This is a genomic window from Kribbella sp. NPDC051952, from assembly GCF_040680855.1.
Lineage (GTDB): Bacteria > Actinomycetota > Actinomycetes > Propionibacteriales > Kribbellaceae > Kribbella.
On sequence record NZ_JBFAXQ010000026.1, the window covers coordinates 1 to 57,017 of the forward strand.

A 57,017-nucleotide genomic window follows, 5' to 3' on the forward strand; every position below is an offset into this window, starting at 1 on the left:
CGCCCCTGGATCGCTGACCCACATCCAGATCGGAACATTGACGATGCCTTCATGGGTGGCACTTTGGACATACGGCGACAATCCCAGCTGCGGAGCCACGAAGTTCATCGTCTTCACGACCTGCTGCGCCGCCACCCGCGGATCGATCGTCTCCGGCCGTCCCGGTGGCCGGAACACCGGCTCAAACCGCTCAATCCCCTGCGGCCGCCCCTCGACCACCCCGAGAATCACCCAACACCGGTAGAACTTCGTGCCCGGCGGGTAGTCACTCACCGAGTTCACCAACGAAATAGGCGCATCCGTCGGCGTGAGATAACACCCCGAAGCCGCATCAAAGAACCCATCCGCAGTCCGACACGGAACCGTCTGCCCCTTAAACACACAACGCGCCCCACCCGGCTTTTTCGCCCCGGGCGACACGTGGTTCTGCTCGGTCGTGGACGATTCGTCACCCGCTGAGATTCTGCATTCCCCTGTCGCGGGATCGACATCGCAGTCTGGAGGCGTGACGATCGGTGTTGGTCCGGCAGGTCCTGCGTCCACCGACGCTGGTACCCCAGCGAGGAGGCTGATGATGGCGAGCCCGGCTGTCAGCATTGTGCGCCTTGGTTCTTGCCATTGACGACCTTCCAGGCGCCGGCGATCAGGCGTACCTCTCGGTTGTCCAGCCAGCGGGTTGGGGTGCCCGGTCGCTTGACGCTCTTGCCGGTTGAATCCACGGCCTGGGTGGTTGAGGTGTCGTAGCAAGCTTGGACGGTCGCCGAGGTAATCGTTCCCGCGGTCGGCGCACCGAGCATGGTTGCCTTTGCCCAGATGATCTTGGTCGAGCCGATCGTTTTGAGCTTGCGACCTCGATACGTGGCGGCCTGATTTTGTGAGGCTCCAAGCTCGATGCCGGCAGTCACCAGGGGCAGGTCTTTGACGTCAGTTCCTCCGCTGGCAGTCATGGCGTCGATGACCTCGATGTAACGGCGGTATGCGGCAACGGCGGCCGGGCCCGCTTGCTCCGACCCGTTGGGCGGTGGGCTGGTGGGACTCGTCGACGTTGTCGACGGTGTGAAGGGGGCGGGGGTGGCGTTTGAGTCGTTGTTGCAGGCGGCGAGGGGCAAGGTAGCCAGGGCGATGATGGCTGCCGTGATTGCTCGCCGGTGCATGACGTCCTCCGCGTGGATCTGTTGAACTACTGAGAGTGCAACTGTTCCATACGTACGGTTCGCATGTGGTCGGTTATCCACAGAGGCTTCGTGGAGGCTCGGTCGTGGGTGATCTGAGCAGGTGGGCAGCTGGCGCCGGGTGTTGGGTGTGGATAAGTCCGGCGGTAGGTCTGCGGGAAGCGTTAGGTTTTGGGGATGACGGGAATGGGGTCTTTGGATGGGGTTCGGGGGGACTTGGCGGGGGTGTTGTCGCGGTTTCGGGCGGGGCGGACTCGGGCTTTTAGCTTTGGGGTCGGGGTGCCTGAGGCGGTGATGTTGACGTACGACGAGTTTGAGGATCTTGGTGGGGAGAGCAAGTTCGTCGTCGGGGACGAGGTTGTTGAGCCTGAGGTGCTGGCCGGGAGGTTGGAGGGGATCGTCGAGGGTGCTCGGGCTGGGGTTGGGCAGCCCGTGGTTTGGGGGGAGGACGGGGAGCCGGAGGCGGTGGTGATGTCGACCGCGCAGTACCGGGAGCTGCGGGGGGATGATCAGCCGCCGGCGGGGGTGGTTGATGACCCGACCGTGCGAACGTATGCGACTGAACCGATGCCCGGCAGCCGGCCGATCGACCTGGATGAATGGGCGGCCAACGATCCGTTCACCCGTCAGCTTCTCGACGAGATCCGCGCCGAGGAGAGGTCATCCGGTGAGGACCGATGACGACAGGTACCTGGTTGTCGGGATCGAGAAGTTCCAACAGGATGTGCGCTTCCTGCGACTGCAGGCGGAGGCACATCCTGCGGCCTACCTTTCCTTGTACCGCGAGATCCTGAGGGAGATCGAGCGGCTCCGCACCGGGACCACCGACGGGCATCATGCGTTGGGGTTTGAGGTGGGGAAAGGGGATTTGCGGGATTGTGTGACGGCTTATGTTCGGTCGGATCCGGGGCGGCGGGCGGATTATCGGTTGGTGTTTCGGGAGATGGGGCCGGAGGCGCCGGGTGGGTTGCCGCGGCGGGAGTTGCTTGCGGTCAAGCCTCGGGATGGGCTGAACAACGTGTACGCGCATGTCTGTGCGCGGCTGCGTCGGCATCCGTACGATCGCCAGCCGGGGCTGGATCGGTTTGGGGACAGGCGGCCGGACGCGAGGGGTAGTCAGGCGGTCCGGCAGGCCGAGTTGGATGCCAAGCGGGCCATCGCTCATGCGTGGGACGGGCAGCGCCCGATGCGGTCGTCGCGACCGCTGGCGATCGGCCGCCGTACGTCGGCAGTCGATCAGGCGACAGGTGCCGAGAAGGCGACTCTGGCGAGGCCGCCGGGAGCTCGGCCGGGACCTACGGGGTGGCCGGGGCGCGGGAGATAGGCGCAAGTCCGGTCAGAGGTCGGCGGGGGTTTCCCCATCCGCCAGGAGGCGATCGGGTTGTCTATAGCGCGTCAGGTGCGGCCTCCGGGGGTTAGGTCCAGGTGTGGGAGGGAGCGGAGCTGGTTCTCTTGGTGGTACGTGAAGAAGGCGGCGATCAGGCCGGTGGATTCTCGGCGGGTTCTGGGGTCGGCTTGGAGGGCGGTGGGCCAGTCGCCGGTGAGCAGGGCGGCCAGGTGGGCGACCGTGGCTGTGGAGGGCATGGCTGAGGCGGGTGGGCGGCAGGAGGAGCAGACCATGCCGCCGGCGGCCGGGTTGAAGGCGCGGTGCGGGCCTGGTTCGCCGCAGCGGGCGCAGTCGGCAAAGGACGGGGCGTAGCCGGAGATCGCCAGCGAGCGGAGGAGGAACGAGTCGAGGACCAGGTCCGGGGAGCGTTCACCGGACGAGAGGACGCGGAGGGCGCCGGCCAGCAGGAGGTGCTGCTGGGTGGCGGGTTCCTTCTCCTCGACGATGAGGCGGTCGGCGGTCTCGAGGAGCACAGTGCCGGCTGTGTACCGCGCGTAGTCGTTGACGATCCCCTCACCGTACGCCGCGATCGACTCGGCCTGGGTGACCACGTCGAGGGTGCGGCCGGTGGCGAGCTGGAGGTCGACGTGACTGAACGGCTCCAGGCGCGCGCCGAAGCGGGACGACGTACGGCGGACTCCTTTGGCGACCGCGCGAATCTTGCCGCGGCCGCGAGTCAGCAGCGTGGCGATCCGGTCCGCCTCACCCAGCTTCTGGGTGCGCAACACGATCGCCTGATCCCGGTAGAGCGGCACCGGATCAGTGTCTCACCCGGCGGCGACATACTCCTCGAGGCTGGTTGGCTTAGCGCCGGTGATGTCCTGCACGGCGGTCGAGACGTGGCTGAGTTCGCTGCTGGCAATGGCGGCGTACGACGTCACCCAGCCGGCCACCTCCCACGCGGGGGCTCCGTAGCATTCGCGGGAGCGGTAGGCCTCGTCGAGGGTTTCCGGCTCGTACCGGATCTTGCGGCCCCAGGCCTCGGTGAGTACGGCGGCTGCTTCGGCCAGCGAGAACGCGGTCGGGCCCGTCAGGTCATAGGTCGCGCCGGAGTGACCGGAGTCCACCAAGACCCGGGCCGCTACCGCAGCGACGTCGTCACGGGCCACGGCGGCGGTCCGGCCGTCGCCGGCAGGCCCGCGGATGACGCCGTCCTCACCGACGTACCCGGGCACGAAGTCGAGATACAGGTTGTCCCGCAGGAACGTGAAGTCGACACCGGTCGACCTGATGTGCTCCTCGGTGTGCCAGTGGTCCCGCGCGAAGGTGAACGTCGCCCCCGGCGCAGCACCCGCGAACGACGTGTACACGATCCGCGAAACCCCAGCCGCCACCGCAGCATCAACCGTTGCCTTGTGCAACTCAACCCGATCCGCCGACTCCGTTGCGCTGAGCAACATCAACGTGTCGACACCGTCCAGCGCGTTCAGCAGCGCACCGTGCTCGCCGTACGCCGCCTGCGCCACCGATGCACCCGGCAACGAAGGAGCCCGCCCCGGATCCCGCACGACCAACCGCAGGGGTACGCCGGAATCCGCCAGCCGACGGGCGATCCGCGAGCCCAGCCGGCCGGTCGATCCGGTGACCGCGATCACTTGCCCACCAGGTCCATTCCACCCTGCTGGTACCGCTGCCCGGACACCGCATCCGCCGGGAACGCCTCATCCAGGGCCGCCAGCTCCTCAGCCGACAGCGTGACGTCGGCAGCCCCGAGGTTCTCGGCCAGATAGGTACGACGCTTCGTCCCCGGGATCGGCGCCACATCATTGCCCTGAGCAAGCAACCAGGCCAGCGCGAGCTGTCCCGGCGTGACACCACGAGCCGTGGCCAGCTCCTTGACGCGATCGACCAGATCCAGGTTCCGCTGGAAGTTCTCCCCGGTGAACCGCGGCAGCCCGCGCCGCATGTCGTCCGGCTCGAAGTCGTCCGGCGACTTGAGCTGCCCGGTCAGGAACCCACGCCCCAGCGGGCTGAACGGCACGAACCCGATCCCGAGCTCGCGCAGCGTCGGCAGTACGACGGTCTCCGGGTCGCGCGTCCACAGCGACCACTCGCTCTGTACGGCGCTGATCGGGTGCACCGCGTGAGCGGCCCGCACCGTGTCACCGTTCACCTCGGACAACCCGAGGTACCGCACCTTGCCGGCCTCGACCTGGGCCGCCATCGCACCGACGGTCTCCTCGATCGGCACCTGCGGATCACGGCGGTGCAGGTACCAGAGGTCGACATGGTCGACGCCCAGCCGGCGCAGCGACGCGTCCAGGGCCTGAGCCGCGTACGCCGGAGATCCGTCCACGACCGTGGGCACGTCCAACGCACCACCGGGCCGCTTGAAGCCGAACTTGGTCGCGAGCACCACCTCGTCGCGGCGGCCGGCCAGGGCCCGGCCGACGAGCTCCTCGTTCTCACCGTCGCCGTACACGTCGGCGGTGTCGATGAAGGTGCAGCCCGCGTCGATGGCCGCGTGCAGGGTGGCGATGGACTCGGTTTCGTCGGACGTCACGCCGTACGACTGGGACATCCCCATGCAGCCGAGGCCGAGGCAGGAAACGGTCAGGTCACCGAGCTGGGATTCACGCATGATCCGAACCTACCGCCGGGACTGGTTGCACCGGGCAACCCCCTCGGATCGGTCACCGTCCGTGACCCGGCATTCTTGCCTAGACAACAACTCTGTGACATTTCGTGGCCACCAGTCCTACCGAACCCGCCGTTCCGTATCTTCGGGCGGACGGAGGGCGAACAAGGGCGAACGCAGGCGGACACGCACGACGCTGGGGGTGGCTGGGTTGTTCCTACGACAGGCGCTGCGGTACCGCTGGTCGCAGGCGCTGGTGCTGGCGGGTATCAGCCTGCTGATCGGGACCTGCGCGGTGTTCGCGCCCTGGTTCGCCCGCGCCGTCCAGCAGACCGTCATGACCGAGACGCTGCAGGGCCAGCGCCTGTCGGCCGCCTGGCAGCTCGAGAGCAGCCCGGCCCGGATCTCGACCGGAAAGGCGACCCAGCCCGAGGACCTGAGCCCGCTGCTCCCGGCCGACCTCAAGCCGCTCTTCACTCCGTCGGTGCTGGGCATCCAGAGCGATGTCAACTGGCGGGAGTCGGTCGAGCCGATCGTCAGCCGGCTGATGTGGCGGGACGGGTACTGCGCCCAGCTCGAAGTGGTCGCGGGCCGCTGCCCGACCGGACCGAATGAGGTGATCTCGTCCACGGTCGACGAGAAGACCTGGCAGGTCAAGCTGGGCACCAAGATCCCGGTGAGCGCGGTCCCTGGCAAGGACGAAACCCTGACCGTGGTCGGGATGTACCGCGCGAAGGACAGCGAGGCCGACTACTGGTTCGGTCGCCCGCCGGTCGGTCACTCCCATCCCCCGGTCGAGAAGGCGCCGGGTGAGACCGACTACCTGTTCACCGACCGTACGACGTTCACACCCGACAACTGGGGGCAGCACGCCACGCTCGACACCCGGCCGATCCCCGGGGTGGCCCGGCTCGACGATCTGGATCGGATCGAAGCCGCGTCGAACACCGTCAAGATCAAGGCCATCGAGCTCGGGACCGAGAACTCGACCGGACTGACCGGTGTGATCGACCGGATCCGGCATGAGCGTTCGCAGGCCGCGACGATCATCCCGCTGGTGATGGTGCAGGTCGCCCTGTTCGGACTCGTCGTACTCGCGTTGGCCCTGGCCGTCGTGGTCGACCAGCGCCGGCCGGAGATCGCGGTCGCCCGCCTGCGCGGCTCCACCGCCCGCCGCACCGGCCGATCGTTGTCCGTCGAGCTGGGTGTGCCCGTCCTGCTGGGAACACTGATCGGCGGACCGGTCGGATTCGCGCTGCTGCTGATCGTCCGGGCCACCTGGCTGCAGAAGGGCGCTCCGATCGAGCTGCCGTGGACGGTGCCGGTCGCGTTGCTGGTAGTCGTCCTCGTGGCTCTCGGCGTCGTCGTGGTTCAGGTCCGCGGCGTCGTACGGCAGCAGATCTCCGCACTGCTGCGGCGCGTACCGCTCCGGCGCGGCCGGACGATCGGCATCGTCGACCTGATCATCATCGTGATCAGCGTGACCGGACTCGTGTCCGCGTTGACCAGTTCGGGCCAAGGCCCACTGCCGGTACTCGCGCCGGCCCTGCTGGCGCTCGCGGTCGGGTTGACGTTCGCCCACGTGCTCCTGCCGATCGCCGGACTGATCAGTCGGCGTGCGTTGCGGCGGGGACGCCTGGGCCTTGCTCTCGGCACACTGCAGATCTCGCGCCGCCCGGCCGTCACCCGGATTGTCGCTGCGGTCGCGGTGGCCGCCGGACTGGTCGCGTTCGCCGGCCAGGCGTCGTCAGTTGGCGAGTACAACCGGGAGTCGCGGGCCGGGTACGAGGCCGGCGCCGAGGGCGTGCTGCGGCTGAACGCCGGCTCGCTCGGCAACTTCATGGCGGCGGTCAACAAGGTCGACCCGGACCGTCAGTGGTCCACTCCGGTCGTTGCAACCCGGCCGCCGTCACCGGATGCCCTGCAGACGATGCTGATCGAGCCGGACAGCTTCCGGCGGGTCGCGTTCCGCGGCGACGAACTCACCGATGCCGAAGGGTTCGCCAAGCTGGCCGCACCGAAGGTCGCGCCGATCGAGTTCCACACGTCGCAGCTCACCCTCACGGCCTCGACCAGCCCGATGACACCGGTGCCGCAGAAGAAGTCGCCGTACGGCGAGGAGCCGAAGCCGCAGGAGCCCGCACACTCCCTCCTGGTGATCGCGAATGTGGTCAATCTGCGCACCGGTGCCCGCAACGACGTGACCTTCCCGAAGCTGCCGCTGACCCCGGGCAAACCGACCGAACTGCACGCCAAGATCGACTGCAAGGACGGGTGCCAGCTGCTCCGGATCGGGATCGGCCGCGAACTGACCGACCAGAGCTGGATCCAGGGCGACGTACGGATCGACAAGCTGTCCAGCGACGACCACCCGTCCGTTGCCCTCGGCAACCCCGAGGACTGGCAGTCCGTGAAGCAGGGCGACACCGGCGACGACTCGATCGACGCGGCGTCGGGCGGAGCACTCACGATGACGGTGAAGAACCTCGGTGGCGACCAGCTGCTCCAGTACGCGACGGTGCCCGCGGTGGTCCCCGCGCTGGTGACACCGGACTACCGCTACACCCCGTCGGCCACGGCTCCGGCCTTGGACGGCGCACCGATGGTGCTGAACAAGGTCGACCGGCTCGACGGCCCGGTCAATCGGTTCACGCTGCGTACGGCGGTGGTCGACCTCGAGACCGGACGGCGTCTCGCCGGGACGGTCGACGACACCTCGACGGAGTTCGAGCTGTGGCTGAACGCGGCCGGCCTGGCGAAGGTCGACCAGATCACCGACCAGCTGCGGGCGACCGGACTCGCCCCGAACGTGATCGACCGCCGCACCGACCGGATAGCGTCGTACGGGCGTTCTGCCAGCGCTCTCGCGTTGCAGCTGACGCCAGTGGTCGGTATCGCCGGTTGGGCGCTGGCGATCGTCGTACTGCTGCTCACCGTCGTGACGTCGTGGCGATCGCGAGCGCAGGACTACGCGAGCCTGCGGATCACCGGCGTACCGGCTGCCACTACGGGCAGGGCCGCGCGGTGGGAGCAGACCGGGCCGGTGGCGTTTGCGGTATTGCTCGGGTCGATCTGCGGTGTGGTCGGGGCCCAGATCGCGTTGCCGCTGATCCCCCTGTTCGCCGACGCCGGTGGGCCGATCCCGCTGGAGCTCGACACCAACTGGCCGGTCGCGATCGTGCTCTGGATCGCCGGCACGGCGGTACTCACAGCGGTCACGCTCTTGCTCGGGACCGGGGTCAACAGGCGCGCCGGGTTCGCCCGGATCCGGGAGGAACTGACATGACCGGACTGGCGATCAGTACGACGGGGCTCGTGCACATCTATCGCGCCCGCGGGCACGATGTTGCCGCGCTCTCGGGGATCGGTATCACCGTCCGCCCAGGTGAGCTGGTCGGGCTGCTCGGCCCTTCTGGCGCAGGTAAATCGACGCTTCTGCAACTGTGCGGTGGCCTGCTCACTCCCAGCGCGGGACGGTTGCAGATCGGCGAGCACAACGTGGCCACGATGACCGAGGAGGAGCTCGACCAGCTGCGCTCGGGCGATGTCGGGATCGTGCTACAAGGGGCTGGACGCAACCTCATCCCCTACCTCACACCGGTACATAACGTCCGTTATGCACAGCGAGCCGCGCCCCGCGACCGTGAGCTGCCCAGCCCGGAGGCAGTGTTGGAGCTGGTCGGCCTGAAGGAACACGCGAGTACGCCGTTGTCGGCACTGACGCCTGGCCAGGTGCAGCTGTGCGCGGTGGCGGTCGGGATCGCGACGTTCCCGGGGTTGTTGCTGGCCGACGAACCGACCAGCCAGCTGGATCACCAGGCCCGGGACGAGGTACTCACGGCGATCCGGACGATCAACGCCGAGACCGGGATGACCGTGCTGCTGATCACGCACGACCCGGAGGTCGCGGCGACCCTGCCACGCACGATCACGATCCGGGACGGGCGGATCGCCTCGGAAGGCCGGTCGGGTGAGGAGTACGCCGTGGTCGCGTCGGACGGATCGTTGCCTCTGCCTCCCCATGTGGCCGAACTGCTGCCGGCCGGCACGCTGGTCCAGGTGACCACCGAGGACGGCGAGATCCGGATCACGCCGGTCGAGCAGGAGGGACCGCAGTGATCAACGTCGAGCAGGTGACGGTCACGTACGGCGATCTCACGGCCGTGGCGGACGTGTCCTTCGTCGTACCGCCTGGATTCGTGCTCGCGGTCAGTGGTCCGTCCGGTGCCGGGAAAAGCTCGTTGCTGTGGGCAATCGCCGGCGCTGTTCCGGTGGCGAAGGGGCAGGTCGAGATCGACGGGCTCGTCATCACCGATCGGCCGGCCGCGGCCGCGCATGGCGTCGTACTGATCCCGCAGGGCAACGGGCTCGCGCGTGTACTGACGGCGCGGGAGAACCTCTCGGTCCCCTTGCTCGCCGACCACAAGCCGTTGGACGAGCTGGACCGGGCCGTCGAGGAGGCACTGACCCAGGTCGGCCTGGCCGACAGTGGCGACCATCTCGTCGAGGAGCTGTCCGGTGGTGAACAGCAGCGGGTGGCCGTTGCCCGTGGCATCGCCCAGCAGGGCCGGGTGATCCTGGCCGACGAGTCCACCAGCGAGTTGGACAGCAGCAACCGCGAGCGCGTCCTCGAACTGCTTCGTGTCGAGGCTGATCGCGGTGCCGCTGTCATCATCGCCACGCACGACCCGACGGTCGCCGACAGCGCCGACGGTCACGCGTTAATGGACGAGGGCCGACTCAGCTGGGTACGGCGCCTGTAGGCGGACGTCCGGACCGACCAGGACCGGGTCCAGCTGGATCCGGATCACCCCGAGCGGAGCGAGCATCTCGCGCAGGTCGGCTTCGGTGAGCCGCATGAACTCCTGGCGCGGACCGGAGGCGGCGCGGAGCTGGGCGAGGGTGGTGAACGCAATGCCGACGCGGCGACCGTCGGGCAACCGACCGGTCTGCAGCGACGCGATGTCGCCGGCGGAGTGGACGGGAACAAACCAATCGAGGCTATGTCGAGGCTTCACACTTCGACGGTAAATCGCACCACCCGCCGGAATCCCGCGTCCTCACACACCTCCCACACCATCCAAACACCCCTCTCACAAGTCTCCAGACCTGAGAGCCGAGGGATGGATGTGGTGAGAGGGAGGGATCTCACAAGCCAAGTTGAGTAGGGGTTGTTGGCGGGCCGGTCTCGAGTAGCTTGCGCAGGAGCGTGGGCAGCGACCGTGGGGCGAAGCGACCTTCGCGGGCCTCGAGTTCGGCGAGTGTCCACCAGGCGTGGCCGTGGACGTTCTCCGCCTGCAGCTCGGCCTCGGTGAGCTCAGCCGCCGGCGTGAAGTCGTCCACCCGGACCAAGAAATAGTCGTTCAACACACCGTCGTACCCAGCAGCGTGGCCCTCGGCAACAACCTCCTGATGCCACAGGTGAGCCGGCTCACCGACGACCTCCAGCCCGATCTCCTCGCGAAGCTCCCGCCGCAACCCCTCGACGACCGACTCCCCCGCCTCGATCCCCCCACCAGGCGTAGCCCACAACGGCCCACTGTCGAACTCGAACCGAACCAGCAGAATCCGATCCGAAGCATCCAGTACGACCCCACGAGCCGCCGGCCGCAACCGCGGCAAGCTGAGCTCCACCTCACGATGCTCCTCAACGGCCCGGAACCCGAAGCGGGCATTGACCTTCCGCATCGGCACGTTCGACAACGCCGTCCACGTGTGCAGGAACCGCTGCGTGGTCCGGTGCTTGTCCAGCTGCACGAGATTCGCCAGCTTCAGTTGTGTGCCCAGGTTGTGCCCGCGATGCTCCCGCAGTACGAGCGTGTCGTCCTGCTGGGCGTTCTCGGCATCGGCCCGCGGCAGGTACAGCAACGTGTACCCGGCCGGCTCCCCCGACAGCGTGTGCGCCATCGTCACGAGCGCAAGGTAGTTCCGGTCGATCCGCTGCTCACTGGCCTGCAACTTCTCGACCGTCCACGGCACCACCTCCCGGGTCATACCACCGGTCGGTACGTCGAGGTCCATCGCCGTATGCAGATCGGCGTACGCCTGCTGGTGTTCCGGCGGACAGGCCCCCGCCCACGACGTGAGCCGGTAGCCGTCCAACTGCCCGGCCGCTTGAATCAGGTCGTCGAGCCGGAACTGGTCGTACGGCAGCGGTACGACGAGATGCTCCTCGACATGTTCGACGGTGAAGCCCAGTCGCTCGGCGAACGAGCTGCCCGGCCAGGGATCCGACGGGACCCCGAGCTCGGCCTGGACGATGGTCCGCTCCAGCTGCGCCGACCGGGTCGCGGCCCACTGCCACAACGCCGTACCGATCCCTCGCCGCCGATGCTGCGGAGGAACCTCGATCTCGACCTCGACCGTGTCCAGATTGTCGGTCAGCCGGTACTCGAACAGCATCGCGCCGAGCACGCGTTCGTCCTCGAACGCGCCGATCGCGAGGCGCTGCTTCAGCGGTCCGGGATGGCGCAACGAGTACCCCAGCGCCTCCCGCTCCACCACCAGCGGCGCCTCGCGCCCCGCGACCGCACCGGCCCGGAGCGCGTCGTACCACTCGTCGAAAAGGGCCAGGTCGGCCGGGTCGATCTCGCGAACACTGATCACCCGGCCGACCCAACCAAACAAACGGGTCAGAACGCCAGTGGTTAAACCGGCCCGACCTTGCCCGAGTACATCCCCATGATCACGAAGTTGTCCGCGTACGGCGCGTTCTTCAGGATCGGGTCGTCGTCCGCCGGGAACTTGGCGACCCGCTTGCCCTCGAGCGCGGGGTTGTTACCGTAGCGCTCCCAGAGCGGGATGATCGGCAGCAGTTCGTTGAACGCCATCGCCGCGGCGGTGATGTTCTTCTTCTGCTCGTCGACGTTCAGGCCCTGCGCCGACTTGTCCACCACGGCCTGCAGGTCGATCGGACCGGCCGAGGTGGTCTGCTTGAGCGGGAAGTTCATGCCCTTGCCGCCCGAGTTCGCCGCGATCACGTAGTTGAACGTGTACAGGTCCTGGACGAACGCGAAGTACGGGTGCGGGTGGTTCGACGCGCCCCAGCCCTGGATGGAGATGTCGAACTTCCCGGCCAGGACATCGGGGTTGAGCTGGGTGAAGGTGATACCCCGCTTGGTGATGTTGAACCCGAACTTGTTCAGCTGGTCGGCCGCGTTGGTGGCGGCCGGGTTCCAGTCGGCGAACTCGGTCGGGAACTTGATGTCGTACGCCGCGGGCTTGCCCGCCGGCGTCTGCCACTTGTCGCCGGCCTTCTTCCAGCCTGCCGCCGTCAGCAACTGGGTGGCCTTGTCGAGGTCCTTCTCGTAGGCCTGCAGCTTCTGCTGGTCGGCGTCGGAGACCCAGTCGGGGATGAGGATGTCGGAGAAGCCGGCCATGAACTTGCACGGCTTGCCCGACTCGCCGAGCGCGACGGTGCCGTTCTCCTCGCGGTCGAGCACGTAGGCGATCGCCTGCCGCACGCGGGCGTCGGCGAACTCCGGGTGGGTGGTGTAGTTGAACACCAGCGAGGGGCCTGAGTACACCGGCGGACGGAGGATCCGGAAGCCGTTGGACTGGAAGGTCTTCTCACTGGCGACCGCGAAGCCGTGGGTCGCGTAGTCGACGTCCTTGTTCATCACGACCGGCGTGATGTCGGAGGTCTCACCGTTGTACAGAACGACCTTGGTGAAGCCGATCTTGTCGGCGAACAGGCCCTTGTCGTTCTTGACCAGGCTCATCTGGGCGTTGGTCATCGTCTTGGTGTCGAAGTTGAACGGACCCGACACGACCGGGTTCTCCGGCCGGAACTTCTGGAAGTCGCCGTTCAGCTTCTTGCCCTCGGCGCTGTCCAGGCTGGTCTTGGCCTTGCGCATGGTCTCGGCCTGGGTGGCCCAGGTCCCGTAGACCGAGTCCGGCAGGATCGGTGCGCGGAGGATGTAGCGCTCGAGCACTGTCGACGGGGTGCCGATGGTGAACACCACGGTGGTGTCGTCCTGCGCCTTGACGTCGGACAGGAAGGTCCAGTCCTGCTGGCGCAGCAGCCAGCGCAGGTTGAACGTCGACACGACGTCCTTGGCCGTGACCGGCTTGCCGTCGCTCCAGGTCAGCCCGGTCCGGAGCTTCATCGTGTACGTGTTGTTCGCCTCGTCCAGCGAGCTGGACTCGGCCATCATGTATTCCCACTTCTTGTCGGCCCAGTAGTACATCCCGCCGCTCGGGTAGACCAGGTCGAGGTACGGGCTCTGCTGCTGGATGCCGTCGGTGACGCCGGCGGCCAGGTTGAAGTGGCCCTTCGGCGGCAGCTGGTAGGGATACGCGCCGTGGAACTCCTTGTTGCCCCCGCCGCCGGACTTGTCGCCCTCCGCGGTCGGATTGCTCGGCGAACAGGCCGTCAGTGATCCGATGCCGGCGGCGCCGACACCGGCGATACCGAACAGCTGGAGCACGTGCCGGCGCGAGATCGCGTTGGACAGGGCACTCGGGCCCAGTCCGTTGGTGCCGGAATCGTTGGTGCCGGTGGGACTCATCCTTCGTCCTTTCTGATCTGACCGCACGCCCGCGTGGTCAGGCACTACTGGTTTGAGGTACTGCTTAACCGCCCTCGCGTTTTTCCCGGCGCCGGGACACGACTACCCCCACGACGACGATCAGGCCCAGTAGCAGGCCCAAACACAAGGTGAACAAGGTGACGACGAACTCCGGTGTGCCGGGGGTCAGCGTGATCAGCAGAACCACACTGGCCAGCACCAGGAACGCCGCCCAGCCGAGCGCCGCCCGGCCGATCTGGGGTCCCATCAGGCCCCCGCTTCATCCGGCCGGCCCCCCAGGCTGTCCGCGCCGTCGCGCGCCACCACGTGGCACGCGGTCGACTGACCGGAACGCACTTCGACCAGCTGCGGAACCGCCCCGTCACACAGCCCGTCCTCGAACTGCGGGCAGCGCGGATGGAACGAACACCCCGACGGCAGGTGTGCCAGGCTCGGAATCTCCAGGCTGCGCAGCGATCCGGCGCCCTTGGTCTTGGTCAGGTCCGGGTCGGGTTCGGGGATCGCGTCGATCAGCGCCCGCGTGTACGGGTGCGTCGGTGCGTTGATGATCTTCGGCGTCGGCCCGAACTCGACGATCCGGCCCAGGTACATGACCGCGGTCTTGCCGTGCCAGCCGAAGTACTTCGCGATCGCCAGGTCGTGGGTGATGAACAGGAACCCCACGCCGAGGTCGTCGCGCAGCCGGCCGAGCATCGCCAGCACGCTGATCCGGATCGACACGTCGAGCATCGAGGTCGACTCGTCCGCGATGATCAGCTTCGGGTCGAGCGTCAGCGCCCGGGCGACAGCGACCCGCTGGCGCTGACCACCGGACAGCTGGTGCGGGTACTTCGACAGGTAGTTCTCCGGCGGCGTCAGGTCGACCTTGGTCAGCAACTCGGCCGCCTTGTCGGCGGCGGCCTTCGCGCCCTTGACCACGCCGTGCTTGAGCAGCGGTGCGGTGATCGTCTGCTGGATCGTCCGGGTCGGGTTCAGCGACGCGTACGGGTCCTGGTGGACGTACTGCACGCTGCGACGGAAGGTGGCGAAGTCCCGTCGCGGCATCGACCAGATGTCGGTGCCGTCGAAGGCGACGTGCCCGCTGCTCGGCCGGGCCAGTCCGGCCGCCATCCGCGCGGCGGTGGTCTTGCCGGAGCCGCTCTCGCCGACCAGGCAGAGCACCTCACCGGGATTGATGGACAGGTCGACCTCGTCGACGGCCTTGATCGGACCGGCCTTGGTGTCGAACACCTGGCTGACGTTCGCCAGCGTCATCAGTGGCTTGCGTCCCTCGGCCGCGGTCGCCGGCGCCGCTTCTGTCGCAGTCATGATGCCGTCCCCAGGTCCTCGTTCGGCACGCGTCGTTCGAGATGCACGTCCTTGGAATGGATGCAGGCGACCTCGTGCGCGTTGCCCGGCTCATCGGTGATCGGGATCAGCGGCGGGTCTTCCGCCTTGCACTCCTCGGTGGCGTACTTGCAGCGCGGGTGGAAGGTGCAGCCCGTCGGCAGCGCGGCCAGGCTCGGCGGCCCACCCGGGATCGACTCGAGATCCGGCAGGTCGCCGACGATCGGCGGCACCGCCTTGATCAGGCCGAGCGTGTACGGGTGCCGCGGCCGGTAGAAGAGGTCCCGGACGCCGCCGGTCTCGATGATGCGACCGGCGTACATGGTGGCGACGCGGTCGGCGAGCTCGGCGGCCAGCGACAGGTCGTGCGAGATGAAGATCATCGAGAACCCGAGCCGCTCACGCACCTCGTGCAGTACGTCGACGATCGATCGCTGGGTGAGGATGTCGAGGGCCGTGGTCGGCTCGTCCAGGATCAGCACCTCTGGCTCGAGCAGCAGGCTCATCGCGATCAGCACCCGCTGCCGCATGCCGCCGGACAGCTCGTGCGGGTAGCAGTCCATCACCCGCTCCGGCTCCAGCCGCACCAGCCGGAGCAATTCCCCGGCGCGCTCCTCGATCTCCTGCTTGGTCGCCTTGGTGTGCGCGCGCATCGTGTCGTGCATGTGCGCACGGATCTTCAGTACGGGGTTGAAGGCGTTCATCGCGCCCTGGAAGACCATCGCCGCGTCCCGCCAGCGGAACTGCCGCAGGTCGCGCCCATCCAGTCCGAGTACGTCGATCTCCGTGCCGTCGCCGCGGTTGAAGATGACCTTGCCGGACGCATGGCCCAGCCGAGGCAGCAACCGCAGCAGGCCGAGCCCGAAGGTCGTCTTGCCGCAGCCGCTCTCCCCGACCAGCGCGAGGCTCTCGCCGGGGTAAAGGTCGAGGTCGACACCGCGGACGGCCTGCACCGTGGTGCCGGAGCCGGTGCGGTACTCGACCCTGAAGTCGCGAATCGACAGCAGTGGTTTGCCGGTGCCGCCACGGACCGCGCGGCTGGAGCCTGAAGAGGTAGTAGTCACCATGCTCACCGGTCCCGGAGACGCGGGTTGAGGATTTCCTCGAGGGATCTCGTCATCATCACCAATCCGAGCAGCAACAGGATGATCGCGACCACGGGGCTGAGGATCCACGCCAGGCTCGCGTCGTTGAAGATGGCGCCGGCGATCCAGGCGCGGTTGAGCATGATGCCCCAGTTCGACCCGGTCAGCGGCGCGAGACCGAGCAGGTAGAGGCCGACCAACTGGTAGATCGCGTTCGTCACGCCGATCATGAAGTTCATCAGGATGAAGCTGGCCATGTTCGGCAGGATCTCGACGAACACCACCCGCGGCGTGCCGAGGTCCAGCAGCCGGGCGGCTTCGACGAACTCGCGTTCCTTCAGCGAGAACACCTGGGCGCGGACGGCCCGGGTCAGCACCGGCCAGGACAGGCCACCGACCAGCAGCGCGAGCAGGATCGGCGAGTCGAGCCGGAAGAACGCGCCCAGGACCGCGAGCAGGACGATCTGCGGAACCGTCAGGAAGACGTCGGCCAGGGTGACCACGACCGAGTCGACCCAGCCGCCGAGGTAGGCGGCCAGCGAGCCGAGCACGATCGCGAGCGCGGTCGAGATCGCGGCGGCGACGAAGCCGACGAAGATCACGGTCCGGCCGCCGCCGATCATCTGGATCAGGACGTCCTTGCCCTCGTTGTCGGTGCCGAGCAGGTGCCCGGGCGAACCGGCCGGGAGCAGGATCTCCTTGACGTTCGGAGCGACGTCCGGCGTGAAGAAGGGGACGATCGCGGTGATCAGCACGAGCAGGGCGACCACCACGAAGCCGATGAAGCCCGACGGGCTGCGGCGCAACGCGGACAGGATGCCGGAGAACCGGGAAACGCCCGTCGTGCCGATCGAGGTGGCGGGGATGGTTGCTTCGGTCATCTCGTCACCCCTTCGCCTGGCCGCCGACGCGGATCCGCGGATCCAGCCGGCTGTAGAGGACGTCGGCGAGCAGGTTCGCCGCCACCACGGAGATCGTGAGGACCAGGAAGATCCCCTGCAGCACCGGGTAGTCGCGACCGTTGACCGCGTTGAACAGACTGAACCCGATGCCCTGGTAGCTGAAGATCTTCTCCACGAAGATCGAGCCGCCGACGACGAACCCGAGCGACACCGCGAGTTGGCTGAACAACGGCAGTACGGCGTTACGCCCGACGTACCCGGTCCGGATGCGGGAGTCGGACAGTCCGCGGGCCCGGGCGACGGTCACGTAGTCCTCCCCCAGGGTCTCGGTCGTGGACGACTTCATCACCAAGGCCCAGGAGCCGACCGTGGTCAGCGCGTAGGCGAGGATCGGTAACAGAGCGTGATAGAAGATGTCGTTCAGGAAGCTCAGACTGAACGACGGTTCCACGCCCGGCGTGTAGGAGCCGCGGGCCTCGGTCAGGTTGAACACCTGCAGCTTCACGCCGAGGAAGACCACGATCAGGATCGCCAGGATGTAGTTCGGGATCGCGTGCAGCAGCGAGCCGATCGAGGTGAGCAGATGGTCGATCCAGCTCTCCCGTCGGTAGGCCATGATCATGCCGGCCGCGATGCCGATGATGAAGCTGAAGATCGTCGCGACGCCGACGGAGAACAGCGTCCACGGCAGGTAGGTCTTGATCACCTGGGCCACGGTCGTGCCCGGTGACAGCAGCGAGTTACCGAAATCGCCGTGCAGCAGGTTCAGCATGTAGTTCACGTACTGCTGGATCAGCGGTTGGTCCGGATCCAGCGAGAACAGGTTCTTCGCCTGCGCGGCAGCGGCCTCGTACGAGATACCGGTCTGCGCGATCTGGGTCTGGATATAGGTGTCGACCGGGTTACCCGGAAGTAATCGCACCAGGAAGAACGTCCCGGTGGTGACGATGAAGATCGTCAGCACGGCCTTCGCGAGTCTTCGGACCAGCCAGGCGCTCAGAAATCGCCGCGCGGCATTCGGTCTCGGTTCCTCGGCCGTTACTTCGATCAGCTTCGACGCGGGTGTCTCGACCGCACCGCTCACTGCCCACCTCCACAGCCACTGCCAGGGGAAAGTCGGTGACGCAGACCCTCAACAGCACGACTTAGTAACGCTGTCTTGCAAGGATCTGCGCATAGTGACGACAGTGTGCGCAACCCTGGTCATGCAGTCAACGTCTTGAGGCAATCGGTAGGCAACGTTGAGACAACATCGCCGTCCGTGACGTCACAGTATCGGCGCGTGCCGAAATCGCCCGTCTCCGACACGGAAACGGGCGATTTCTCTGACCTGTCAGCGAGTTGCTCGGTTGATGGCCGAGACCACGGCCTTGAGTGAGGCGGTGAGAATGTTGGCGTCGCGGCCGACACCCCAGAAGACCTCGTCGCCGACCTCACACTCCACGTACGCCGCGGCGAGCGCGTCGCCACCCGCGGACAGCGCGTGCTCGTGGTAGTCCAGCACGCGGACGTCGTACTTCAGCGGCTTGATCGCGTCCACGAAGGCCGAGACCGGACCGTTGCCTTCGCCAACCAGCTCGTGCGGTACGCCACCGGAATAGACCTGTACGCGCAGCTGATCGCCCTGGCCCTCGCCGGACGACGAGTTGACGCTCAGCAGCGACAACTTGCCGGGGGCAAGGTATTCGGCCGCGAAGATGTCCCACATCTGCTGTGGGCCGACCTCGCCGCCCTCAGCGTCGGTGTGCAGCTGGATCACCCGGCTGAACTCGATCTGCAGCCGGCGCGGCAGGTCGAGCCGGTGCTCCGACTTCATGATGTACGCGACGCCACCTTTGCCGGACTGCGAGTTGACCCGGATGACCGCCTCGTACGACCGGCCGACATCCTTCGGGTCGATCGGCAGGTACGGCGCCTCCCACATGATCTCCGAGACCGGCTTGCCCTCGGCCTCGGCCTGCTTGTCCAGCGCCTCCAGGCCCTTCTTGATCGCGTCCTGGTGCGAGCCGGAGAAGGCGGTGTAGACCAGATCACCGGCGTACGGCTGGCGCTCGGGAACGCGCATCTGCGTGCAGTACTCGACCGTACGGCGGATCTCGTCGATGTCGGCGAAGTCGATCTGCGGGTCGATGCCCTGGCTGAACAGGTTCATCCCCAGCGTGACCAGGTCGACGTTTCCGGTGCGCTCACCGTGGCCGAACAGGCAGCCCTCGACCCGGTCCGCCCCGGCCATCAGGGCGAGCTCGGTCGCGGCCACCGCCGTACCGCGGTCGTTGTGCGGGTGCAGGCTGATCGCGCTGTGCTCGCGCCGGGTCAGGTTGCGGCCGAACCACTCGATCTGGTCGGCGTACACGTTCGGCGTACACATCTCGACGGTGGCCGGCAGGTTCAGGATGATCTCGCGGCCCTCGGCCGGCTGCCACTGGTCGCTGACCGCCTCGCAGACCTCGAGCGCGAACTCCAGCTCGGTCCCGGTGAAGATCTCCGGGCTGTACTGGTAGCCGAACTCACAGTCGCCCAGCATGTCGTCGGCGTACTTCATCACGGTCTCGGTCCCGCGGACGGCGATGTTCAGGCACTCGGCCTTGTCCACGTTGAAGACGACCCGGCGGAACAGCGGCGCGGTCGCGTTGTAGAGGTGGATGGTCGCCTTGGGCGAGCCCTGCAGCGACTGCACGGTCCGCTCGATCAGCTCGTCGCGGGCCTGGGTCAGCACCGAGATCGTCACGTCGTCGGGGATGACGTCGTCCTCGATCAGGCTCCGGACGAAGTCGAAGTCGTACTGGCTCGCGCTCGGGAAGCCGACCTCGATCTCCTTGTAGCCCATCCGCACCAGCAGCTCGAACATCCGCCGCTTGCGGGCCGGCGACATCGGCTCGACCAGTGCCTGGTTGCCGTCACGAAGGTCGGTGGACAGCCAGCGCGGGGTCCGGTCGACCGACTTGGCCGGCCAGGTGCGGTCGGGCAGATCGATCGGGGGGAACGCCCGGTAGCGCTGGATCGGCATACCGGACGACTGCTGAACAGGCTTGGGCTGGTTCTTCGGTGCCACGGGGGTTCTCCTCGGGAAGTACTGCGTGGGTCGTGAGAGACGACCGGCGTACGACAGGACTCCGCGGCGAGGGAACCGGCCTTAACAGGCCTCGCCGCGGCAGCGAAGGAGGAGAAGCTGGTGCCGCATAGTGCCAGTGAGTCTATGCACAACCGGCCACGGCGTCGAACCCGGGTCCCGATCACCGAGACACGGAGCGTGACGACAGGTTGAGTAGACAGCGTCTACCCAGATGCTGTAGACACTGTCTACGTGATCGCCCTGGGGTTGCTGACGGCATCCGCGTGCTGCCATGCCGCGTGGAACCTGCTGATGAAGACGTCCGGCCGGGGCGGCCCCGCGTTCGTCTGGCTCTGCGGCGTGGTGATGCTGCCGGTGTCGCTCGTGGTCCTGGTCCGCGGACACCTCGGAACGACCTGGTGGGCGGGCCTGGTGAGCATGGTCCTGCACACCACGTACGCGGTCACCCTGCAGAAGGCGTACGGCGCCGGCGAGTTCTCCACTGTCTATCCGGTCAGCCGGGGCACGGCTCCGGTGCTCGTGACGCTGGTGACGATTCCGTGGCTCGGCGGTTCCGGGCCTCGGGTGTACGTCGGTGCCGCGCTGGTGTTCGGCGGCGTGCTGCTGATGGACCGCCTGCACTCGCGTCGGTTGGGACGAGGGATCGCGCTCGGACTGGCCGTCGCGACCTGCACTGCCGCGTACACGCTGTGGGACGGGTTCGCCGTGACGTCATTGGGAGTCGACGTCCTGACCTATCTCGCGGTGACGAATGTGGCTCAGGTCGTCGTGTTGTCCGCGGTGGTGCGGCAGTTCGATTTCAGCCAGTGGCGACGGGCGGTGCCGATCGCCGTACTGACGCCTGCGAGCTACGGACTGGTGTTACTGGCGTTGACGTTCGCATCGGTCGGCACGGTGGCGATCGGCCGGACGCTCAACGTCGTACTCGGCGCTTTGCTCGGGGCCATCGTTCTGCGCGAGCGATTGACTCCTGCCCGCATTGCCGGCCTCGCCACGGTCGTGGCCGGCGTCGTATTGGTGAGCACCTGAAAGGACTGTGGATGAAGGACCTGGTTTGTTTGCATGCGGCAACGAGTGGGCCGGCCACCTGGGATCGGTTCGTGCCCGAGCTCGAGGCGTTGGGGTATCGCGTGCATACGCCGACGCTGCTCGGGCATGGGCGTGCTCCCCGGCAGCGGCCGTACTTACTGGATGACTTCCGGGATCAGATCCTCGCCGAGCTGGACGGACTCGACCGGGTGACGCTGGTCGGGAACTCGCTCGGTGCGTTCGTGGCGAGCTCGATCGCCGTTCAGCACCCCGATCGCGTCGAGCGGCTGATCCTCGAGGAGATGCCCGTACCGCCCCGGGACGCGCGGGACAGCGGCCCGATGACGAAGCCGACACCGGCAGTGCTGCTCCGCGCGATGGGCCTGCTGACACACCGTCGTTGCGATCCCGTTCTGCTGCGCGACGTCATCACGGAGCTCCGTCGCCCACGCCCGTCCTGGTGGGCCGGCCTGGCCGACCTCACCGCACCCACACTCCTGCTCGCGGGCGGCCCGAAGAGCCATCTCGACCAGTCGCGGTTCGCGCTCGTTGCCGACGTACTGCCGGACGCGAAGGTGACCACGATCGAGGCCGGCCATCGGATCCACAGCCACGCGCCGGAGCAGTGGCTCGCCTCGGCGAGGGAGTTCCTTGCCTTCAAGCGCACTTGAAATTTTAAGCTTCAACCATGACTGATTCCCTCGCCGACCGGATCGGCAGCCACGGGCTCGGTGTCCTGGTCACGATCAAGCGGGACGGCCGGCCCCAGCTGTCCAACGTCACCTATGTGTACGACGGCACCCGGGTCCGGGTCTCCCTCACCGACGATCGCGCCAAGACGAAGAACCTCCGCCGCGACCCGCGCGCCAGCCTGTACGTCGATGGCCCGCGCGGCCGGACGTACGTCGTACTGGAGGGCAAGGCGGAGCTCAGTCCGGTGGCCGCCGACCCGTACGACGAGGTGGTCGAGGATCTCGTCGACTATTACCGGACCGCGTCCGGTGAGCACCCCGACTGGGACGAGTACCGGTCCGTGATGGTCAGCGACAAGCGGCTGATGTTCTCGATGGTGGTCGATCGCGCCTACGGGATGCCTACGCCGAGCTGACCGCCCGGGCCGCCTCGCGATAGCGCCGCGGCGCGATGCCGTTGACGCGTTTGAAGGCGTTGCTGAAGGCACTGTCCGACGTATAGCCGAGCGAGTGCGCGAGGGCGGAGAGCGAGGTGTCGTCGTCGCGCAACGCTCGCTCGGCCAGCCGCATCCGCCAGTTGAGCAGGTAGGTCAGCGGGGGTACGCCGGCGACCGAGCGGAACCGCTCCGCGAAGGTGGTGCGCGACATGGCCGCGGCGCGGGCCAGCACCTCGAGTTGCCAGGCACGGCCGGGCTCGTCGTGCATCAGCCGGAGCGCGGGCGCGATCCGCTCGTCGGCGATGGCCCGCAGCCAACCGACCGGGAGGGCGTCGGCCTCGGTCAGACAGGCCCGCAGCGCCTCGACGAACAAGAGGTGGGCGAGGTCATCGGCGGCCAGGCTCGCACCCAGCTCGCCGGTCGATGCCTCGCGCAACAATCGCTCCAGCAGCCAGCGGAAGGTCGCCGCCCGCTCGTCCGACGAGCGGAGGTGGATCACCGGCGGCAACGCCTTCAGCAGCAGCTCCTCGCCGGTCCGGTTCAGGGACACGTGACCGCCGATCCCCACCACCTTCGGGCCGACACCGGTCCCGAAGCGTGCGATCGGACCGTCCGTGGCCCGGAAGGCCGCCACCGCGTCCTCGACCGGCACCTGGTCGGAGTTGCCCTTCACGAACTCGTGCCGGCCGTCGAACAGCACGACATCACCGGCCGTCAGCTCGATCCGGGGGCCGAAGTCGTCGAAGTCGATCCAGCACGAGCCCTCGACCAGCGCGGTGAACTTCAGCCGCTGCGAGGCCGGGTAGCGCAGCGCCCACGCCCCGATCCCCTCGTACCCGCGGGAGACCTGGCAGTGCGCCTCGGTCAGCGCGAGCGTGTCGGTGAGCGGATCAGCCATATCCGTACTATCGCGCAAGTAATCGGCACGTTCAAGCATTCTCCGTCCGGATCCACGCTCGTACTGTCGGAGACATGCAAACACCACTGGGTTCTGGTTTCACCGCTGCCTCGACCACGTACGACGTGATCCGGGGCATCGACCTGCACGGCAGGACCGCGATCGTCACCGGCGGGTACTCCGGTCTCGGCAAGGAGACGGTCCGTGCCTTGCGCTCGGCAGGCGCCGACGTCCTTGTCCCCGCTCGCGATGTCGACCGCGCGACCGCCGAACTGGCCGATATCGAGGGAATCGCGGTTGACGAGCTGAATCTGCTCGATCGGGCAAGTGTCGACGCGTTCGCGGACCGATTCCTGGCCACCGGGCGGCCGCTGCACCTCCTCGTCAACAGCGCCGGGATCATGGCGAACCCGCTGACCCGGGACGCCCGCGGGTACGAATCGCAGTTCGCCACCAACCACCTCGGCCACTTCCAGCTGACCACCCGGCTCCTGCCCGCCCTGCGCCAGGCCGGCGGGGCTCGCGTCGTCTCGGTGTCGTCGCGCGGTCACCGGTACAGCCCGGTCCACTTCGACGATCCCAACTTCGAACACCGCGAGTACGACCCGTACCTGGCCTATGGGCAGTCGAAGACCGCGAACGTCCTGTTCGCCGTCGAGCTCGACGAACGCGAGCAGGCCAACGGGATCCGCGCGTTCGCGGTCCACCCGGGCAGCATCATGACGAACCTGGCCCGGTACACGGACCGCGCGTCACTGCGGCAGGGCGGCTTCCTCGACGAGAACAACGAGCCCGTCATCGACCCGGCCCGTGGGCTGAAGACGCCCGAGCAGGGCGCGGCGACCCAACTCTGGTGTGCGGTCAGCCCGCAACTGGACGGACGCGGTGGCCTGTACTGCGAGGACGTGGACGTCGCGTCACTTCACGACGAGAACGAGGTCGTCGAAGGAGTGATGGCGGTGACTCCCGGGCCGTTCGGCGTACTCGCGTATGCCGTTGACCGGGACAACGCACGGCGACTGTGGAAGCTCAGCGAGGAACTTCTCGACCGCGAATAAACCACTCGCGGTAACCGTCCGCCTGTTGGACTCTGAGGTGTGAACATCACGAGACTGTCGCCCGACGACGAGGTCGGAATCGACGACGCGGTCGCGGTCATCGCCGCGGCGGAGAAGCTGGACTGCCCGGAGTCGGTGGTGCCGACGCCGCGCGGGTACGCCGCCAAGCTGAAGCACGGCTGGGACGGCGAGCCGCCGCTGGGTTATCTGGCCCGCGACGACGACGGTGTGCCCGTCGGCGTCCTCACCGTGGACACCCCGACGTACGACAACAAGCAACTGGCGTGGGCCGGTATCCAGGTGCACCCGGATCACCGTCGCCGCGGCATCGGTTCGACGCTGCTCGAGCATGCCGAAGGGGTGGCGCGCGAGCTGGGCCGGACCTCGTTCGGGACAGACAACTGGGACCTGCCGAAGGCGAACGCGTTCTCGCTCAAGCACGGGTTCGAGCAGAAGGCGATCGAGGTCAACCGCCGCCAGGACATCGCCGGCCTCGACTGGTCCGTCGTCGACCGCTTGTACGACGAGGCCGTGCAGGCGTCCACGGAGTACGAGCTGCTGCGGATCACCGGGCGCTTGCCCGAGGAGATGCTGGACGGGATGGTCGCGCTGGTCGAGTCGATCAACGACGCTCCGACCGACGACCTGGACATCGAGGACGACGTGTACAGCCCGGAGCGGCTGCGGGCGTACGAGACGGCGATGGCAGCGCACGACGTGACCGTCTACCGGGTGATCGCCCGGAAGCGGTCCACCGGTGAGCTCGCCGGCCACTCGGTGATCGCGGTCGAGCGGGAGCGTCCCCACATCGGCGAGCAGCACGACACGGCCGTGGACCGGAAGCATCGCGGCCACCGCCTGGGGGCCCTGGTCAAGACCGACATGCTGCGCTGGCTCCGTGAGGCCGAGCCCGCCCTCGCCCAGGTCGACACCTGGAACGCCGAGTCCAACGGCCACATGATCGCGATCAACGAGCAGCTCAACTACCGCATCGTTGCCCGCGCGATCGCGTACCAGAAGACGCTCTGAAAAGCAGCTGGGGACGCCGCGGAAGCGGCGTCCCCAGCGTGTTACTTCAGTACGTCACTCGCCGTTCAGCTGGTCGTAGTGCGTGGTGAAGGCAACGGAGTTGACGCCCTTGAACGACACCGGAACCGTGCCGTAGTTGGTCATCGCCGTCGTCGTCCCGGTCATGTGACCGAACGCGTACTGGACGCCGACGCCGCTCGCGCTGTTCACACCGACCACCAGCGAGCCACCGCGCGTGCCGCAGGCCTGGACGGCCAGCGAGTCGTAGGCCTGGAAGCCCGTGCTCCGGACCAGCTTGACGACCGGCTTGGCCGTCGCGGTGACCGGGATCCGGATCGTGTAGAGCGCACCGGCGGTCGTGGTCATCAGCAACGTGTCGTACGTCGCCGTCTCGCTGACCACGGCCATCGCCCGGAAGCCCTTGAACCCGGCGAACGAGCCCATCGCCTTGAAGCCGGAACCGACGATCGCGTACCGGTAGACGCTGCCGTTGGTGTTCAGGCCGTACAGGTAAGCGTGCCGGGGCGCCGTGATGCTGTAGTTGGAGGTGGTGATGGACTTGAAGCTCCCCCAGCCCTGGCCCACCTTCTTGAACGTCGCCACCGGCGCCGAGCTCTCCGGCACGTAGGTCGTGTGCCGGTACAGGTTGGTGCCCTGCAGCAGCAGGCCGTAGAAGTAGATCTGCGAACCAGACGCGTTCTGAGCCAGGTACCAGGTCGCGTTGGCCCGGGTGGAGACGAAGTTGATCGGCTCGTAGGGCACCGCCGACGGCGGCGTGTGCGGCGTGACATCTGCCGACTCCGCAGTGGCCGCGGCAGTCGGCCAGCCCACCCACTGAATACAGCCCGCTGCCGCGGCGGCCGACGACTTCTTCATCGACTGCTGCTTCAGCATGGCCTGGGCCTTCGCCGACCAGGACGGCTTCGGGTCGGCCGAGCCACCGGCGCTGGCCGGGGCGGACATAGCCGTGGCGGCAAGCATGCCGACACCGGCCATTGCGAGCGCAAGGCGCTGCAGTTTCATCTAGGAGTCCCCCTCCAGAAAGAAATCCATCTCGAAGAGCTCGAGATCGGGAGGACTATAGCGTGCCCTGAGGAGCAGCCGGACCACTTTTGCAGCAACCTGCAACAGTCGTTCGAATTACACCGCTTCGACGATCGAGACCTTCATCTCGTTGGTCAGGGTGAAACCGAGCGAGTGGTAGAGGCGGATCGCGGTGGCGTTGGTGCCGCCGGTGTGCAGGAACGGCTGCTTGCCGGCCGCGACGATTTCGGCCGCGACCGCCCGGATCAGGCGGCTGGCGAGCCCTTGGCCGCGAAAATCGGGGTGAGAGCAGACCGCACTGATCTCGGTGTACCCGGGCAGATCGAAACGCGTCCCGGCCATCGCGATCAGCTCGCCGTCGCGCCGGATGCCGAGGTACGGGCCGAGCTCGATCGTGCGCGATCGGAACGGCCCGGGGTCGGTCAGGGCGACCAGGGCCAGCATCTCGGGTACGTCGTCCGGACCGAGAACGACTGTTTCCGGGTCCGCAGCGGCGAGGGACGCGGGTGCGACGAACTGGACCAGGTCGAACTGCCGATCCAGCTTGAAGCTCTCCGGGAGCGGGAATTCCGGCCGAATCAGGGCCGCGGCGGTCCCCCGGCCGAGCAGAGTCGCGGCGTCGGACCAGTCCTGGGCCGAGGGGTCGTCGGGCAGACCGAGGAACGACGCGACCGCGCTCGGATACCGGCGGGCGTTGCCGCGGGTCTCGGCGAAGGTGGTGTGCGGGCCGGTCAGAGCGGCGTACACCGGGTTGGTCAGGCTCATCAGAAGCCCAGTTTGCGCAGGTTCTTCGCGTCGGTCTGCCAGTTCTTCGCGATCTTCACATGCAGGTCGAGATAGACCGGCGTACCCAGCAGGGCCTCGATCTGCTTGCGGGCGGCGGCGCCGACCTCACGCAGACGGGCGCCCTTGTGACCGATCATGATGCCCTTCTGGCTGTCCCGCTCGAGGAAGATGTTCGCGTAGATGTCGAGCAGCGGCTTGTCCTCCGGCCGGTCCTCGCGCAGGCCCATCTCGTCGATGGTGACCGCGATCGAGTGCGGCAGTTCGTCCCGGACGCCCTCGAGCGCCGCCTCGCGGATCAGCTCCCCGACGAGGATCTCCTCGGGTTCGTCGGTGATGTCGCCGTCCGGGTAGAGCGGCTGGCCCTCCGGCAGCAGCTTCACCAGCTCGTCGGCGACCACGTCGACCTGGAAGCCGGACGTCGCCGACACCGGGACGATCGCGGCCCACTCGATCCCGGCCGCCTCGCCCAGGGTCTGGATCTCGGCGAGGTGCTCGAGCATCCGGTCGGGCTCGACCAGGTCGGCCTTGGTGGCCACCGCGACCTTCGGGGTCCGCGCGACCTTCGCCGCCTCGGTGACCAGGAACCGGTCGCCCGGGCCGATCCTGTCGCTGGCCGGCAGGCAGACCGCGATCACGTCGACCTCGGCCCAGGTGGTCTTCACCAGGTCGTTGAGGCGTTCGCCCAGGAGCGTCCGCGGCTTGTGCAGACCAGGGGTGTCGACCAGGATCAGCTGCGCGTCCGGGCGGTGCACGATGCCGCGGACGGCGTGCCGCGTGGTCTGCGGTTTCGACGAGGTGATGACGATCTTCTGGCCCACCAAGGCGTTGGTCAGCGTGGACTTGCCGGCGTTGGGGCGGCCGACGAAGCAGGCGAAGCCGGACTTGAACGGCTCAGGTGTGGACGACATTGCGGACCTCTCCGGTGCCTTGCGCAAGTACTACGGGAATGGCGGCGCCAGCGAAATGACGGACCACGTTGACATCTACTGCTTCGGCGTCGGTGACGACCGCGGCCGCTTCCAGACCCTTCACACCCGAGGAGAGCGCCATCGCGACGGCCAGCTGCAGCGCCGTCAATGCGACGGTGTCCAGTGCGACCGTGCAGGCGGCGTACGTCCGACCGTCCGTGTCCCGCACGGCGGCACCCTCGGCGGCCCTGGTCCGGGCGCGGGTGGCACGGGCGAGCGTGACGAGTTTGGCGTCCTCGGCCGAAAGGTCTGACAAGAAAACTCCAAAGAACAAAAACAACAACTGAACAGATGAAGGTTCTGATGGACTGACTTGGTGGGGTGGTCAGGCGTGCTGGTGGTTCTGGTCCTGCGGGGTGGTGGCGGGGTCTTCCCGCCGTACCAGCACAGTACCGACCTGGTTGCGGCGGCCGGACGGGCGCTCCGCCGTCAGTGACAGGCCCTCGATCTCCACCTCGGCGCCGGGGATCGGCACCTTGCCGAGCAGCTTGGCCATCAGCCCGCCGACCGTGTCGACGTCGTCGTCGTCCAGCGGTACGCCGAACAGTTCACCGAGCTCGTCGATCGGGAGCCGGCTGGAGACCCGGTACGCGCCGTCGGACAGCTCCTGCACCGAGTCCGGGTCCTCGTCGTACTCGTCGGTGATCTCGCCGACGATCTCCTCGAGGATGTCCTCGATCGTGACGAGTCCCGCCGTACCGCCGTACTCGTCGACGACGATCGCGAGGTGCATCCGGGCCGCCTGCATCTCCCGCAGCAACTCGTCGACCGGCTTGGAGTCCGGTACGTACATACACGGCCGCATCACCGACTCGACCCGCTCGGTCGACTCGGCCTGCGCGTTGTCGTAGACGCGGCGCATCACGTCCTTGAGGTAGACGACACCGAGGATGTCGTCGAGGGACTCGCCGATCACCGGGATCCGTGAGTACCCCGACCGCAGCGCCAGCGAGGTGAGCTGGCGGAGCTTCTTGTGCCGCTCGATGTAGACCATGTCGGTCCGCGGCACCATCACCTCGCGGACGATGGTGTCACCGAGCTCGAAGACCGAGTGGATCATCTGCCGCTCGCCGGACTCGATCACCGCGGACTTCTCGGCGTAGTCGACCAGCGCACGCAGTTCGGCCTCGGTCGCGAACGGGCCTTCGGCGAACCCCTTGCCGGGGGTCAGCGCGTTGCCGATCATGATCAGCACCTTGGGCAGCGGCCCGAGCACCCGGGTCAGCGCCATCACCGGACCGGCCGAGACGATCGCGAACCGGTCCGAGTGCTGCCGGCCGAGGGTCCGCGGCGCGACGCCGATGATCACGTACGAGACCAGCACCATCACCACGGCGGTGATCAGGATGTGCTCCCAGGTCACCGACAGGACTCCGGACAGCGCCTGGGTGACGAGCACGATCGCGGTGATCTCACAGCTCAGCCGAAGCAGCAGCAGCGAGTTCAGGTACCGGGGTGCGTCCGAGAGCAGGTCACGCAGCCGGACCGCCCGCAGGTTGCCCAGCTCGACCTGCTCGTTGGCCCGGACCTTCGAGTACGACGACAGCGCTGCCTCGGCTCCGGCCAGCAGACCGGCGAGCAGGACGAGCACCGCAGCCACAACCAGGAGCACGAGGTCGTGGTACGTCAACGGAACGTCACCCCTCTAGCCGGTTCCCAGGAGCTCGCCATGCTTCCAGAAGGCGGCCCTGGACATCCCACATCTCCGCCTTCTCGGCGGGTTCCGCGTGATCGTAACCGAGCAGGTGCAGGATGCCGTGCACGGTCAGCAGCTCCAGCTCGGCCCACGTGCCGTGACCGGCCTTCGCGCCCTGCGCGGCCGCGACGGTCGGGCAGAGCGCGATGTCACCGAGGTGACCGAGTGGAAGATCGGAGTCGTCCCCCGTGTCTGCAGAGCCGGGCCGCAGCTCGTCCATCGGCCACGACATCACGTCGGTCGGACCCGGAAGATCCAGGAACTCGACGTGATACCGGGCCATCGTGTCCTCGTCGACCAGCTTGATCGACAGCTCACACTCCGGGTGCAGGCGCAGTGACGACATCACGAACCGGCTGAGCCGCATCAGTCCGTGTGCGTCGATCTCGACCCCGGACTCGTTGTTGACCTCGACGTTCATCTGTACGGCTCAGCGCTGCCCTTCGAAGTTCTCGTACGCCGACACGATCCGGCCGACCAGCTTGTGCCGGACGACATCGTGCGAGGTGAGCCGGCAGAACGTCAGGTCCTGGACACCCTCGAGGATGTCCTGGACCACCCGCAGGCCGGAGTTGGTGCCGGTCGGCAGGTCGACCTGGGTGACGTCGCCGGTGACCACCATCTTCGAGCCGAAGCCGAGCCGGGTGAGGAACATCTTCATCTGCTCGGGCGAGGTGTTCTGCGCCTCGTCCAGGATGATGTAGGCGTCGTTCAGGGTCCGGCCGCGCATGTAGGCCAGCGGCGCGATCTCGATCGTGCCCGCCGTCATCAGCCGCGGGATCGACTCCGGGTCCAGCATGTCGTGCAGAGCGTCGTACAGCGGACGCAGGTACGGGTCGATCTTCTCCGACAGGGTGCCGGGCAGGAACCCGAGCCGCTCACCGGCCTCGACGGCCGGCCGGGTCAGGATGATCCGGTTGACCTCCTTGGCCTGCAACGCCTGCACGGCCTTGGCCACGGCCAGGTAGGTCTTACCCGTACCGGCCGGGCCGATGCCGAAGACGATCGTGTTCTTGTCGATGGCGTCGACGTACCGCTTCTGGTTCAGCGTCTTCGGCCGGATGGTGCGGCCGCGGCTGGACAGGATGTTCTGGGTGAGTACGTCGGCCGGGCTCTCCGCCGTGGCAGACTTGATCATCGCGATGCTGCGCTCGACCGAGTCGGCGGTCAGCCCGTGCCCGGTCCGCACGACCGCGATCAGCTCGTCGATCAGCCGCTCGGCCAGGGCCAGTTCGGCCGGCTCGCCGTTGAGCGTGATCTCGTTGCCGCGGACCATGATGTCGGCGGCGAACTCCTTCTCGACGATGCGGAGGAACTCGTCCCGGGCTCCGAGCAGGGCCACCATGTCGATGCTGTTCGGCACGACGATCTTGTGTGATGCCTGCGCTCCGGTGGCAGCGCCGTTCTGGCGTGCCTCGGAGTCGATACTGCGTGGCCTGGACAGCCTGTTCCTCCCGATGCCGAAAATGTTGACCCACCCATGCTAGCCGCCTCGCCCCAGACCCTCACCGGAAATTCCCCGGGACACGCTCCGGGACTGGGGCGGGACAGCCCGTCGCAGCCCGTTGTGGCCGGTGCCGGGCGCCAGTACGCGGGTCAGGCGGGTCAACTCGTCCGGCGACGGTCCCCGGGCCGACGCCTGCTCGAGAGCGAGGCGGCGGTCCCGCTCGGCCGCCCATTCGCGGTCCGGATGCAGACTGACGGTCACGCCCTGAGCGGACGCGCGCAGCATCGGCTCCATCGCCGCCCGGCGCGCGCGGGCAGCTTCCCTTGGCGGGTTGTCGCGGTTGAGCTCGTAGCACCGCAACATCTGGTACGTCGCCTCGACGGCCGCACGGGCGGATCCGGACTCGGTGAGCGGCCGGTCGAACTCGTCGGCGTGGGTGTTCCTCCCGTCATCGATGCCCACCGCATGACTCGGCGTGAAGACGTGCAGGGATTGGACGGGTGCGGTCACATCGCCCTCGTAGACCGACTCCTCCCGCCAGGCGTGCGCCCCCGAGTAGCTGTCCTGCAGTGCGTGCGTCGCGGCCCCGAGGTGCGTGATCTCGTCCTCGGCCGAGGCTGACCTGTGCGCTGCCGCCAACTGCCCGAGGATGTACCTGGAATTCGTTCGCAGGTTGTCAGGCCCCTTGCGGTACGGGTCCGCCATGAAGTGCTGGCGCTGCACGTTCGGGTTCGCGTACGCCGAGTGCGTGGTCGGACCGGGACCGACGTACGGGTAGGACGTCCCGGTGCCGCCGTAGTTCTCGATCAGGCCGGCGCCGATCGGCCGGTCCTGGTACGCCTGGGCCAGGTCGAGGGCGTCGCTGTACACCTTCTGCGCGACGCCGTGGATCGTGTCGTCGGGGGCGGACAGGACCTGGTACAGCCGGGCGACCGCGGCGTACGTGATGTCGCGGTGGCCCGACCACCGGCCGTCACCACGCTGTTTCATCCCCTCAGGGTCCCACCAGTTCGGTCCACTGTCGTTGTCAACCTGGTAGGGGGTCTCCGCGTCTTCGTGTCGTGGCACAACCGGCCGTGGTGTACGAAGAGTGCGTGACACATGAGTCCTCGTGGGATGCCGACGAGGCGCTGACGGCTGTGTACACGGCGCACTACACGTCGCTGGTCCGCCTCGGCGCCTTGCTGCTGCGCGACAACGGTTCGGCGGAGGAGATCGTGCAGGACGCGTTCGTCGCGATGCACGGCCGCTGGCACCGGCTCCGCGACCCCCACAAGGCCCTCGCCTACCTGCGTACGGCGGTGGTGAACCGCTGCCGCTCCCGCCAGCGCCACCTGGTGGTCGTGGACAAACACACCCCCCGCTCACTACCGGACGAGCCGAGCGCCGAACAGGCAGTCCTGCGAACGGCCGAGACCGACCGGGTGATCGAGGCGATGCGCACCCTGCCGGAGAAGCAACGAACCGTCATGGTCCTGCGGTACTACGGTGACCTGTCGGAGGCCGAGATCGCCGACACCATGGGCATCAGCCGCGGCTCCGTCAAAAGCCACGCCGCGCGAGCGACCAAGTCCCTCCGCCACCTGCTGGAGCAAAGCGTATGAACGACAACTCGAACGACCCGTTCGACGAGATCATGCGGCGGGCACTGGCCGAGGAGGCGGACCGGGTCGAGCCGGCCGACGCCCTGCCGGAGATCCGTGCCCGCGCGCACGCCCAGCGCCGGTCGACGGCCCGGCGCCCCTGGCTCCTGACGGTCGGCGCCGCCGCTGTCGGCACCGCCGCAGCGATCGGCGCGTTCACCGTCTTCAACGGCGACCAGAACACCGCGAACGACGGCGACGCCGTAGCCGGCTCCGGTACGACGACCACCGCCGCCGGCAGCCCGTCGCCGGCGACTGTCCGGGCGACGCCCGCCCCGTCCCCGGTTGCGAGCCGCCCGCCGACCACCCAGCCCGAAGCCACCAAGGCGCCTAGCACCCAGCGCGGCAAACCCGAGTCGTTCGTCAAGAACATCGTCGTACCGGTGTACTGGCTGGGCGATCGGGCCGGGAAGACGACCGCCGGCCCGAAGGCCACTGCGCAGACCCGGTCCACCGTGCGGCTGTTCCGCACGTGGACGAGGGTCAGCGGCCGCCCGGCCGAACAGGCGATCCGGATCATGACGAGCAAGCAGCCGGAAGACCCCGACTACTACTCAGTCTGGCGCGGTGCCGAGGTGAGCAGCGTGACGCGATCCGAAGGCGTGGTGAACGTCGACTTCAAGGCGCTCCCCGCATCGACGCTCGACGCGGACACCGCCGACCTCGCTACCCAGCAGCTGATCTATACAGTCCAAGGCGCCCTGCACAACAGCACCGAGCCCATCCAGATCACGCAGCAGGGCCGCCCCGGCGGCAAACTCTTCGGCCAGGTCGACACCAGCACGCCCCTGGGCCGAGCCCAACAGTCCGACGTACAGGCCTTCGTCTGGATCGACTCCCCCGCCGACGGCCAAGTCACCAAAGGACCGGTAGTGGTCCAAGGCACCGCAAACGCCTTCGAGGCAACGGTGAACTACCAGGTCACCAACCTGAAAACCCGCACCACCACGAAGGGGTTCACCAACACCAAGGGCGGGCAGAAGTTCATGCCCTACCTCTTCCAACTGAAGCTGACCCCCGGCCTCTACCAAATAGAGGCCTACCTGATCTCCGAAGCCGACGGCACAATCTCAGACGCCGACACCAAAACCATCGAAGTCAAGTAACCCGCGGCACCTCCACCGAGCACACCGCCGTGTGCCACCGGGACGTTCGAAGGGATATCCCCGCGACATGTGGGTTCTCCGGTGGTGTGAGCCCGGATAACCCTCACCCCAAGGGGTTATCCCCTCCAATGTCACCCCAAGGTGGTCGCCCACCCACCCCCAGCTCGGCACCTTCGACAAGCCATCCGCGCCGAGCAGTCCCGCGCCGAGAACCTAGGCGTGTGCCATCAGTTGCCGACTGCTGCCGAAGGCGGTGGCAAATGGAGGGTGAAGGCGGCGCCGCCTTCGGGGGCTGGGGCGGCGGTCAACGTGCCGCCCAGGCGGGTGATCAGGCCGTGGGCCAGAGCGAGGCCGATGCCAGAACCGACCGGCCGCCGGCCGCGATACTTCTGATTGAGTACGCCGCGTTCAAAGGCGACCGCATAGTCCTCCGGATCCAATCCAGGACCACCATCACGGACCTGGATCAAAACACCTCCCGGACCTGCCGGTGATCCCGCCCGGCTGACTGACCCGGCGTGCGCGAGGGACATCGTGAGTCGCGCCCCGGGTGGGGTTACACGCAGAGCGTTTTCGGCGAGGCCGTCGAGGACCTGGCGGATCCGGCGCGGGTCGGTGGTGACCACAGCCGGCATAGGTGGAAGCTCCAGCTGGAACAACACACCCTGCCGCTCACACCGCACTCGCCAGACCTCGGCGCACGCGTGCAGCGTCTCCCTCAGATCCACCGGCGCGAGATCGAGGTGGAACTGATCAGCCCCGATCCGAGCCAGATCCAGCAGATCACTCACCAATCGCTCGAGCCGCTTCGACTCCTCCTGAATGACCCGACCGGCGTGCCGTGGATCAGTAGCCACCCCATCGGCCAGCGACTCCGCAAACCCGTTCACAGCCGTCAGCGGCGTACGGAGCTCATGCGAAACCGACAGCAAGAACTCCCGCTGCCGCTCCTCACTGTGCTGCAAAGCAACCGACAATTCATTAACAGCCTGAGCCACCTCAGCAACCTCAACCGGCCCCTCAACCGGCGCCCGCAAATCCCGTCGCCCCTGACGCATCGCCGCCGCAACATCCGCCGTACGACGAAGTGGGCGACCAAGCACGCGCCCGAGCAGAGCCCCAGCCCCCGCCGCGACCAACAGCCCAGCGCCAAGCGCGAACAGGATGTTCCGGATCAGAACCCGCTGCGTATCAGCCGCCAACCGCACCGGCTCCACCAACGCGAACCCCGAGCTCGCCCCGATCCCCCGCGCCTCAACCAGATACTCGGTCCCCTCAACACCCACAGTCGCCGAGATCCGCTGCGTACTCCCGATCTCCTTCAACCCAGCCGTGGTCGCCGCCTCCGTCGACCGCTGATCCGTCGACTGGATCCGGCTCCGCGGCAGCAGGATCACCACCACGATCCCCTGCCCCCGCACCACCTGCGCGACCCGCCCAAGCCCGACCGCTCGCGACCCCACACCCCGCTCGTCGACCTGACTCGCGATCACGTCAGCCTGCGCCGACAGCGAATCCTGCAACACGTTCTGCGCCGACCGCCGAGCCAACCCGGCCATCACCAAACCAGCGACCAGCACCGCGATCCCAGCCACCGCCACGCAAGCGACCACGATCCGCGTCGCCAGCGACCCCCGCCCGACGTCATCCCCAGCCGGCCGGAGATCCAGCGATCCGACCTCGTCCACCGACATCAGTCGAGGCCCGCGGCGTAGCCGACACCACGCACCGTGCGAATGGGACTCGACGGACCGAGCTTCGCCCGCAACTGCGCAATATGTACGTCGACAGTCCGCGTACCGGCCGACGCCTGGTACCCCCACACCGAGCTCAGCAACTCATCCCGCTCGAACACCCGCCCGGGCCGCCGAAACAGCTGCGCCAGCAGGTCGAACTCCGTCGACGTCAAACTCACCTCGGCCTCATCAGCCCAGGCCCGCCGACGGCTCACGTCCACCCGAACCGCACCCACCGACAACACCTCACCGGCCGGCAGCGTCCCAGCCGATCGACGCAGTACCGTTCGCACCCGCGCGGCCAACTCGCGCGGGCTGAACGGCTTGGTGATGTAGTCGTCCGCACCAAGCTCCAGACCGAGCAACCGATCGACCTCGTCGTCGCGCGCGGTGACGAACAGGACCGGAGTCCAGTCCCCCGCCGCGCGCATCGTCCGGCAGATGTCCGTACCGTCGCGGCCGGGCAACCCGATGTCGAGGATCACCGCAACCGGGTGGAGCCTGCGCCACGCGGCCAGCGCGGCCTCGCCGTCGGACTCGACCTGTACGCCGAAACCGTCGCGGCGCAGGTACAGCGCGATCACCTCGGCGATCGCCGCCTCGTCCTCCACCACCAGGACCAGTCCGCGACCGGCTGCGGTCATCCTCTGCTCCCGCCAGACCTACTCAGGGCGACCCGTCCGTGGCCAGTTCGCCGTCGATCGCGTCCAGGGTAGACCCGATGTCGTTCAGCTCCTGCTCCGGCGACCCCACCTGTGTGGCCGCCGGAGCCGGAGTTGTTTCCTTCCCACTCGGCTGGTCGGCAGCCCCTGCGCAGGACGACAGTCCGAGGACCATCGCCGCCGCACCGACCAGCACGATCAGCAGCTTGCGCATTACTTGGCCGCCTGGCAGTGCTGGGTCTTGAAGGTCTCGAGCTTGGTCTTCACCGTGCCCAGCTGCGTCAGCCGCTCGGACCGACGGGTGGCGCGCTTCTCGAGCGCGGCAGCGACCTTGTCGTGTCCCTTGGCCTTCTGCTTCGCCGCCCGGGCCTTCAGCCACGCGACCGAACCCTTCACGTCGGCGCCGCCATTGATCCGCTTCGCCAGCTTGTCCCGGCGCTCGATCATCTTCGGCAGCTTCTCGTTGCAGAGCTTCTGCGACTCCTCGGGGCTCAACGTGACCTGCTTGTACGTCGGTGTCGGCGTCGGACTCGGATCCGCCGACGCAACCGTCGCACCCCCAACGAGACCACTCACCAGTACAACGGCCGTCGTACCCACCGCCACCGTGCCGCGTACAGACCTACGCATCTCCGCACTCCTCGCCCTAGATCAACCTGACAAGAACACTCTCCCCAACCCACATTCGAGCCCCATACCCACAATGTTCGGATCATGTAAGCCTCCAGCCCGCCCGTCGCCGAGGACACAGGCGTGTCCCCGCTTCCCGCCCGCCACCGGACGCGCCCGCGCGGCCGACGGTCGCCACGAGAAACCAGTCGAACTCAGACCACCGCACCCCTAACGGACAGCCGCCCGCCTCAACAACATCCCCGCCAGGCCCGCGCCCTGACCGATAGCCGCCCGGCTCAACAACACCCCCGCCGAGCACAGTTCCTCCGCCGAGGGCGCAGGCGTGTGTCAGCAGCCCACGCCCACCGCCGAAGGTCTGTCGCCGCGGAGCGGTGGCGTTTGTTAGTCGGCGCGGTCGATGGTTGCTGCGAGGAGACCCGGGAAGGCCCGGTCGAACTCGGGGCGGCGTAGGCGGTTGAGGCGGCGGGTGCCTTCGTCGCGCTGCTCGATCAGGCCGGCCGCGCGCAGTACGGCGAAGTGGTGGCTGCGCGTCGCCTTCGTCACAGGCAGGTCGAACGTCCCACAAGCCCGGGTCCACTCCTCATGCCCGGCCAGGTCCCGCAGGATCGACCGCCGCACCGGATCCGCCAGCGCATCGAGCGCCGCCTGGAGCGGCACCTCACCCGGATCGGCGTGGCTGAGCGACCGGGCCCGTGCGGTGTCATGATCGGCTGCCATGATTGTTCGATCCTCGTCGTACATTAGTGTTCGGTTGCTATCTAACAAGTCTAGCCGCGGAGGAAACATGATCGAGCTGGTCGACTACGGGTTCGGGCCGGGTGCACGGAATCGGTGGGCCGAGATGAAGACACCGGGGCGTGCAGGTGCGCTCGCGGCACTGGAAACCTTCTACTACGCGCTGAACAACCAGGATCTCGACACACTGGCTGCCGGCTGGGCCGACGACGGGCTGGTGCAGCTCAACAACCCGATCGGCGGGATCCTCCGGTCGCGGGACGCGGTGCGCGGGCTGTACGAGCGGGTGTTCGCCGGCCCGCTGAACGTCCAGGTGACCTTCGGCGACGCGGCGACGTACTGGCACACCGACTCGGTCGTCTTCGCCGGCCGTGAGACCGGCACCTACCAACACCCGCAGCTCGGCGAGCGTCCCCTGCACATCCGCACGACGCGGATCTTCGCGTACGACGACGGCTGGGCGCAGGTCCATCACCACGGCAGCATCGACGACGCGGACGCCCTGGCCACCTACCAGCAGGCAGTCCGCGGCTAAGCCCAGCGTGATCGGGCCAGGAGGGCCGCCGCGGCAGCTACTCCTGCGGTCGACGTCCGCAACACCGTGTCGCCCAACCGGACCGGCTCGACGTCGAAGGCAGCCAGCTCAGCCGGCGTGATACCACCCTCGGGACCGATCACGATCACAATGTCGCCAACGGCCGGCACCGAGAGCGAAGCAAGCGGAGTCTTCGCTTCCTCATGCAGTACGACGGGAAGCGCAGCGCCCGCCACCAACCGGGCAACCTCGGCTGTCGTAGCGATCGGCGCCACCTCGGCGAACCACGACCGCCGCGACTGCTTACTCGCCTCGAACGCCCACGCCTGCCACTTGGCATGAGTCTTCGAGGACCGCTCGGGATTGGCCCGGAACTGACTGCGGTCCGCGTTCCACGGCACGATCACGTCCGCGCCGACCTCGGTCAGCATCTCGACCGCCAGCTCGGCCCGCTCCCCCTTCGGCAGCGCCTGTACGACGACCAACCGGGGCTCGGCCGCAGGCACACTCCCACGCTCGTCCACAGCGACAGTCACGCCGGCCTTGGCAGCAGCCGTCACCGCCCCCTCGGCCCACGCACCACGGCCATCGGTCAGCCGGATCCGCTCGCCCGGCCCGATCCGCCGGACCACAGCAGCATGCCGGCCTTCCGCACCCGAGAGGGTCAGCTCGTCGCCATCGAGCTCAGCGGCGAAGAAGACCGCAACCCCCATCTTCAGTGCGCACCAAAGGCGTCGCGGAGACGGCCGAAGACACCCTTGTGGGTGGCCTGGACGTGCCCCTGCGGCCGCTCCTCGCCACGGGACTCGGCCAGCTGCCGCAACAGCGCGGCCTGGTCGTCGTCGAGCTTGGTCGGCGTCTCGACGATGACCTGGACGATCAGGTCACCACGACCCGCGTGCCGCAGCCTCGGCACGCCTCGGGCCGTCAGCGTCTGCGCCGTCCCGGACTGCGTACCCGGACGGATCTCCAGCGGAGTCGTCTCGCCTTCCAGCGTCGGCAGGTCGATCGTCGTACCTAGCGCCGCCGCCGTCATCGGCAGCGTGACCGTGCAGTGCAGGTCGTCGCCGTTGCGGGTGAAGATCTCGTGCGGCTCCACCTCGATCTCGACGTACAGATCACCGGCCGGGCCGCCGCCGGGGCCGACCTCGCCCTGGCCGGACAGCTGCACCCGGGTGCCGCTGTCGACGCCGCCGGGGATCTTCACGGTGACGGTACGGCGGGACCGGACGCGACCGTCGCCGGAGCACTCGACGCACGGGCTCGGGATGGTCGTGCCGTAACCGCGGCAGTTCGGGCACGGCCGCATGGTCCGCACCTCACCGAGGAACGACCGCTGCGTGTGGGTGACCTCGCCACGTCCGTGGCAGATCTCGCAGGTGACCGGCTCGGAGCCGGCCGCGGCACCCGAACCCGAACAGGTCGGACACAGTACGGCGGTGTCGACCTTGAGCTCCCGGGTCGTCCCGAAGGCGGCCTCGGCCAGGTCGATCCGCAGCGGGATCAGTGCGTCCTGACCACGCCGGGTCCGCGGCCGCGGACCGCGGGTCGCACCGCCGGTCTGCCCGAAGAACGCGTCCATGATGTCGGTGAAGGTGAACGCCTGGCCGAAGCCGGCACCGCCGGCCCCCGCGCCCGCGGAGGCGAACGGGTCGCCACCGAGGTCGTGCATCTGCCGCTTCTGCGGGTCACTGAGCACCTGGAAGGCGCGGCCGATCTCCTGGAACTTGTGGTGCGCGTCCTCGGAGTCGTTCACATCCGGGTGGTACTGGCGGGCCAGCTTGCGGTACGCCTTCTTGATCTCGTCCGGCGACGCGTCACGGCTGACGCCCAGGACGGCGTAGTAATCGGTGCTCATACTCCAGACCAGGGGGTAGTAGTCATTTAAGAGTCCGCCAGGATCTGGCTGACATAGCGCGCGACAGCCCTCACCGCGCCCATCGTGCTCGGATAGTCCATATGGGTCGGGCCGACGATGCCGAGCGTGGCCAGCGCCTCCGACTTCGACCCGTACCCGGTCGCGACCACCGACGTGGTGGCCAGTCCCTCGTACGGGTTCTCGTGCCCGATCCGGACCGTCAAGGTCTGCGGGTTGGTCGCCTCGCCGAGCAGCTTGAGCAGGATGACGTGCTCCTCGAGCGCCTCCAGCACCGGCTTCACGTTCCGCTCGAAGTCGTCGCCGTACCGGGTCAGGTTGGCCGCACCGCCGACCGCGATCCGCTGCTCGCCGACCTCGTCGGTGAACGCCTCCAGCAGCGTCGTCACGATCGCCGCGACGAGCTGACGGTCGGTCGGGGCGAAGGTCTCGGTGACCTGGGCCAAGGCCGTGGTCGCGTCGCTCAGGCGCTGACCGGCCAGGGCGGTGTTGAGCCGCGAACGCAGGTCGGCGATCAGGTGCTCGTCGACGTCCTGTGCCTGCTCGACGATCCGCTGCTCGACCCGGCCGGTGCTCGTGATCAGCACCAGCAGCAGTCGGCGGGGAGTCATCGTGACGACCTCGATGTGCCGCACGCTCGACCGGTTCAGCGACGGATACTGCACGATCGCGACCTGGCGGGTGATCTGGGCCAGCAGCCGGACAGTACGGCGTACGACGTCGTCAAGGTCGACCGCACCGGCCAGGAAGGAGGTGATCGCCTTCTTCTCGGCCCCGGTCAGGGTCTTGACCGTGCTCAGCTTGTCCACGAACAGGCGGTACCCGGCGTCGGTCGGGATCCGGCCGGCGCTGGTGTGGGGCTGGGTGATGTACCCCTCCTCCTCCAGCGCGGCCATGTCGTTGCGCACGGTCGCGGGCGACACCCCGAGGTTGTGCCGGTCTACCAGCGTCTTGGAGCCGACCGGCTCATGCGTCGCCACGTAATCCTCGACGATGGCGCGGAGCACATCCAGCTTGCGGTCGTCCAGCACCCGCACCACCCTCTCCGCTCCTGGCACTCAAACATTCCGAGTGCCAGTCTAGGCGGTCTCGGGTGACGCTCCCAACGGAACTGCGGCGGGGCGCTCCACAGTGCTGGCGATGTCCAGTGGCTGGTCCTGTACCGCGGAGTCCACGAAAGACTCCAGTACGTCGAGCACATGGAACGCCAGCGCACCGTTCGCCCGGTGCGGTTCACCGTTGCGCAGAGCCCGGGCCATGTCCGCAACTCCGACCCCTCGGCCGGCTCCGGCGTACCCACCGGCGACCGGGACCTCGGTCCACTCCCGGTTGGCGGCAGTGGCGAGCTCTACCGTGCCGTCGAACCCGTTCGGGTCCGGCACCGACAGACTGCCGTCGGTCCCGTGGATCTCGATCCGGGGCAGGCGTGCGGCCCAGACGTCGAAGGACATCAGCACAGTGGTCAGCGCACCCGACTCATGCTCGAGTACGCCGGTCACGTGCGTCGGCACCTGCACCGGGAAGGTCTCACCCGCCCGCGGCCCGCTGTGGATCTTGCGCTCCGCCTTGGCCTGTCCGGCCCGCGCAGTGACGCGCCGCACCGGACCGAGCAGAGTCACCAGGCTGGTGATGTAGTACGGCCCCATGTCGAGGACCGGACCCCCACCGGGCTGGTAGTAGAACTCCGGAGCCGGGTGCCACAGCTCATGTCCCGGTGTGACGAACGACGCGGTCGCAGCATGCGGTACGCCGATGTCGCCGCGGTCGATGACTGCCCGGGCGGTCTGCGTGCCGGTGCCGAGCACAGTGTCAGGTGCACAGCCGATCTGGAGGTTGTTGGCGGCGGCGTACTTCAGCAGCGGCTCGGCCTCGGCCCGGTCCACGGCCAGCGGCTTCTCGCCGTACACGTGCTTGCCTGCCGTCATCGCGGCCTGGTGCACCGGCGCGTGGGCGGCGGGGATCGTGAGGTTGAGCACGATGTCGACGTCGTCCGCGGCGTACAACTCGTCCGGGGTCAGCGCGCGGATGCCTGGGTTCTTCTCGGCGATCGCCTGGGCGCGGCTGACGTCGAGGTCGGCCACCGCGACCACGTCGACGCCGGGCAGCTTGGCCAGGTGGTCGAGATAGGTGCCGGAGATGACGCCCGTACCGACGATGCCGATACCGGTCACTTGCTCGCCCACAGCAACCCCCGCTCGATGATCGTGCGCACCTCGGGTGTCTCCAGGTCGTCCAGCTTGTGGCCGACGGTGCAGACGAAGACCTTGCCCTCACCCCACGTGCGGGTCCAGACGACCGGCATCACGGAGCCCTCGATCCACGGGTAGTCCGGGTGCGAGGCAAACGTGGTGGTGGCCAGAACGGTGTCGGTCGGGTCGTAGTGCACGTAGTACTGCTCGGTGTGAACGTCGAAGTGCTTGATGCCGTCCACGATCGGGTGTTCGGCAATCACGTCGACGCGGTAGTCGGTGAACCCGTGCGGGTGCGAGATGAACTGCCCGCCGACGATGAAGTTGTAGTCGGCGCTGTTCCGGAACGAGTCCGCGATACCGCCGTGCCAGCCGGCCAGGCCGGTGCCGTTGCGGACCGCTGCATCGAGGCCCTTGACGTGTTCGGCCGGGATCTCGCTCATGGTGACGCACTGCAGCACCAGGTCGACGCCGTCCAGGTCCAGGTAGCTCTCGGTCGTGTCCGAGACGGTGACCTCGTAGCCGTTCTCGCGCAGGTACGGGATGAACAGGTCGGTCGCCTCGACCGGGACATGGCCTTCCCAGCCACCCCGGACCACCAGTGCACGTCGTGTCGTCAAAGCGGCCGCCCTTCGAAAGTTTTCGGAACCGTGACGGAAAGATTGCGGAACCGTCATCGTGACAGTAGGCCCCACCGGAGCGGGGTTCAAGGGTGATTCCGGGAGTTGGATAGGGCTTGCCATAGAGTCGCCGGATGGGATGGAAGTTCTGGAAGCGGGACAGCACTCCGATGCCCGCTCAGCTGCGACCGCAGGACACGTTGCCGGTCGGAGCGTTCGGGATGACGATCGAGGATGTGTTCTCGATCACCGGACGCGGGACCGTGGTCACCGGCCGGATCCTGAGCGGCATGGTGTCGGTCGGCGACAACGTGCTGCTGAGCCGGGCCGGGCAGCCGCTGCTGCAGCTCGAGGTGAGTGGCGTCGAGATGTTCCGCAAGACGGTCGACACGGCGAAGGCCGGCGAGAACGTGGGACTGCTGTTGCGCGGGGTCCAGCGCGACCAGGTGCTCAGCGGAGATGTGCTCAGCAAGTAGTGTCGTTGGCATGAGTGCGTGGGTCGAAATCGGAGAACGGTGCTGGGTCCGGCGGTACGAGGAGTGGGACCTGAACATCGGTCTGGTCGTCGGATCCGACGGTGCATTGCTGGTCGACACCCGGGCCACCACTGAGCAGGCCGAGGAACTCCGCGAACACATCCGCGAGGTGACCGACGAGCCGGTCCGCTGGGTCGTCAACACCCACGCCCACTTCGACCACGTCGTCGGCAACAGTGTGTTCACCGACGCGACCGTCTACCTGCACGAGAACGCGGCCACCGAGGAAGACCTGTCCGGTACGACGTTCTCGGTCGCGAAGGTGATCGATCTCGGCGATCGCCGGGTCGAGCTCGTTCACCTCGGCAACGCTCATACGTCCGGCGATGCGGTGGTCGTCGTACCGGATGTGGACGTGTACTTCCTCGGTGATCTGGTCGAGGAGTCCGCACCTCCGTCGTACGGCGAGGACTCGTTCCCGCTCGAATGGGCGGACACTCTCGAGATGGTGGTCGGGATGATGGCGACCGCCGCGAAGGTGGTGCCGGGTCATGGTGCGGTGGTGGACATCGAGTTCGTCCGCAACCAGACCAACGACCTCGGCACGGTCGCCAACACGATCTCCGGGCTGCACCACGACGGCACGTCCCTCGACGACGCCCTCAAGCACACCGAGGATTGGCCCTGGCCGGTCGAGAAGCTCCAGGACGCGATCAAACGCGGCTACGAAGCCCTCGGCACCCCCCGCCGCCCAACGCTCCCTTTGCTCGGACCGGGCTAGCCGGCACGCCCCCAACTCTTCTCTTTCCTTCCTTGAAACGCACCACGGTCCTCCGACTCGTAGTTGTCCGTTGACAGGACGTCACCCGGTCGCGCACCTTGATGCGAAGGCACATCCTCGATCGGATGGGTGGTGGGGTTCCATGGCCACGACTGAGCAGACGGTTCACCCCGACGGACGGGTCGAGCTGACCGATCCGGATGCGGTGGTGAACAGCCGCTACGGCAACGCCGAACTCGCCCCGACCCGATTGCCCGAGCGGACCTGGACGACGTACAACTACGCCGCCCTGTGGATGGGGATGGCGCACAACATCCCCAGCTATCTGCTCGCGGCCGGCCTGGTCGCACTCGGGATGAACTGGCTGCAGGCGTTCCTCACGATCACCCTCGGGAACCTGATCGTCCTGGTGCCGCTGCTGCTGAACAGTCACGCGGGAACCAAGTACGGCATCCCGTTCCCGGTCTTCGCGCGGGCCTTCTACGGCGTCCGCGGCGCGAACTTCCCGGCCCTGCTGCGTGCCTTCATCGCCTGTGGCTGGTTCGGTATCCAGACCTGGATCGGCGGCCAGGCGATCTACGTGATCGTCGGCGAACTGTTCGGCAAGGGCTGGACCGACGCGGCCGCGATCGGCGGGCACCCGTGGACGATGTGGCTGAGCTTCGCGTTCTTCTGGGTGCTCCAGATGGTGCTGATCTTCCGTGGCATCGAGGGCCTGCGCAGGTTCGAGAACTGGGCCGCGCCGCTCGTCACGGTCGCGTTCCTCGCGCTGATGATCGCGATCCTGGTCAAGGCCGGCGGCCTCGGCCCGATCCTGGACCAGCCGTCGAAGCTCGGCTGGGACGCCGACTTCTGGAAGATCTTCGCGCCGTCGCTGATGGGCATGATCGCGTTCTGGGCGACGCTGTCGCTGAACATGCCGGACTTCACCCGGTTCGGGAAGGGCCAGCGCCAACAGGTCTGGGGACAGATCATCGGCCTGCCGACGACGATGTCGTTCATCGCGCTGGTCTCGATCATCACCACGTCGGGCACCGTGCTGGTCTACGGCTCGGCGATCTGGGACCCGGTCGAACTGACCCGCCGGTTCGAGAACCCGGTGATCGTGACGATCGGCCTGATCATGGCGATCCTCGCGACGATGTCGTGCAACGTGGCCGCCAATGTCGTCAGTCCGTCGTACGACTTCGCGAACGCGCTGCCGCGCTGGCTCAACTTCAAGACCGCGGGCCTGGTGACCGGTGTGATCGGCGTCGTGATCCAGCCGTGGCGGCTGATCTCGGATCCGTCGATCTACATCTTCGTCTGGCTGTCGTTCTACGGCGGTCTACTCGCGTCCGTGGCCGGCGTACTGATCGCGGGTTACTGGCTGATCGACCGGACCAACCTGTTCCTCGGCGACCTCTACCAGCCGAACGGCCGGTACTGGTACGCCTCGGGCTGGAACTGGCGGGCCGTCGTCGCCACGTTGCTGGGCTCGTTGCTGGCCGTCGGCGGCGCGTACTCGAACCCGGGCGCGGGTCCCTTCCCCGAGAACGGCCTGATCCCGTTCCTCAAGCCGCTGTACGACTACTCGTGGGCAGTCGGCCTGGTCGTCGGGTTCCTCGCCTACCTCGTGCTGACAGTCGCCGCGCCATCCCGCCAAGCAAGCGCCACCCACGCCGCTCCCACGTTCTAGTCTTGTCCGGTGGCTGACCGGTATGGGAACGACGTACTCAGTGGGGATTGGCGTAAGCCCAAGAACGGGCGGACCGTCGAGGTCGAGATCGAGAAGGGGATGGTCGTCGAGGAGCCGAGTTCTGGGTTCGTCGGCGCGATCGTGCGCTGGGAGCACGGGGTCGTCGACCTCGAGGACCGGCACGGCAAGATCAGGACCTACCCACTCGGTCCCGGATTCTGGCTGGACGGCAAGCCGGTCAGCCTGAAGCCGCCGAAGAAGGCCGGCCCGGCGAAGAAGACCCGGACCGCGTCAGGCTCGGTCGCGGTCGACAACGTCCGGGCGAAGGTCGCCAGAGCCAGCCGGATCTACGTCGAGGGCCGCCACGACGCCGAACTGGTCGAGCGGGTCTGGGGCGACGACCTGCGGATCGAGGGCGTCGTGGTCGAGTACCTCGAAGGTGTCGACGACCTGCCCGGGATCGTGAACCGGTTCCAGCCCGGGCCTGGCCGGCGTCTCGGCGTACTGGTCGACCATCTGGTCGAGGGGTCCAAGGAATCGAAGATCGCCGCCCAGGTGACCGACCGGCATGTGCTCGTGGTCGGCCATCCGTTCATCGACATCTGGGAAGCGGTCAAGCCGTCGTCGGTCGGGATCAAGGCCTGGCCGAAGATCCCGCACGGACAGGACTGGAAGAAGGGCGTGCTGCAGTCGTTCGGCTGGCCGGCCACCGACCAGGCCGATGTGGCCGCGGCCTGGAAGCACATCCTGTCCAAGGTGAACAGCTTCGCCGATCTCGACCCGGCACTGCTCGGCCGGGTCGAGGAGCTCATCGACTTCGTGACTCTGGACTGATCTCCGGCATCCGGTGCTCGATCCAGCCCCGGATCCGCCGCCGCGCACTCCGCACGTACCAGGTGACCACGCCGAGCGTCGCGGCCACCGCGAGTACCGCTCCGGCCAGCACCGCGAGCAGCATGCGTACGGCGGTGACCTCGACGATCCCGGCTCCGACGAGCAGTGCCACACCCAGCACGAACGTTGCCACCGGCAACCATGGCTCGAATACCAGCGGACGATGCGCCGGGGTCAGCTTCGCGTCCCGCACGACCCGCTCCCACACCGTCTGCCGGGCCGGCTCGGTGAACCAGCGCGCACAGCGCAGCAGCCACGACCCGGGCTGCTCCTTGCGGCCGGCCGCCGCCTTCACCCAGCTGCCGACCTGCGGCCCGAGACCACCGGAGACGTCGACCATCCGGTCGGCAAGACCCTTGGTCGTCGCCCGGCCCTCGGCCGACTGATTCAGCTCGTCGCGCATCGTCACCAGCGCGTCCATCCCGGCGTTGGTCGGGAAGTCGTGCGCGAGCCGCCGGATGCGTTCGGCGACGTGCTGGATCTTCCAGTCCTCCGCCCTCAGCACCTCCTGCTGCGTCTCCCGGATCCAGTCCGCGTCGGCGCCGAGCATCGCGCCGAGATGCGCGACACAGTGCAGCCGGCCCATCAGCCAGTCCCACCGCCGCCAGTCGGCGGCACCGAACGCGCCGAAGTGGCCGACCTGCGTTCCGTACAGGATGCGGTCCTTCAGGAAGCCGGCGATCGTACCTTCGGGTTCGTCGTCCAGCAGCGTCAACGGGATGTCCGGCCCGAGCCGCAGGAACTGGAACGGCGCACTGCGTTGCTGCGGCGTGCGTGCCGACGTACAGCGGGACACGACCTCGACGTCGAGCGCGGTGTCGACGAGCTCCGGCCCGACCGCCGTGATCAGCTCGCGGAACGTGTCGCCCAGCGCCCGCTGGATCTGCAGCTGATCGAAGAGATCGGCCAGCCCGACCGCGACCGCCTCGGCACCGCCGGCCGGCCGCAGGTCCAGGTCGGCCTTGATGAGCTTCTCGGTGAGCGCGTCCCGCACCGCCTGCGTGTGTAGCAGGCAGTCGCTGGCCGCCTTCAGCTGGCGCTCGAGGTCGACCCGATCGGTCGGCGGCGCCTCGCTGATCTTGTTCCGCAGCGAGCGCAGGATCAGCCGTACGACGCGTTCGGCCGCGCCGGTCCCCCACAGCCAGGTCGGGTTGCCGTCGGTATCGTTGTGCAGTGCGGCGGTCGAGCCGTCCGGGTCCGGCACCCACGGATGATCGGTGGCCAGGACCTCGTCGATCTCCTCCTCGGACAGTGCCGCCGCGGCGTCGAGTACGGTCGCCTGGTCGTGGCTCGCGACCGTCACCGCTTCCCAGACCCCGCCGGCCGCACGACCCCGTGCGTACACCGGCTGGAGCGCCTCGGCCGCGGCCCGCATCCGGACCCGCTCCGGTGGTTGCCCCATGCAACGGTCGAACAGCCGCTGGGTGTCGGACCACGACGCGTCCGCCTCGAGCAGCAACCGCTCGAGCTCCTCGACATCGGACCGGAAGTCGACCTCGCGCGGGAACTGCACCGCCGACATCGCGGCCACCCGCCAGCTCGGCTCGACTTCCTCGGGCACCGCGGTCGACGCACTCCCGATCCCGGCCGACGGCACGATGTAGAGCACGTACCGGCTGGCCCGTCCGGCCACCGGCCGGCGCGCGACCACATCGAGGACCGGCCCGAACGGCGCATTGTCGAGTACGCCGCCATCCACCAGCCAGGTCCGCGGGTCGCCCTCGGTCGGTTGCGCCCGCGGCGGCGACGCGGACAGCTTCGGTGTCGCCAGCAACGGCGCGAACGCGGCCGGGAACGACGCTGACGCCCGCGCGGCCCGGGCCAGCAGCCGGGTGTCCTTCAGCCCGTTCTTGTCCGCGACGGAGAACTCCCGAGTCGCTCCGTCGTACTTCTCGGCGTACTCGGTGGTGAACCGCCACAGCATCCGGTGATCGGGTACGACGAACGCCTGGCCCGCGGCGTCCTTCGCCTCGAACTGCTGCACACCGAGCCCGGAGGCGGTGACGAACAGCGTGACGGGCTCCTCGGCCGCGGTCTCGCCGGCCTCGGCGACTCCCTTGAGCAGGTTGTCGAGTTCATCCAGGAAGTACTTGCCGTCGAGCACCGACGTGGACTTCACGTTGGCCGCCGGGACCAGCTTGCCGACCTCGAGCGATCCGAGCGCGACCCACTTCTGTCGTAGCCACGGACCGTGCTCGCCGTCCGGATCCAGGGTCGAGCCGTTCGAGATGGCGGTCGCGAGCAACGATCCGTTCAGCCCGCCGGCGCTCGTACCCGCGATCACGTCGACGACCACGCGCCGGTTCTCGTCGCCGCGCCGGCACAACTCCCGCCAGCGCTTGGCCAGCGCTTCGTCGTACGGCTGTGCCTTCGGTGCCTTGCCGTCGCCGGACGCGCGCCGGATCAGGTCCAGCTCGTGCGTCACGCCGCCCATCCACACGGCCAAGCTGACCCCGCCGTTCAGTACCAGCGCGATCCGGATCTCATGGTCGGTCATGCAGCCCCCTTTCGCCCAGACATACCACGCCCGTCACCGAGGCCGACAGTTGTCGCAGCAGAGAGTGAACAAAAGGTTGTCGCGGCATGCACAGCGGGACTACGCCGAATCGCGGACGATGAGTTCGGTGTCGTAGATCTCGGGGCTGTGCAGGTCGGCGCCGCCGATTTTCGCGAGCAGGATCTCGGCGAGACGGGCACCTAGTTGCTCGACCGGCTGGCGGACCGTGGTGAGCTTCGGGGTGGTGGTGGTCGCGAGGACCGAGTCGTCGAAGCCGACCACGGCGACCTCGTCGGGGACCTTACGGCCGCGTTGCGACAGGACGCGGAGGGCGGCGGTCGCCATCAGGTCGGAGGCGACGAACAGACCGTCCAGGTCGGGGTGATCGTCGAGCAGCCGCAGCGCCGCCTGCTCACCACCGTCGGCGGTGAAGTCGCCGTACGCAACGATCTCGGGCAGGCCGGCCGCCTTCATCGCGTTCTGGTAGCCGGTGAGGCGGTCCAGTCCCGCGGTCATGTCGAGTGGGCCGGCGACGGTCGCGACCTTCTTGCGACCGATCGACAGTAGATACTCGACGCCGGTCTGGGCGCCGGCGACGTTGTCCACGTCCACACTCGCCACCGGTACGTCGACACCGAGCGGGCGGGCGCTGAACACGATCGGGACCGGCAGTTGCGCGAGCTCCTGCAGCACGTTGTCCCGGCCGTGGTGGCTGATGATGATCGCGCCGTCGACGTGACCGCCGCGCAGGTACCGCAGCAGGCGCTGGTCGTCACCCTCGGCCGGCTCGATCAGCAGCACGAGCTGTGACGAGGTCGGCGCCAGCGTCCGGCTCACCCCGCGCAACATGCCCGCGAAGAACGGGTCGGAGAACACCCGGCTGTCCGGCTCCGGCACCACGATCGCGATCGAGTCGGTCCGCCGCGTCACCAGCGCGCGGGCGGCCCGGTTCGGCACGTAGCCGAGTTGGCCGATCGCTCGCTCGACCACGGCGACTGTGTCGGGCAGCACCTTCGGCGAACCGTTCACGACTCGCGAAACGGTTGCCCGGGACACCCCGGCGAGCGCCGCGACCTGCTCCAACGTCGGAGAACCTGAATCGTTCATCGGTCCTCCCGGCAGTTGAAGAGCTAGCGTTCATACCGTAGTACTTCACCGGTCGAACGCGCGGAAAATTTCAACTGCCTTTCCGCGTGTTGGCTGCCTTGTCAGCCAGGTCGAGGGCTTGTTTCCAAGCCGCCTCCGGAGTCTGTTTGTGGTCGTCGACGCGGGTGAGGGCCGCGCTGAAGACCTGATTGATCTCACCGTCGCGTGGACCCTTGTGTTGTTTGAGGATCACGTTCCGGGCCCGGTTGATGAAGATCTGTCCCACCGGCGCGTTGTTGAAGTACGGGTTGACCTGCGCCTTCACATTCGGGTCGTCGTAGGCATCCAGCGTGGAGGGGAACGAGCCGATCTTCTTGAACACCTTCACCTGCTGCTCCGGCGCGGTCAGCCAGGCCGCGAGCCGAGCCGCCTCGGCGGGCTGCTGCGACTGCTTCGGCACGGTCAGGTACGAGCCGCCCCAGTTGCCACCGCCCCCGGGGAACACGTCGGCGACGTCCCACTTCCCCTTGCCGTAGCTACCCGCGTTGTCCTGGATCACGCCGAGCAGCCACCCCGGGCAGGCGATGGTCGCGAACTTGTCGGTCCGGAACGATGCGTTCCACTCCTCGCTCCAGGCCGAGAGCCCGGCGGACAGACCGTCCGCGGTGCCCTGCACAACCTGGTTCCAGGTCTTCTTGAGCGCCGGGTTGTCCTCGCCGAGGAAGCGGTCCTGATTCGAGTAGTACGCCTGGATCAGCTGGTTGCGCATCGCTTCCCAGGTGAGCACCGCGGAGTCGTACCAGGCCGAGCCGGGCACCTTCGCCTTGAACGTCCGGCCGGCCGCGAAGTACGACGGCCAGTCCTGGAACAGCTTGGCCACCTGGGCCCGGTCCGTTGGCAGGCCGGCCTTCTTGAACAGGTCGCTGCGGTAGCAAATCGCCTCCGGCCCGATGTCGGTGCCGTATCCGAGGATCTTGCCGTCCTGGGTGGTCGCGCCGGCCACCTTCCAGTCCAGCCAGCGGTCCCTCAGGTCGTCGGCGCCGTACTGGCGCAGGTCGACGAACTGGTCCGCTCTGGCCAGGTACTTGTAGATCCAGCTGACTTCCATCGCCTCGATGTCGGCCATCCCGGAACCGGAGGCGAGATTGGTCTCCAGGTTCTTGATGTGCGCGTCCACGGTCGGGGCCCGGCGCTCGACGATCTTGATGTTCGGATGCAGACGTTCGTACTCGCGGTACAGGTCGTCGTAGCCGAATTCGTTGAAGGTGGCGACGGTCAGTTCGATCTTCGGTGCGTCAGGATCGTTGCCTGGGGCATTGGATGTGCCGGCGGAGCCGGACCCTCCGCACGCGGTAGCGAGAAGGATCGAACCACAGGCGAACAGAACTGCGATGGGGCGAAAGCCGGCACTGGGCCGCATGGTGAAAGCTCCCTGGAACTGGACGGAGTTGAGAGCGCTTTCGGATCGCGAAAGTGTGCTGAGTTTCAAGCGTCGCAACCGGGTATGTCAAGCACTCCGTCATCACGTCCGTACATAGTGTCCACCGATTTCACGCAGCGAACCGTCGCGGTCACCGAGGGCACCAGAAACTGGCATTTTCCTGAATTCAGCTCCGGTGAAACGTTGCGTTGTGAGTTGCGCCGGCGCTGCCGCCAACAGCGATATCGAGAACCAGCTTCCGACCGGTTTGTACGACGGTCACGGTGTCGTCCGTGGAGACCGGCCGGCCGACCTGATCGTCGACAATCAACCGCAGGGTCTGCACTGTCCGGCTCGGGTCGGAGACGGCCACCGTGATCGTCCGGCCGTCGCTTCCCAGCACCACCGACGCCGGTCCATCGGTCGTGATGCCGGCCGCGGTCCCCTGCGTCCAGAAGTTCACGAGCGCCAGTCCGTCGCGACTGGAGCGGACCGCCTGGACCGTCGCCGTGTTCGCCAGAATCCGGATTCCGGAGTCCGCGGCCCGTCGCGCCGTCTGCCTCGCCGTTGCACCCGGCAACAGGATGTAGGCGTACTCACCGGACGCCGGATCGATCCCGTGCTCGACGACCAGCTTCGCGTAGTTCCGCGTGTACGGTGTGGTCGAACCGGCGGTGTCGTTCCCAGTGTTGATCTCGGACCAGGAACCGGTCCGCTCTTCCCGCTCGACCCGGACCTTCCCGCCACGCGGGAACAGGTAGCCGCCGACCCCGTCCAGGTGCGCCCACCGCGGCCCGTCGTACGTCTGGTCGATCGCCGGGCGGCCGTCGATGTGCAGGGCCTTGGAGGCCTCGTGGAGATTGCGGTTCTCGACGACGGTCTCGACGCCGAAGCCGTCCGTGCCGACGATCCCGGCGCCAAGGGCGACCACTGCGTCCGCGAGGCAGAACCAGGACTTCCGCGCCTGCAGGGTCTGGTCGTGGTTGATCAGGTGCATGCCGACCGCACCGGCGCTCTGCCGGTACGACGCTCCCCCGACCCAGTCGGCGTATGCGGTGACTGCGCCGGTGCCGCCGCCGCTGCCGTGTGGCTGGCGCGGTTGCGTGCTGACCGTCGTACCGGGCATCCGCTGGGCGTCGACGGTCGGCCAGAAGGCGTCGAAGAACTGGCCCTGGTCGGCGTTGTAGAGGTAGGTCATGCCGTCGCCGACGTACCAGCCGCGGAGGTTCTCGCCGTTGCCCCACTCGTAGCGGGCCATCCGCTTCGACGACATCGCGATCGCGAAGGTCCAGCCGGGGCGGCGGTGGACGACGCGGTCCTGGTTGAAGAACTGGAAGTGCCTGGGGGCCGAAGGTGCCGGGCGCACCTTATCGTCGGTCAGGATCGCTTGGGCCTGGGCGATCTGCGGGATGGACGCACCAGGCAGGTAATCGTTCAGGCGGTCGCGAGTGATCCAGCCCTTGGCGAATGCCTTGTAGCGGGAGGCGTACGGCTCCGCGACGCCGCTCGCGAGCAGCAGGACGGTCGAGGTGGTCGCGTGGCCGTTGCGGTGATCGCCGGCGCTTTCCCGGGAGATGGCGCGACCGGAGACGCTGTCCATCATCAGATTGTCAACAATGAACGGCGCGAAACTCGCCTCGACCGCGTCCAGGATCACCGCGCGGTTCGGGTCGGTGATCTCCCAGGTGGACCCGCCGAGGAGCGAGAACAGGTTGGCCACGCCACCGAGGGCGACGTTGCCGTAGGTACCGACGTACGCGAGGTTGCCGTGCTGGACGAACGAGCCGTCCCGGTAGAACCCGTCGCCGCTGGTGACGTAGGTGAAAACGCTGTTCTTGCCCGCCTCGGCGACATCGCTCAACGCGTCCCGCCCGGCCGCGACCTTGTCGACGGACCGGCCGGCGATCCCGCGCAGCGTGACGATCAGGGCCTTGTCGACGCGGTTCGCGCCGGTCTCGCGGAGGTTCGGGGAGTTGGTCCGGCGGTTCGGGTCCGGGACGAAGCGGTCGACGGCCTTGAGGTACTTGGCGAGCTGGTCGGCGGAGAGTGCGTCGTACGCGAGGATGCAGATGTCAAGCAGTGCGCGGGGTGCGCCGATCTCCCAGAACCACCAGTTGCCGGTCTCGGGGAGGGTCTCGTTGAAGGCGTGCTCGTTGAGGAAGTCCAGGGCGGCGCTCAGTTGGGCGGCCGGGTCTGCGGCCAATGTGGTGCCTGGGGTCGCGCGGGCGAGAGCGATGGTCTTCAGGCGGGTGTAGCTGATCGAGAAGTTGCCGGTCGTGGAGCTCAACGGCAGATCCGCCCACAACGCGGTCCGGTCGGCGTCAGTGACCAACGTGTCGAGGAATTGCTGTGCTTGCTCGGTGAGTCTGCTCAGCGCGTCGGCGTACGCGGGCTCGGTGGGGTCGATCGCGCCCCCGGTGGTGAGGTCTGCCCAGCGCGCTCTGAGGACATCGAACTCGTCGCCGGTGTCTGCTCGGGCCGGCAGACCGATGGTCGCGATCGCTCCGGTGACGAGTCCGGCCTGGAGTAGCAGGCGTCGGCTGATGAAGGGCGGCATGGCGACTCCTCGGGGCGGTAGGCAAGCGCTTGCCGAACACCCTCGCTGATGCGCACAACAGTCGTCAACAGCTGATTGTGATCAGTTCTGATCACTTATGGCAGGAGATCCCGCACCACGGCGTCAGCCAGCAGCCGACCCTTGCGGGTCAGCACCAGGCGGTCGTCCTGCCGGATCACCAGGTCGGGCATGCGCGCCGCCGCGGCTCTGCCTTCCTCGTCCAGCACGTCGAGCGGGAGTCCTTCGACCAGCCGGACCTCGAGCAGGACGCGTTCGACCCGACGGGTCTCCTCGTCGAGCGTCTCCCGCGCGTACGCCGGACTCTCACCGGCGTCAAGGCGTTCGGCGTACGCGCTGGGGTGCTTCACGTTCCACCAGCGGACCCCGCCGACGTGGCTGTGTGCACCCGGCCCGATCCCCCACCAGGTGTCGCCGCGCCAGTAGAGCTCGTTGTGCCGGCAGCGGGCGTCCTCGGTGCGGGCCCAGTTGGAGACCTCGTACCAGTTGAGGCCCTGCGCGGAGAGCATGTCGTCGGCGAGCACGTACTTGTCGGCCAGATCGTCGTCATCGGGCATCGGCAGCTCACCCCGCCGTACGCGTCGGGCGAGCTGGGTGCCATCCTCGACGATCAAGGCGTAGGCGCTGACGTGATCCGGCTGAGCCGACAACGCCGACTCCAGCGAGGTCCGCCAGTCGTCGAGCGTCTCGCCCGGGGTCCCGTAGATGAGGTCCAGGTTCACGTGCTCGAACCCGGCCGCGGTCGCTTCCTTCACGGCCTCGAGCGCCCGGCCCGGCGTGTGCTGCCGGTCGAGGATCTTGAGGATGTGCGAGGACGCGCTCTGCATACCGAAGCTGACCCGGGTGAAGCCGGCTTCCCGGAGTTCCTCGAGGTACTGCTGGTCGACCGACTCCGGGTTCGCCTCGGTCGTCACCTCGGCGCCGGGCGCGAGACCGAACTCGTCGCGTACGGCGGCCAGCATCTTCCCGAGATCCTTGGCCGGCAGGAGCGTCGGCGTACCGCCCCCGAAGAAGACCGTGTCGACCTTTCGGTCCAGGTCCGCCAGAACCCGCCTGGCTTGGCGGACCTCGCCAACCGCGGTGTCGGCGTACGACGCCTGCGAGCCACCGCCGCCGAGTTCCTTCGCGGTGTAGGTGTTGAAGTCGCAATACCCGCAGCGGGAGGCGCAGAAGGGGACGTGGAGATAGAACCCGAACGGCCGTGAACCGGCCTCGCGAACAGCAACTTCCGGCAACGCCCCGTCCCGGGGCGCAACCTCCCCCTCGGGCAATGTCGACGGCACCTCTTCATCGTACGGACCTCTTCTCGACCGGTCGGCCCGTGGTGCCTGCCCGCTCCTCTTTCTTCACCGGATCGCCGCGGTTCTGTAGTCGCTCTCTGTGCTTCAACGATTACATTCGGCTCATGGATACGGAGGCTCAGCCCGTCGGACGTGGCACCCGGAACGCGGTCGTCGTCGCGATCATGCTCGGAATGTTGCTCGCGGCCCTCGATCAGACGATCGTCGCGACCGCGTTGCCAACGATCGTCAGCGACCTCGGCGGCGCCAACCACCTCTCCTGGGTAGTCACGTCGTACCTGCTCGCCGAGACGATCATGACCGCGCTGATCGGCAAGTTCGGCGACCTGTACGGGCGCAAGCCGATGTTCCTGATCAGCGTCGTACTGTTCCTCGGCGGCTCCGCACTCTGCGGCATGGCCGACTCGATGCTCTGGCTGGTCGGCTCCCGCGCGATCCAGGGACTCGGCGCCGGCGGTCTGATGGTGACCGCGATGGCGGTGATCGCGGACGTCGTACCGCTGAGCGAGCGCGGCAAGTACCAGGGCGTGATGGGTTCGGTGTTCGGCGTCTCGACGGTCGCCGGACCGCTGCTCGGCGGACTGTTCGTCGACCACCTGAGCTGGCGGTGGGCGTTCTACGTCAACCTCCCGCTCGGCATCATCGTGCTGATCGTTGCCTCCGCCACCTTGCCGTCCGTGAAGGCTCCGGTCGGGCCGAAGATCGACTACCTAGGCATCCTCTTCATCGGCCTCGCCGCAACCGGGCTGACGCTCGTGACGACGTGGGGCGGCAACGAGTACGCGTGGACGTCCACGGTCATCATCGCGATGGCCGTCGGGTCGGTGATCGCACTGATCCTGTTCGTGCTGGTCGAACAACGGGCCGCGGAACCGCTGCTGCCGTTGAGATTGTTCCGGTCCGGCGTGTTCACGGTGTGCGCGGTGATGAGCTTCATCATCGGGTTCGCGATGCTCGGTGGGGTCACGTATCTGCCGACGTACCTGCAATTCGTCCACGGCGCCTCGGCCACCGAGTCCGGGCTGCAGATGCTGCCGCTCGTCGGCGGTCTGCTCGTCGCGTCGATCGTGGTCGGCCAGATCATCAGCAAGACCGGCCGCTACCGGCTGTTCCCGATCATCGGGACTGTGCTGATCGGCCTCGGGCTGTGGTTGCTGTCCCTGCTGGACAACCAGACGTCGTACGTCGAAACCGCCGCCTTCATGATCGTCCTCGGACTCGGCGTCGGCCTGTGCATGCCGGTGCCGACCGTGGTTGTGCAGAGCACGGTCGACTACGCGGACCTCGGCGTCGCGACCTCTGGGGTGAGCTTCCTGCGCACGATGGGCAGCTCGTTCGGTGTGGCCGTGTTCGGGTCCATCTACTCGCACCAGTTGCCGGTTCAGCTGGCCGAGGCGGTCAAGGCCACGGGCGCCGATCCGCGGGTGGTGACGACG

56 protein-coding genes (1 of these 56 running past the window's edge) are annotated in these 57,017 nt (G+C 67.7%); 18 read left to right on the plus strand and 38 right to left on the minus strand.

The features are described from left to right. Positions 1–273, minus strand: a 273-nt coding sequence (locus tag AB0L70_RS34010; RefSeq protein WP_363690903.1) for a hypothetical protein, incomplete at its 3' end; no start/stop codon positions are given. A gap of 317 nt (positions 274–590) precedes the next feature. Beyond that, complete coding sequence (locus tag AB0L70_RS34015; protein WP_363690904.1) at positions 591–1,154, minus strand: hypothetical protein; 564 nt, start codon at positions 1,152–1,154, stop codon at positions 591–593. 195 nt (positions 1,155–1,349) lie between these two features. Here AB0L70_RS34015 and AB0L70_RS34020 point away from each other — a divergent pair, with 195 nt between their 5' ends. Continuing rightward, positions 1,350–1,853: a hypothetical protein gene (locus AB0L70_RS34020; RefSeq protein WP_363690905.1), complete on the plus strand. Its 504-nt coding sequence runs from the start codon at positions 1,350–1,352 to the stop codon at positions 1,851–1,853. Positions 1,854–2,103: 250 nt separating this feature from the next. Continuing rightward, on the plus strand, positions 2,104–2,496 hold the full coding sequence (locus tag AB0L70_RS34025; protein ID WP_363690906.1) for a hypothetical protein: 393 nt from the start codon (positions 2,104–2,106) through the stop codon (positions 2,494–2,496). Between the two features lie 71 nt (positions 2,497–2,567). On the opposite strand, the gene recO is transcribed toward AB0L70_RS34025, so the two are convergent. The 3 genes from recO to AB0L70_RS34040 are packed head-to-tail and all read right to left on the minus strand — an operon-like array spanning position 2,568 to position 5,140. Then, positions 2,568–3,314: a DNA repair protein RecO gene (recO, locus tag AB0L70_RS34030; protein ID WP_363690907.1), complete on the minus strand. Its 747-nt coding sequence runs from the start codon at positions 3,312–3,314 to the stop codon at positions 2,568–2,570. 12 nt (positions 3,315–3,326) lie between these two features. After that, on the minus strand, positions 3,327–4,154 hold the full coding sequence (locus tag AB0L70_RS34035) for an SDR family oxidoreductase (RefSeq protein WP_363690908.1): 828 nt from the start codon (positions 4,152–4,154) through the stop codon (positions 3,327–3,329). Next, positions 4,151–5,140 (minus strand): aldo/keto reductase, encoded by a 990-nt coding sequence (locus AB0L70_RS34040; protein ID WP_363690909.1) that lies wholly within the window; start codon positions 5,138–5,140, stop codon positions 4,151–4,153. Before AB0L70_RS34040 ends, AB0L70_RS34035 begins: the two co-directional genes overlap by 4 nt. 199 nt (positions 5,141–5,339) lie before the next feature. Here AB0L70_RS34040 and AB0L70_RS34045 point away from each other — a divergent pair, with 199 nt between their 5' ends. Genes AB0L70_RS34045 through AB0L70_RS34055 form a run of 3 tightly spaced genes read left to right on the plus strand, consistent with a single transcriptional unit; the run spans position 5,340 to position 9,900 of the window. Beyond that, positions 5,340–8,423, plus strand: coding sequence for an FtsX-like permease family protein (locus tag AB0L70_RS34045; RefSeq protein ID WP_363690910.1), 3,084 nt, complete (start codon positions 5,340–5,342; stop codon positions 8,421–8,423). After that, positions 8,420–9,256: an ATP-binding cassette domain-containing protein gene (locus AB0L70_RS34050; RefSeq protein WP_363690911.1), complete on the plus strand. Its 837-nt coding sequence runs from the start codon at positions 8,420–8,422 to the stop codon at positions 9,254–9,256. The genes AB0L70_RS34045 and AB0L70_RS34050 overlap by 4 nt, the downstream gene beginning before the upstream one ends. Then, on the plus strand, positions 9,253–9,900 hold the full coding sequence (locus AB0L70_RS34055; protein WP_363690912.1) for an ATP-binding cassette domain-containing protein: 648 nt from the start codon (positions 9,253–9,255) through the stop codon (positions 9,898–9,900). Before AB0L70_RS34050 ends, AB0L70_RS34055 begins: the two co-directional genes overlap by 4 nt. On the opposite strand, the gene AB0L70_RS34060 is transcribed toward AB0L70_RS34055, so the two are convergent. From AB0L70_RS34060 to leuA, 9 genes are all read right to left on the minus strand, one after another. Further along, on the minus strand, positions 9,859–10,155 hold the full coding sequence (locus AB0L70_RS34060) for an SAV_915 family protein (RefSeq protein ID WP_363690913.1): 297 nt from the start codon (positions 10,153–10,155) through the stop codon (positions 9,859–9,861). The two genes, AB0L70_RS34055 and AB0L70_RS34060, sit on opposite strands and share 42 nt — an antisense overlap. A 130-nt stretch (positions 10,156–10,285) precedes the next feature. Beyond that, positions 10,286–11,743 (minus strand): GNAT family N-acetyltransferase, encoded by a 1,458-nt coding sequence (locus tag AB0L70_RS34065; RefSeq protein WP_363690914.1) that lies wholly within the window; start codon positions 11,741–11,743, stop codon positions 10,286–10,288. Positions 11,744–11,784: 41 nt separating this feature from the next. Beyond that, positions 11,785–13,647 (minus strand): ABC transporter substrate-binding protein, encoded by a 1,863-nt coding sequence (locus AB0L70_RS34070; RefSeq protein ID WP_363690915.1) that lies wholly within the window; start codon positions 13,645–13,647, stop codon positions 11,785–11,787. Positions 13,648–13,711: 64 nt separating this feature from the next. Further along, a complete protein-coding gene (locus tag AB0L70_RS34075) occupies positions 13,712–13,915 on the minus strand; it encodes a hypothetical protein (RefSeq protein ID WP_363690916.1) in 204 nt (67 codons plus the stop codon). After that, positions 13,915–14,976, minus strand: coding sequence for an ABC transporter ATP-binding protein (locus AB0L70_RS34080; RefSeq protein WP_363690917.1), 1,062 nt, complete (start codon positions 14,974–14,976; stop codon positions 13,915–13,917). The genes AB0L70_RS34075 and AB0L70_RS34080 overlap by 1 nt, the downstream gene beginning before the upstream one ends. After that, positions 14,973–16,058 (minus strand): ABC transporter ATP-binding protein, encoded by a 1,086-nt coding sequence (locus AB0L70_RS34085; protein WP_363690918.1) that lies wholly within the window; start codon positions 16,056–16,058, stop codon positions 14,973–14,975. The genes AB0L70_RS34080 and AB0L70_RS34085 overlap by 4 nt, the downstream gene beginning before the upstream one ends. 5 nt (positions 16,059–16,063) lie before the next feature. After that, entirely contained in the window at positions 16,064–16,960 is an 897-nt protein-coding gene (locus AB0L70_RS34090) for an ABC transporter permease (protein WP_363690919.1), read from the minus strand. A 4-nt stretch (positions 16,961–16,964) separates the two neighbouring features. Beyond that, on the minus strand, positions 16,965–18,065 hold the full coding sequence (locus tag AB0L70_RS34095) for an ABC transporter permease (protein ID WP_363690920.1): 1,101 nt from the start codon (positions 18,063–18,065) through the stop codon (positions 16,965–16,967). Positions 18,066–18,314: 249 nt separating this feature from the next. After that, complete coding sequence (gene leuA, locus AB0L70_RS34100) at positions 18,315–19,988, minus strand: 2-isopropylmalate synthase (RefSeq protein ID WP_363690992.1); 1,674 nt, start codon at positions 19,986–19,988, stop codon at positions 18,315–18,317. 297 nt (positions 19,989–20,285) lie between these two features. Between leuA and AB0L70_RS34105 the strand changes: the two genes are divergently transcribed. From AB0L70_RS34105 to AB0L70_RS34115, 3 genes are read left to right on the plus strand one after another with little or no spacing between them, the layout of a single operon-like run. Continuing rightward, complete coding sequence (locus tag AB0L70_RS34105) at positions 20,286–21,083, plus strand: EamA family transporter (RefSeq protein WP_363690921.1); 798 nt, start codon at positions 20,286–20,288, stop codon at positions 21,081–21,083. A gap of 11 nt (positions 21,084–21,094) precedes the next feature. After that, positions 21,095–21,754 carry an alpha/beta hydrolase gene (locus AB0L70_RS34110; protein WP_363690922.1) on the plus strand — a complete coding sequence of 220 codons (660 nt, stop codon included), beginning with the start codon at positions 21,095–21,097 and terminating at the stop codon, positions 21,752–21,754. Between the two features lie 17 nt (positions 21,755–21,771). Next, positions 21,772–22,191: a PPOX class F420-dependent oxidoreductase gene (locus tag AB0L70_RS34115; RefSeq protein ID WP_363690923.1), complete on the plus strand. Its 420-nt coding sequence runs from the start codon at positions 21,772–21,774 to the stop codon at positions 22,189–22,191. Here the strand turns inward: AB0L70_RS34115 and AB0L70_RS34120 are convergent. Then, positions 22,178–23,110: an AraC family transcriptional regulator gene (locus AB0L70_RS34120; RefSeq protein WP_363690924.1), complete on the minus strand. Its 933-nt coding sequence runs from the start codon at positions 23,108–23,110 to the stop codon at positions 22,178–22,180. The two genes, AB0L70_RS34115 and AB0L70_RS34120, sit on opposite strands and share 14 nt — an antisense overlap. A 74-nt stretch (positions 23,111–23,184) precedes the next feature. Here AB0L70_RS34120 and AB0L70_RS34125 point away from each other — a divergent pair, with 74 nt between their 5' ends. Both AB0L70_RS34125 and AB0L70_RS34130 read left to right on the plus strand, forming a co-directional pair. Continuing rightward, on the plus strand, positions 23,185–24,168 hold the full coding sequence (locus tag AB0L70_RS34125) for an oxidoreductase (protein WP_363690925.1): 984 nt from the start codon (positions 23,185–23,187) through the stop codon (positions 24,166–24,168). Between the two features lie 39 nt (positions 24,169–24,207). Continuing rightward, positions 24,208–25,197: a GNAT family N-acetyltransferase gene (locus tag AB0L70_RS34130; RefSeq protein ID WP_363690926.1), complete on the plus strand. Its 990-nt coding sequence runs from the start codon at positions 24,208–24,210 to the stop codon at positions 25,195–25,197. 54 nt (positions 25,198–25,251) lie between these two features. Here AB0L70_RS34130 and AB0L70_RS34135 read toward each other — a convergent pair whose 3' ends face one another. The 8 genes from AB0L70_RS34135 to AB0L70_RS34170 all read right to left on the minus strand — a co-directional run bounded on the left by AB0L70_RS34135 (position 25,252) and on the right by AB0L70_RS34170 (position 32,128). Continuing rightward, positions 25,252–26,220: a hypothetical protein gene (locus AB0L70_RS34135; protein ID WP_363690927.1), complete on the minus strand. Its 969-nt coding sequence runs from the start codon at positions 26,218–26,220 to the stop codon at positions 25,252–25,254. A gap of 117 nt (positions 26,221–26,337) precedes the next feature. Continuing rightward, a complete protein-coding gene (locus AB0L70_RS34140; protein WP_363690928.1) occupies positions 26,338–27,006 on the minus strand; it encodes a GNAT family N-acetyltransferase in 669 nt (222 codons plus the stop codon). After that, positions 27,006–27,935, minus strand: coding sequence for a GTPase Era (era, locus tag AB0L70_RS34145; protein ID WP_363690929.1), 930 nt, complete (start codon positions 27,933–27,935; stop codon positions 27,006–27,008). Before era ends, AB0L70_RS34140 begins: the two co-directional genes overlap by 1 nt. Beyond that, a complete protein-coding gene (locus AB0L70_RS34150; protein ID WP_363690930.1) occupies positions 27,919–28,251 on the minus strand; it encodes a cytidine deaminase in 333 nt (110 codons plus the stop codon). The genes era and AB0L70_RS34150 overlap by 17 nt, the downstream gene beginning before the upstream one ends. A gap of 69 nt (positions 28,252–28,320) precedes the next feature. Then, positions 28,321–29,625 carry a hemolysin family protein gene (locus AB0L70_RS34155; RefSeq protein WP_363690931.1) on the minus strand — a complete coding sequence of 435 codons (1,305 nt, stop codon included), beginning with the start codon at positions 29,623–29,625 and terminating at the stop codon, positions 28,321–28,323. Positions 29,626–29,632: 7 nt separating this feature from the next. Beyond that, a complete protein-coding gene (gene ybeY / locus AB0L70_RS34160; RefSeq protein ID WP_363690932.1) occupies positions 29,633–30,112 on the minus strand; it encodes an rRNA maturation RNase YbeY in 480 nt (159 codons plus the stop codon). Between the two features lie 9 nt (positions 30,113–30,121). Then, on the minus strand, positions 30,122–31,036 hold the full coding sequence (locus AB0L70_RS34165; RefSeq protein ID WP_363690993.1) for a PhoH family protein: 915 nt from the start codon (positions 31,034–31,036) through the stop codon (positions 30,122–30,124). Positions 31,037–31,174: 138 nt separating this feature from the next. Then, positions 31,175–32,128, minus strand: coding sequence for a hypothetical protein (locus AB0L70_RS34170; RefSeq protein ID WP_363690933.1), 954 nt, complete (start codon positions 32,126–32,128; stop codon positions 31,175–31,177). 104 nt (positions 32,129–32,232) lie between these two features. Between AB0L70_RS34170 and AB0L70_RS34175 the strand changes: the two genes are divergently transcribed. Both AB0L70_RS34175 and AB0L70_RS34180 read left to right on the plus strand, forming a co-directional pair. Beyond that, positions 32,233–32,742 carry a SigE family RNA polymerase sigma factor gene (locus tag AB0L70_RS34175; RefSeq protein ID WP_363690934.1) on the plus strand — a complete coding sequence of 170 codons (510 nt, stop codon included), beginning with the start codon at positions 32,233–32,235 and terminating at the stop codon, positions 32,740–32,742. Further along, positions 32,739–33,887 (plus strand): Gmad2 immunoglobulin-like domain-containing protein, encoded by a 1,149-nt coding sequence (locus AB0L70_RS34180; protein WP_363690935.1) that lies wholly within the window; start codon positions 32,739–32,741, stop codon positions 33,885–33,887. Before AB0L70_RS34175 ends, AB0L70_RS34180 begins: the two co-directional genes overlap by 4 nt. Before the next feature lie 227 nt (positions 33,888–34,114). Here the strand turns inward: AB0L70_RS34180 and AB0L70_RS34185 are convergent, their stop codons facing one another. The 5 genes from AB0L70_RS34185 to AB0L70_RS34205 form a co-directional block, all read right to left on the minus strand. Then, positions 34,115–35,575, minus strand: a complete 1,461-nt coding sequence (locus AB0L70_RS34185; protein ID WP_363690936.1) for a HAMP domain-containing sensor histidine kinase — start codon at positions 35,573–35,575, stop codon at positions 34,115–34,117. 5 nt (positions 35,576–35,580) lie between these two features. Beyond that, entirely contained in the window at positions 35,581–36,267 is a 687-nt protein-coding gene (locus AB0L70_RS34190) for a response regulator transcription factor (protein WP_363690937.1), read from the minus strand. A gap of 22 nt (positions 36,268–36,289) precedes the next feature. Further along, positions 36,290–36,499, minus strand: a complete 210-nt coding sequence (locus AB0L70_RS34195; protein WP_363690938.1) for a hypothetical protein — start codon at positions 36,497–36,499, stop codon at positions 36,290–36,292. After that, entirely contained in the window at positions 36,499–36,915 is a 417-nt protein-coding gene (locus AB0L70_RS34200; RefSeq protein ID WP_363690939.1) for a hypothetical protein, read from the minus strand. The genes AB0L70_RS34195 and AB0L70_RS34200 overlap by 1 nt, the downstream gene beginning before the upstream one ends. Before the next feature lie 384 nt (positions 36,916–37,299). Beyond that, positions 37,300–37,635 carry a helix-turn-helix domain-containing protein gene (locus AB0L70_RS34205; protein WP_363690940.1) on the minus strand — a complete coding sequence of 112 codons (336 nt, stop codon included), beginning with the start codon at positions 37,633–37,635 and terminating at the stop codon, positions 37,300–37,302. 67 nt (positions 37,636–37,702) lie between these two features. Between AB0L70_RS34205 and AB0L70_RS34210 the strand changes: the two genes are divergently transcribed. After that, complete coding sequence (locus tag AB0L70_RS34210; RefSeq protein ID WP_363690941.1) at positions 37,703–38,188, plus strand: nuclear transport factor 2 family protein; 486 nt, start codon at positions 37,703–37,705, stop codon at positions 38,186–38,188. Here AB0L70_RS34210 and AB0L70_RS34215 read toward each other — a convergent pair. From AB0L70_RS34215 to AB0L70_RS34235, 5 genes are read right to left on the minus strand one after another with little or no spacing between them, the layout of a single operon-like run. Then, positions 38,185–38,901 (minus strand): 16S rRNA (uracil(1498)-N(3))-methyltransferase, encoded by a 717-nt coding sequence (locus AB0L70_RS34215; protein ID WP_363690942.1) that lies wholly within the window; start codon positions 38,899–38,901, stop codon positions 38,185–38,187. The two genes, AB0L70_RS34210 and AB0L70_RS34215, sit on opposite strands and share 4 nt — an antisense overlap. A gap of 2 nt (positions 38,902–38,903) precedes the next feature. Further along, positions 38,904–40,046, minus strand: a complete 1,143-nt coding sequence (dnaJ, locus tag AB0L70_RS34220; RefSeq protein WP_363690943.1) for a molecular chaperone DnaJ — start codon at positions 40,044–40,046, stop codon at positions 38,904–38,906. Positions 40,047–40,072: 26 nt separating this feature from the next. Further along, the gene (gene hrcA / locus AB0L70_RS34225) at positions 40,073–41,095 is read right to left on the minus strand and encodes a heat-inducible transcriptional repressor HrcA (protein WP_363690994.1); all 1,023 of its coding nucleotides are present in this window, start codon (positions 41,093–41,095) and stop codon (positions 40,073–40,075) included. Between the two features lie 48 nt (positions 41,096–41,143). Beyond that, a complete protein-coding gene (locus AB0L70_RS34230) occupies positions 41,144–42,247 on the minus strand; it encodes a Gfo/Idh/MocA family oxidoreductase (RefSeq protein WP_363690944.1) in 1,104 nt (367 codons plus the stop codon). Then, a complete protein-coding gene (locus AB0L70_RS34235) occupies positions 42,232–42,873 on the minus strand; it encodes a ThuA domain-containing protein (protein ID WP_363690945.1) in 642 nt (213 codons plus the stop codon). Before AB0L70_RS34235 ends, AB0L70_RS34230 begins: the two co-directional genes overlap by 16 nt. Before the next feature lie 134 nt (positions 42,874–43,007). Here AB0L70_RS34235 and AB0L70_RS34240 point away from each other — a divergent pair, with 134 nt between their 5' ends. From AB0L70_RS34240 to AB0L70_RS34255, 4 genes are all read left to right on the plus strand, one after another. After that, a complete protein-coding gene (locus tag AB0L70_RS34240) occupies positions 43,008–43,349 on the plus strand; it encodes an EF-Tu/IF-2/RF-3 family GTPase (protein WP_363690946.1) in 342 nt (113 codons plus the stop codon). Between the two features lie 10 nt (positions 43,350–43,359). Beyond that, positions 43,360–44,130, plus strand: a complete 771-nt coding sequence (locus AB0L70_RS34245; RefSeq protein WP_363690947.1) for an MBL fold metallo-hydrolase — start codon at positions 43,360–43,362, stop codon at positions 44,128–44,130. 142 nt (positions 44,131–44,272) lie between these two features. After that, on the plus strand, positions 44,273–45,808 hold the full coding sequence (locus AB0L70_RS34250) for an NCS1 family nucleobase:cation symporter-1 (RefSeq protein ID WP_363690948.1): 1,536 nt from the start codon (positions 44,273–44,275) through the stop codon (positions 45,806–45,808). 9 nt (positions 45,809–45,817) lie between these two features. Then, complete coding sequence (locus tag AB0L70_RS34255; protein WP_363690949.1) at positions 45,818–46,642, plus strand: DUF3097 domain-containing protein; 825 nt, start codon at positions 45,818–45,820, stop codon at positions 46,640–46,642. Here the strand turns inward: AB0L70_RS34255 and AB0L70_RS34260 are convergent. From AB0L70_RS34260 to hemW, 5 genes are all read right to left on the minus strand, one after another. Next, complete coding sequence (locus tag AB0L70_RS34260) at positions 46,617–49,199, minus strand: DUF3376 domain-containing protein (protein ID WP_363690950.1); 2,583 nt, start codon at positions 49,197–49,199, stop codon at positions 46,617–46,619. The genes AB0L70_RS34255 and AB0L70_RS34260 overlap by 26 nt on opposite strands. A gap of 99 nt (positions 49,200–49,298) precedes the next feature. Next, a complete protein-coding gene (locus AB0L70_RS34265) occupies positions 49,299–50,306 on the minus strand; it encodes a LacI family DNA-binding transcriptional regulator (protein ID WP_363690951.1) in 1,008 nt (335 codons plus the stop codon). 70 nt (positions 50,307–50,376) lie between these two features. After that, positions 50,377–51,705: an extracellular solute-binding protein gene (locus tag AB0L70_RS34270; protein WP_363690952.1), complete on the minus strand. Its 1,329-nt coding sequence runs from the start codon at positions 51,703–51,705 to the stop codon at positions 50,377–50,379. A 187-nt stretch (positions 51,706–51,892) separates the two neighbouring features. Continuing rightward, positions 51,893–54,262: a polysaccharide lyase 8 family protein gene (locus AB0L70_RS34275; protein ID WP_363690953.1), complete on the minus strand. Its 2,370-nt coding sequence runs from the start codon at positions 54,260–54,262 to the stop codon at positions 51,893–51,895. A gap of 95 nt (positions 54,263–54,357) precedes the next feature. After that, positions 54,358–55,563: a radical SAM family heme chaperone HemW gene (gene hemW, locus AB0L70_RS34280; RefSeq protein ID WP_363690954.1), complete on the minus strand. Its 1,206-nt coding sequence runs from the start codon at positions 55,561–55,563 to the stop codon at positions 54,358–54,360. A gap of 122 nt (positions 55,564–55,685) precedes the next feature. Between hemW and AB0L70_RS34285 the strand changes: the two genes are divergently transcribed. Then, positions 55,686–57,017, plus strand: partial view of an MDR family MFS transporter gene (locus AB0L70_RS34285; RefSeq protein ID WP_363690955.1) — the 5' portion only. 690 nt of this gene lie beyond the right edge of the window; 1,332 of the gene's 2,022 nt are visible here — the first part of the coding sequence; the start codon lies at positions 55,686–55,688; the stop codon falls past the right edge of the window.

Coding starts and splice junctions, on each gene's coding strand:
- AB0L70_RS34260 (WP_363690950.1), bottom strand. CDS start 49,199: ATGACCGACCATGAGATCCGGATCGCGCTGGTACTGAACGGCGGGGTC.
- AB0L70_RS34080 (WP_363690917.1), bottom strand. CDS start 14,976: ATGACTGCGACAGAAGCGGCGCCGGCGACCGCGGCCGAGGGACGCAAG.
- AB0L70_RS34110 (WP_363690922.1), top strand. CDS start 21,095: ATGAAGGACCTGGTTTGTTTGCATGCGGCAACGAGTGGGCCGGCCACC.
- leuA (WP_363690992.1), bottom strand. CDS start 19,988: ATGCCGATCCAGCGCTACCGGGCGTTCCCCCCGATCGATCTGCCCGAC.
- AB0L70_RS34120 (WP_363690924.1), bottom strand. CDS start 23,110: ATGGCTGATCCGCTCACCGACACGCTCGCGCTGACCGAGGCGCACTGC.
- AB0L70_RS34215 (WP_363690942.1), bottom strand. CDS start 38,901: ATGGGGGTTGCGGTCTTCTTCGCCGCTGAGCTCGATGGCGACGAGCTG.
- AB0L70_RS34275 (WP_363690953.1), bottom strand. CDS start 54,262: ATGCCGCCCTTCATCAGCCGACGCCTGCTACTCCAGGCCGGACTCGTC.
- AB0L70_RS34270 (WP_363690952.1), bottom strand. CDS start 51,705: ATGCGGCCCAGTGCCGGCTTTCGCCCCATCGCAGTTCTGTTCGCCTGT.
- AB0L70_RS34200 (WP_363690939.1), bottom strand. CDS start 36,915: ATGCGTAGGTCTGTACGCGGCACGGTGGCGGTGGGTACGACGGCCGTT.
- AB0L70_RS34210 (WP_363690941.1), top strand. CDS start 37,703: ATGATCGAGCTGGTCGACTACGGGTTCGGGCCGGGTGCACGGAATCGG.
- AB0L70_RS34015 (WP_363690904.1), bottom strand. CDS start 1,154: ATGCACCGGCGAGCAATCACGGCAGCCATCATCGCCCTGGCTACCTTG.
- AB0L70_RS34240 (WP_363690946.1), top strand. CDS start 43,008: ATGGGATGGAAGTTCTGGAAGCGGGACAGCACTCCGATGCCCGCTCAG.
- AB0L70_RS34050 (WP_363690911.1), top strand. CDS start 8,420: ATGACCGGACTGGCGATCAGTACGACGGGGCTCGTGCACATCTATCGC.
- AB0L70_RS34205 (WP_363690940.1), bottom strand. CDS start 37,635: ATGGCAGCCGATCATGACACCGCACGGGCCCGGTCGCTCAGCCACGCC.
- AB0L70_RS34040 (WP_363690909.1), bottom strand. CDS start 5,140: ATGCGTGAATCCCAGCTCGGTGACCTGACCGTTTCCTGCCTCGGCCTC.
- AB0L70_RS34190 (WP_363690937.1), bottom strand. CDS start 36,267: ATGACCGCAGCCGGTCGCGGACTGGTCCTGGTGGTGGAGGACGAGGCG.
- AB0L70_RS34195 (WP_363690938.1), bottom strand. CDS start 36,499: ATGCGCAAGCTGCTGATCGTGCTGGTCGGTGCGGCGGCGATGGTCCTC.
- AB0L70_RS34250 (WP_363690948.1), top strand. CDS start 44,273: ATGGCCACGACTGAGCAGACGGTTCACCCCGACGGACGGGTCGAGCTG.
- AB0L70_RS34075 (WP_363690916.1), bottom strand. CDS start 13,915: ATGGGACCCCAGATCGGCCGGGCGGCGCTCGGCTGGGCGGCGTTCCTG.
- AB0L70_RS34020 (WP_363690905.1), top strand. CDS start 1,350: ATGACGGGAATGGGGTCTTTGGATGGGGTTCGGGGGGACTTGGCGGGG.
- AB0L70_RS34265 (WP_363690951.1), bottom strand. CDS start 50,306: ATGAACGATTCAGGTTCTCCGACGTTGGAGCAGGTCGCGGCGCTCGCC.
- AB0L70_RS34170 (WP_363690933.1), bottom strand. CDS start 32,128: ATGAAACAGCGTGGTGACGGCCGGTGGTCGGGCCACCGCGACATCACG.
- AB0L70_RS34090 (WP_363690919.1), bottom strand. CDS start 16,960: ATGACCGAAGCAACCATCCCCGCCACCTCGATCGGCACGACGGGCGTT.
- ybeY (WP_363690932.1), bottom strand. CDS start 30,112: ATGAACGTCGAGGTCAACAACGAGTCCGGGGTCGAGATCGACGCACAC.
- AB0L70_RS34125 (WP_363690925.1), top strand. CDS start 23,185: ATGCAAACACCACTGGGTTCTGGTTTCACCGCTGCCTCGACCACGTAC.
- AB0L70_RS34245 (WP_363690947.1), top strand. CDS start 43,360: ATGAGTGCGTGGGTCGAAATCGGAGAACGGTGCTGGGTCCGGCGGTAC.
- AB0L70_RS34115 (WP_363690923.1), top strand. CDS start 21,772: ATGACTGATTCCCTCGCCGACCGGATCGGCAGCCACGGGCTCGGTGTC.
- dnaJ (WP_363690943.1), bottom strand. CDS start 40,046: ATGAGCACCGATTACTACGCCGTCCTGGGCGTCAGCCGTGACGCGTCG.
- AB0L70_RS34140 (WP_363690928.1), bottom strand. CDS start 27,006: ATGAGCCTGACCAACCCGGTGTACGCCGCTCTGACCGGCCCGCACACC.
- AB0L70_RS34070 (WP_363690915.1), bottom strand. CDS start 13,647: ATGAGTCCCACCGGCACCAACGATTCCGGCACCAACGGACTGGGCCCG.
- AB0L70_RS34165 (WP_363690993.1), bottom strand. CDS start 31,036: ATGGTGGCCCTGCTCGGAGCCCGGGACGAGTTCCTCCGCATCGTCGAG.
- AB0L70_RS34180 (WP_363690935.1), top strand. CDS start 32,739: ATGAACGACAACTCGAACGACCCGTTCGACGAGATCATGCGGCGGGCA.
- era (WP_363690929.1), bottom strand. CDS start 27,935: ATGTCGTCCACACCTGAGCCGTTCAAGTCCGGCTTCGCCTGCTTCGTC.
- AB0L70_RS34135 (WP_363690927.1), bottom strand. CDS start 26,220: ATGAAACTGCAGCGCCTTGCGCTCGCAATGGCCGGTGTCGGCATGCTT.